54 protein-coding genes (2 of these 54 cut by a window edge) are annotated in these 56426 nt (G+C 71.1%); 21 read left to right on the top strand and 33 right to left on the bottom strand.

What is annotated here, in order from left to right:
- Positions 1-752, bottom strand: partial view of a LysR family transcriptional regulator gene (locus tag HJC40_RS10820; RefSeq protein WP_250000711.1) — the 5' portion only. It extends 145 nt beyond the left edge of the window; the window shows 752 of its 897 coding nt (coding positions 1-752); its start codon is at positions 750-752; its stop codon lies off the left edge, out of view.
- A gap of 70 nt (positions 753-822) precedes the next feature.
- Between HJC40_RS10820 and HJC40_RS10815 the strand changes: the two genes are divergently transcribed.
- Positions 823-1851 carry a TDT family transporter gene (locus tag HJC40_RS10815; protein ID WP_250000710.1) on the top strand — a complete coding sequence of 343 codons (1029 nt, stop codon included), beginning with the start codon at positions 823-825 and terminating at the stop codon, positions 1849-1851.
- A 107-nt stretch (positions 1852-1958) separates the two neighbouring features.
- Complete coding sequence (locus HJC40_RS10810; protein WP_250000709.1) at positions 1959-2267, top strand: hypothetical protein; 309 nt, start codon at positions 1959-1961, stop codon at positions 2265-2267.
- Positions 2268-2308: 41 nt separating this feature from the next.
- On the opposite strand, the gene HJC40_RS10805 is transcribed toward HJC40_RS10810, so the two are convergent.
- Both HJC40_RS10805 and HJC40_RS10800 read right to left on the bottom strand, forming a co-directional pair.
- Positions 2309-2698, bottom strand: coding sequence for a hypothetical protein (locus HJC40_RS10805; RefSeq protein ID WP_250000708.1), 390 nt, complete (start codon positions 2696-2698; stop codon positions 2309-2311).
- A 52-nt stretch (positions 2699-2750) separates the two neighbouring features.
- A complete protein-coding gene (locus HJC40_RS10800; RefSeq protein ID WP_250000707.1) occupies positions 2751-3170 on the bottom strand; it encodes a PaaI family thioesterase in 420 nt (139 codons plus the stop codon).
- A 94-nt stretch (positions 3171-3264) separates the two neighbouring features.
- Here HJC40_RS10800 and HJC40_RS10795 point away from each other — a divergent pair, with 94 nt between their 5' ends.
- Positions 3265-3513: a hypothetical protein gene (locus HJC40_RS10795; protein WP_250000706.1), complete on the top strand. Its 249-nt coding sequence runs from the start codon at positions 3265-3267 to the stop codon at positions 3511-3513.
- A gap of 9 nt (positions 3514-3522) precedes the next feature.
- On the opposite strand, the gene HJC40_RS10790 is transcribed toward HJC40_RS10795, so the two are convergent.
- The 4 genes from HJC40_RS10790 to HJC40_RS10775 all read right to left on the bottom strand — a co-directional run bounded on the left by HJC40_RS10790 (position 3523) and on the right by HJC40_RS10775 (position 6755).
- Complete coding sequence (locus HJC40_RS10790; protein ID WP_250000705.1) at positions 3523-4791, bottom strand: PrsW family intramembrane metalloprotease; 1269 nt, start codon at positions 4789-4791, stop codon at positions 3523-3525.
- Entirely contained in the window at positions 4788-5354 is a 567-nt protein-coding gene (locus HJC40_RS10785) for a hypothetical protein (protein WP_250000704.1), read from the bottom strand. The genes HJC40_RS10790 and HJC40_RS10785 overlap by 4 nt, the downstream gene beginning before the upstream one ends.
- Positions 5355-5415: 61 nt before the next feature.
- A complete protein-coding gene (locus tag HJC40_RS10780) occupies positions 5416-5982 on the bottom strand; it encodes an RNA 2'-phosphotransferase (protein ID WP_250000703.1) in 567 nt (188 codons plus the stop codon).
- A complete protein-coding gene (locus HJC40_RS10775) occupies positions 5979-6755 on the bottom strand; it encodes a methyltransferase domain-containing protein (protein ID WP_250000702.1) in 777 nt (258 codons plus the stop codon). Before HJC40_RS10775 ends, HJC40_RS10780 begins: the two co-directional genes overlap by 4 nt.
- An 18-nt stretch (positions 6756-6773) precedes the next feature.
- Here HJC40_RS10775 and HJC40_RS10770 point away from each other — a divergent pair, with 18 nt between their 5' ends.
- The gene (locus tag HJC40_RS10770; RefSeq protein WP_250000701.1) at positions 6774-7175 is read left to right on the top strand and encodes a PPOX class F420-dependent oxidoreductase; all 402 of its coding nucleotides are present in this window, start codon (positions 6774-6776) and stop codon (positions 7173-7175) included.
- Positions 7176-7261: 86 nt separating this feature from the next.
- On the opposite strand, the gene HJC40_RS10765 is transcribed toward HJC40_RS10770, so the two are convergent.
- Together HJC40_RS10765 and HJC40_RS10760 are read right to left on the bottom strand one after the other, a co-directional pair.
- Positions 7262-7471, bottom strand: a complete 210-nt coding sequence (locus tag HJC40_RS10765) for a BldC family transcriptional regulator (RefSeq protein ID WP_014687221.1) — start codon at positions 7469-7471, stop codon at positions 7262-7264.
- 271 nt (positions 7472-7742) lie between these two features.
- Positions 7743-8582 (bottom strand): hypothetical protein, encoded by an 840-nt coding sequence (locus HJC40_RS10760; RefSeq protein WP_250000700.1) that lies wholly within the window; start codon positions 8580-8582, stop codon positions 7743-7745.
- A gap of 152 nt (positions 8583-8734) precedes the next feature.
- Between HJC40_RS10760 and HJC40_RS10755 the strand changes: the two genes are divergently transcribed.
- Positions 8735-9814, top strand: coding sequence for a Glu/Leu/Phe/Val dehydrogenase (locus HJC40_RS10755; protein ID WP_250000699.1), 1080 nt, complete (start codon positions 8735-8737; stop codon positions 9812-9814).
- Positions 9815-10076: 262 nt separating this feature from the next.
- Positions 10077-10289: a DUF3073 domain-containing protein gene (locus HJC40_RS10750; protein ID WP_250000698.1), complete on the top strand. Its 213-nt coding sequence runs from the start codon at positions 10077-10079 to the stop codon at positions 10287-10289.
- Positions 10290-10449: 160 nt separating this feature from the next.
- On the opposite strand, the gene amcA is transcribed toward HJC40_RS10750, so the two are convergent.
- The 5 genes from amcA to HJC40_RS10725 form a co-directional block, all read right to left on the bottom strand.
- Entirely contained in the window at positions 10450-10674 is a 225-nt protein-coding gene (amcA, locus tag HJC40_RS10745; protein ID WP_250000697.1) for a multiple cyclophane-containing RiPP AmcA, read from the bottom strand.
- Positions 10643-11746: a cyclophane-forming radical SAM peptide maturase AmcB gene (gene amcB, locus HJC40_RS10740; RefSeq protein WP_284043020.1), complete on the bottom strand. Its 1104-nt coding sequence runs from the start codon at positions 11744-11746 to the stop codon at positions 10643-10645. Before amcB ends, amcA begins: the two co-directional genes overlap by 32 nt.
- A 164-nt stretch (positions 11747-11910) precedes the next feature.
- On the bottom strand, positions 11911-13062 hold the full coding sequence (gene purM / locus HJC40_RS10735; RefSeq protein WP_250000695.1) for a phosphoribosylformylglycinamidine cyclo-ligase: 1152 nt from the start codon (positions 13060-13062) through the stop codon (positions 11911-11913).
- Positions 13063-13090: 28 nt separating this feature from the next.
- Complete coding sequence (purF, locus tag HJC40_RS10730; RefSeq protein ID WP_250000694.1) at positions 13091-14668, bottom strand: amidophosphoribosyltransferase; 1578 nt, start codon at positions 14666-14668, stop codon at positions 13091-13093.
- Between the two features lie 155 nt (positions 14669-14823).
- On the bottom strand, positions 14824-15162 hold the full coding sequence (locus tag HJC40_RS10725) for a sterol carrier family protein (RefSeq protein WP_250000769.1): 339 nt from the start codon (positions 15160-15162) through the stop codon (positions 14824-14826).
- Positions 15163-15351: 189 nt separating this feature from the next.
- Here HJC40_RS10725 and HJC40_RS10720 point away from each other — a divergent pair, with 189 nt between their 5' ends.
- The gene (locus HJC40_RS10720; protein ID WP_250000693.1) at positions 15352-17238 is read left to right on the top strand and encodes a carboxypeptidase-like regulatory domain-containing protein; all 1887 of its coding nucleotides are present in this window, start codon (positions 15352-15354) and stop codon (positions 17236-17238) included.
- A gap of 114 nt (positions 17239-17352) precedes the next feature.
- On the opposite strand, the gene purL is transcribed toward HJC40_RS10720, so the two are convergent.
- The 6 genes from purL to HJC40_RS10690 form a co-directional block, all read right to left on the bottom strand.
- Complete coding sequence (purL, locus tag HJC40_RS10715) at positions 17353-19986, bottom strand: phosphoribosylformylglycinamidine synthase subunit PurL (RefSeq protein ID WP_250000692.1); 2634 nt, start codon at positions 19984-19986, stop codon at positions 17353-17355.
- A complete protein-coding gene (gene purQ, locus HJC40_RS10710; RefSeq protein WP_250000768.1) occupies positions 19986-20693 on the bottom strand; it encodes a phosphoribosylformylglycinamidine synthase subunit PurQ in 708 nt (235 codons plus the stop codon). Before purQ ends, purL begins: the two co-directional genes overlap by 1 nt.
- Entirely contained in the window at positions 20690-20947 is a 258-nt protein-coding gene (gene purS / locus HJC40_RS10705) for a phosphoribosylformylglycinamidine synthase subunit PurS (RefSeq protein WP_250000691.1), read from the bottom strand. The genes purQ and purS overlap by 4 nt, the downstream gene beginning before the upstream one ends.
- Before the next feature lie 167 nt (positions 20948-21114).
- Positions 21115-22536, bottom strand: a complete 1422-nt coding sequence (gene purB, locus HJC40_RS10700; RefSeq protein ID WP_250000690.1) for an adenylosuccinate lyase — start codon at positions 22534-22536, stop codon at positions 21115-21117.
- The gene (locus HJC40_RS10695; protein WP_250000689.1) at positions 22533-23888 is read right to left on the bottom strand and encodes an MFS transporter; all 1356 of its coding nucleotides are present in this window, start codon (positions 23886-23888) and stop codon (positions 22533-22535) included. Before HJC40_RS10695 ends, purB begins: the two co-directional genes overlap by 4 nt.
- Positions 23885-24406: a helix-turn-helix domain-containing protein gene (locus tag HJC40_RS10690; protein ID WP_250000688.1), complete on the bottom strand. Its 522-nt coding sequence runs from the start codon at positions 24404-24406 to the stop codon at positions 23885-23887. The genes HJC40_RS10695 and HJC40_RS10690 overlap by 4 nt, the downstream gene beginning before the upstream one ends.
- Before the next feature lie 130 nt (positions 24407-24536).
- Between HJC40_RS10690 and HJC40_RS10685 the strand changes: the two genes are divergently transcribed.
- Entirely contained in the window at positions 24537-24989 is a 453-nt protein-coding gene (locus HJC40_RS10685) for an SCP2 sterol-binding domain-containing protein (RefSeq protein WP_250000687.1), read from the top strand.
- Positions 24990-25044: 55 nt separating this feature from the next.
- Here the strand turns inward: HJC40_RS10685 and purD are convergent, their stop codons facing one another.
- The gene (gene purD / locus HJC40_RS10680; protein WP_250000686.1) at positions 25045-26286 is read right to left on the bottom strand and encodes a phosphoribosylamine--glycine ligase; all 1242 of its coding nucleotides are present in this window, start codon (positions 26284-26286) and stop codon (positions 25045-25047) included.
- A gap of 117 nt (positions 26287-26403) precedes the next feature.
- Here purD and HJC40_RS10675 point away from each other — a divergent pair, with 117 nt between their 5' ends.
- From HJC40_RS10675 to HJC40_RS10665, 3 genes are all read left to right on the top strand, one after another.
- Positions 26404-27696, top strand: coding sequence for an adenylosuccinate synthase (locus tag HJC40_RS10675; RefSeq protein ID WP_250000685.1), 1293 nt, complete (start codon positions 26404-26406; stop codon positions 27694-27696).
- Between the two features lies 1 nt (position 27697).
- Positions 27698-28675: an acylglycerol kinase family protein gene (locus HJC40_RS10670; protein WP_250000684.1), complete on the top strand. Its 978-nt coding sequence runs from the start codon at positions 27698-27700 to the stop codon at positions 28673-28675.
- A gap of 261 nt (positions 28676-28936) precedes the next feature.
- Positions 28937-30676: a MinD/ParA family protein gene (locus tag HJC40_RS10665; protein ID WP_374271528.1), complete on the top strand. Its 1740-nt coding sequence runs from the start codon at positions 28937-28939 to the stop codon at positions 30674-30676.
- Here the strand turns inward: HJC40_RS10665 and HJC40_RS10660 are convergent, their stop codons facing one another.
- Together HJC40_RS10660 and HJC40_RS10655 are read right to left on the bottom strand one after the other, a co-directional pair.
- Complete coding sequence (locus tag HJC40_RS10660; protein WP_250000683.1) at positions 30677-31099, bottom strand: DUF3151 domain-containing protein; 423 nt, start codon at positions 31097-31099, stop codon at positions 30677-30679. It abuts the gene before it with no gap.
- A 51-nt stretch (positions 31100-31150) separates the two neighbouring features.
- Entirely contained in the window at positions 31151-32179 is a 1029-nt protein-coding gene (locus HJC40_RS10655; protein WP_250000682.1) for an ADP-ribosylglycohydrolase family protein, read from the bottom strand.
- On the opposite strand from HJC40_RS10655, the gene HJC40_RS10650 reads away from it, so the two are divergent.
- Positions 32178-33416, top strand: a complete 1239-nt coding sequence (locus HJC40_RS10650) for an LOG family protein (RefSeq protein ID WP_250000681.1) — start codon at positions 32178-32180, stop codon at positions 33414-33416. The two genes, HJC40_RS10655 and HJC40_RS10650, sit on opposite strands and share 2 nt — an antisense overlap.
- On the opposite strand, the gene HJC40_RS10645 is transcribed toward HJC40_RS10650, so the two are convergent.
- Both HJC40_RS10645 and fbaA read right to left on the bottom strand, forming a co-directional pair.
- The gene (locus tag HJC40_RS10645) at positions 33378-33893 is read right to left on the bottom strand and encodes a hypothetical protein (protein ID WP_250000680.1); all 516 of its coding nucleotides are present in this window, start codon (positions 33891-33893) and stop codon (positions 33378-33380) included. The genes HJC40_RS10650 and HJC40_RS10645 overlap by 39 nt on opposite strands.
- 131 nt (positions 33894-34024) lie before the next feature.
- A complete protein-coding gene (fbaA, locus tag HJC40_RS10640; protein ID WP_250000679.1) occupies positions 34025-35050 on the bottom strand; it encodes a class II fructose-bisphosphate aldolase in 1026 nt (341 codons plus the stop codon).
- A 161-nt stretch (positions 35051-35211) separates the two neighbouring features.
- On the opposite strand from fbaA, the gene HJC40_RS10635 reads away from it, so the two are divergent.
- From HJC40_RS10635 to HJC40_RS10620, 4 genes are all read left to right on the top strand, one after another.
- Positions 35212-36756 (top strand): LPXTG cell wall anchor domain-containing protein, encoded by a 1545-nt coding sequence (locus tag HJC40_RS10635; RefSeq protein ID WP_250000678.1) that lies wholly within the window; start codon positions 35212-35214, stop codon positions 36754-36756.
- 38 nt (positions 36757-36794) lie between these two features.
- A complete protein-coding gene (locus HJC40_RS10630; RefSeq protein WP_250000677.1) occupies positions 36795-38168 on the top strand; it encodes a 3' terminal RNA ribose 2'-O-methyltransferase Hen1 in 1374 nt (457 codons plus the stop codon).
- Entirely contained in the window at positions 38165-40654 is a 2490-nt protein-coding gene (locus HJC40_RS10625; RefSeq protein WP_250000676.1) for a polynucleotide kinase-phosphatase, read from the top strand. The genes HJC40_RS10630 and HJC40_RS10625 overlap by 4 nt, the downstream gene beginning before the upstream one ends.
- 248 nt (positions 40655-40902) lie before the next feature.
- Complete coding sequence (locus HJC40_RS10620) at positions 40903-41718, top strand: DedA family protein (RefSeq protein WP_250000675.1); 816 nt, start codon at positions 40903-40905, stop codon at positions 41716-41718.
- A gap of 274 nt (positions 41719-41992) precedes the next feature.
- Here HJC40_RS10620 and HJC40_RS10615 read toward each other — a convergent pair whose 3' ends face one another.
- The 5 genes from HJC40_RS10615 to HJC40_RS10595 all read right to left on the bottom strand — a co-directional run bounded on the left by HJC40_RS10615 (position 41993) and on the right by HJC40_RS10595 (position 47775).
- Complete coding sequence (locus HJC40_RS10615) at positions 41993-42667, bottom strand: class II aldolase/adducin family protein (RefSeq protein WP_250000674.1); 675 nt, start codon at positions 42665-42667, stop codon at positions 41993-41995.
- Between the two features lie 105 nt (positions 42668-42772).
- Entirely contained in the window at positions 42773-43150 is a 378-nt protein-coding gene (locus HJC40_RS10610; protein WP_092549981.1) for a helix-turn-helix transcriptional regulator, read from the bottom strand.
- A 57-nt stretch (positions 43151-43207) separates the two neighbouring features.
- Positions 43208-43603, bottom strand: coding sequence for a hypothetical protein (locus HJC40_RS10605; RefSeq protein WP_250000673.1), 396 nt, complete (start codon positions 43601-43603; stop codon positions 43208-43210).
- 1411 nt (positions 43604-45014) lie between these two features.
- On the bottom strand, positions 45015-46535 hold the full coding sequence (locus HJC40_RS10600) for a hypothetical protein (RefSeq protein ID WP_250000672.1): 1521 nt from the start codon (positions 46533-46535) through the stop codon (positions 45015-45017).
- A 244-nt stretch (positions 46536-46779) separates the two neighbouring features.
- Positions 46780-47775 (bottom strand): hypothetical protein, encoded by a 996-nt coding sequence (locus HJC40_RS10595; protein WP_250000671.1) that lies wholly within the window; start codon positions 47773-47775, stop codon positions 46780-46782.
- A gap of 373 nt (positions 47776-48148) precedes the next feature.
- On the opposite strand from HJC40_RS10595, the gene HJC40_RS10590 reads away from it, so the two are divergent.
- The gene (locus HJC40_RS10590; protein ID WP_250000670.1) at positions 48149-48325 is read left to right on the top strand and encodes a hypothetical protein; all 177 of its coding nucleotides are present in this window, start codon (positions 48149-48151) and stop codon (positions 48323-48325) included.
- Between the two features lie 70 nt (positions 48326-48395).
- On the opposite strand, the gene clpB is transcribed toward HJC40_RS10590, so the two are convergent.
- Positions 48396-50984: an ATP-dependent chaperone ClpB gene (clpB, locus tag HJC40_RS10585; RefSeq protein WP_250000669.1), complete on the bottom strand. Its 2589-nt coding sequence runs from the start codon at positions 50982-50984 to the stop codon at positions 48396-48398.
- Positions 50985-51181: 197 nt separating this feature from the next.
- Between clpB and HJC40_RS10580 the strand changes: the two genes are divergently transcribed.
- The 4 genes from HJC40_RS10580 (at position 51182) to HJC40_RS10565 (ending at position 54747) form a co-directional block, all read left to right on the top strand.
- The gene (locus HJC40_RS10580) at positions 51182-52408 is read left to right on the top strand and encodes a sugar efflux transporter (protein ID WP_250000668.1); all 1227 of its coding nucleotides are present in this window, start codon (positions 51182-51184) and stop codon (positions 52406-52408) included.
- Between the two features lie 22 nt (positions 52409-52430).
- On the top strand, positions 52431-52925 hold the full coding sequence (locus HJC40_RS10575) for a cation:proton antiporter regulatory subunit (protein ID WP_250000667.1): 495 nt from the start codon (positions 52431-52433) through the stop codon (positions 52923-52925).
- 38 nt (positions 52926-52963) lie between these two features.
- Positions 52964-54172, top strand: a complete 1209-nt coding sequence (locus HJC40_RS10570) for a cation:proton antiporter (protein ID WP_250000666.1) — start codon at positions 52964-52966, stop codon at positions 54170-54172.
- A gap of 128 nt (positions 54173-54300) precedes the next feature.
- Positions 54301-54747, top strand: coding sequence for a hypothetical protein (locus HJC40_RS10565; protein WP_250000665.1), 447 nt, complete (start codon positions 54301-54303; stop codon positions 54745-54747).
- 99 nt (positions 54748-54846) lie between these two features.
- Here HJC40_RS10565 and HJC40_RS10560 read toward each other — a convergent pair whose 3' ends face one another.
- Positions 54847-55281, bottom strand: coding sequence for a heat shock protein transcriptional repressor HspR (locus HJC40_RS10560; RefSeq protein ID WP_250000664.1), 435 nt, complete (start codon positions 55279-55281; stop codon positions 54847-54849).
- Positions 55282-55314: 33 nt separating this feature from the next.
- Positions 55315-56426, bottom strand: the 3' portion of a protein-coding gene (gene dnaJ, locus HJC40_RS10555; protein WP_250000663.1) for a molecular chaperone DnaJ. The gene runs 88 nt beyond the window's last position; 1112 of the gene's 1200 nt are visible here — the last part of the coding sequence; its start codon lies beyond the right edge, outside the window; its stop codon occupies positions 55315-55317.

Raw genomic sequence — 56426 nt, 5'->3', positions numbered from 1 at the left:
GCCAGCGAGCTCAGCACGGCCACCCCGGAGCCGGCGGCCACCGCGTGCTTGATCGCGGTGGTCGACGACAGCTCGAGCAGCGGCGCGGCCGCGATCTGGTCGCCGAGCGCCTGGTCGAACGCACGGCGGGTGCCCGAGCCGGCCTCGCGCGACACCAGCGGGGTCGCGGCCAGCTCGGCCGCCGTGACCGCGCGGCGGCGCCGGGCCCACGGGTGCGCCGGCGCGACCACGACGGTCAGGCGGTCGGTCGCCACCACCTCGGCGTGCAACCCGGCCGGCAGGTCGGGTCCCTCGACGAAGCCGAGCTCGACCTGACCGTCGAGCACGGCCGCGGCGACCTCGGCCGAGTTGGCCGCGTGCAGGGTCACAGCGAGTTCGGCGTGGGCCGCGCGGAGCGCCACCAGCCAGGCCGGCAGCAGATATTCCGCGACGGTCTGGCTGGCGGCGACGGTCAGCCGGCTCTCGTGGGTCGCCCGCAGCGCCGCCAGGCCGACCGCCAGCGCCTCGGCCGCGTCGACGGCCGAACGGGCCCAGTCGGCCACCAGCGCGCCGGTCGCGGTGAGGGTGGAACCTCGCGGCGTGCGGTGCAGCAGAGTCAGCCCGGCCCGTCGCTCGAGCTCGCGCAGGCGGGCGCTGGCGGCCGGCTGCGAGATGCGGTGCTCGGCCGCGGCCCGGCCCACACTGCCCAGCCGGGCGACGCTGAGCAGCAGGTCGAAGCCGGTCAGGTCGGCGATGAAGGGCGGCAGAGGCATAACCGGAGCTTATGACCTCAGGGGGGATCGCCGCCTACCGGATCATCGTGGCGGGCCGCAGGGTGGAGACATGATCGGACCCAACTGGTTCGCCTCCGTCATGGGCACCGGGATCGTCGCCACCGCGGCCGCCACGCTGCCCGTCCACCTGCCCGGCCTGCGCGCCTTCGCGACCGTGATGTGGCTGCTGGCCACGCTGGCGCTGGCCGCGGTCGTCACCGCGTTCCTCCGGCGCGGCACGAGCAACGCCGGCGATCCGGTGCTGGTCCAGTTCTGGGGTGCGCCACCGATGGCACTGATGACCGTCGGAGCGGGCACCCTGCTGCTCGGCCCCGGCCGGTTCGCCGTCACGGCCTCCCTGGTCCTCTGGAGCGCCGGCACTGTGCTCGGCCTCATCGTGGCGGTCGCCGTCCCGTACCGGATGATGACCCGGCCCGGCGCCGGGCCGGACGCGGCCTTCGGTGGCTGGCTGATGCCGGTGGTGCCGCCGATGGTCTCCGCGGCGACCGGCGCGCTGCTCGTGCCCCACGTGCCGGACGGCCGCGACCTGCTGCTGGGCTGCTATGCGCTGGCCGGGATCAGCCTGATCGCCTCGCTCGTCGTGATCACGCAGATCTGGACGCGGCTGGTCGGCCACCAGGTCGGCGCGGCCCGGATGGTCCCGACACTGTGGATCGTGCTCGGCCCGCTGGGTCAGTCGATCACCGCGTTCCACCTGCTGGGGCGCTCGGCCGAAGGGGTGTTGCCCGAGCCGTACGCCGCGGGCGCCCAGATGCTGGCGCTGCTCTACGGCGTACCCGTTCTGGGGTTCGCGCTCTTCTGGGCGGCGCTCGCGGCGGCGATCACCGTGCGGACCGCGCGGACCGGACTGCCGTTCTCGCTGACCTGGTGGAGCTTCACCTTCCCGGTCGGCACGGTGGTGACCGCCACCGGCGGACTGGCCGCCCGAACCGGCTCGCCCGTGCTCACCGGGCTCGCTGTCCTGCTCTTCGGTGTCCTGGTCACGGCCTGGGCCGTCGTCGCCACCCGCACAGTCCGCGGCCTGCGTCGCGGCGACCTCCGCCAGCCCGCCCCGGCTCCAGTGGTGGCCACGGTCTGACACCCATCTGCCGAACCGGGCACCGGCCCAGGCCTTGAAGCGCGCTGTGCGGTCGATAAGAGTGAGCTGCAGGGCGTCAAGGGGTCCGGCGGGTGGAGGAGGACGGCGTGCTGACATTCACGAACGCGGCCGAGCAGGCGGCCTGGAGCATGGCGGAAGCGCTCAGTGAAAAGGCCTTCGCCGCGATGAAGAACGCCGAGGAGGCTCAGGAGGTGTTCCGGTCCGGCCGGATGGCGATGCGCCGGCAGTTCAAGGCCCGGGGTCTCTCCGAGGTCGACGCGGCCATCCGCTGGAAGAGCACGTCGCAGGCCCAGTCGGCGCTGGCCGACCACGAGTTCTACATGTCGCTCGCGTCGATGTACAACGAGGCCGCGACCGCCCAGTACGCCAAGGCGCTCTATCTCAAAGGGCGCTGAATCTCGAAGGACGCTGAATCTCGGCTGAGGACGCCGACGGATCAGGCGGCGCGGTGGCGCAGCGTCGCCACCGTCGAGCCGGCCAGGGCGAGCAGGCAGTCGGGCAGCTGCCCGTCGGCGATCGCGGCGCCGAACAGGGCCTCCCCGGTGGGGATGTCCCCGTTCACATACGCGCTGACGAACCGGGCGACCCAGCGCTTGTCGTACCGCGCGTCGTCGATGCCGGGGAAGTCGAGCGTCCACGCGCCGCCCGACGGAATCTGCCCGACCATCGTCGCGGCCAGGCACCAGGCGACGTCATAGGCCCCGACGATGCCCGAGCGGTCGACGACCGAGTCGAACGTGCCGACCACCGCGTCACTGTCGCCGCTCAGCGCACTCCGAAGCACGAGTGCCGCGTCGTCGATAGCGTGCTGTGGTACCTCGGTCACGAGAAAGAAGGTACGTGGAACGGTCAAGGTCTGCCTGTCGGGACCGGAAAATTCAGGCTCCGCGGAGCAGGCAGGTGATGCGGGCCGTACAGACGCGTTCGCCGCTGTCATCGGTGATCACGATCTCGTACGTCGCCATCGTGCGCCCGCGGTGCACCGGGGTGGCCACGCCGGTGACGACGCCGGAACGCGCGGACTTGTGGTGCGTGGCATTGATGTCGACGCCCACCGCGAACGGCCGGTCGACGGTCTGCCCGTGCATGACCGCCCCCACCGAGCCCAGCGTCTCGGCCAGCACGCACGACGCGCCGCCGTGCAGCAACCCGTACGGCTGGGTGTTGCCCTCCACCGGCATGGTGCCGACGACCCGTTCCGCGGAGGCCTCGCTGAGCTGGATGCCCATCCGCTCGCCGAGCGACCCGCCACCCCCGGCGGTGAGGAGCTCCTGCACGCTGTCGGCCGCTATGTCCATTCGATGAACGTTACCGGCGTCACTCGGCTCGCGGCGCTGTGACTTGGGTCTTACTCTTCCCTGCGACCATGTACGCGATATGCCGGGAGGCCTGATGACCGAGCCGCAGGAGACTGTCGAGACACGCGGGAACGACCGTGTCGACCTGATCGCCCAGGACGCCAACGGCGACGGCAAGCCCGACGTGTGGGTGTCCGACACCGACGGGGACGGCAAGCCTGATCTGTTCCAGTTCGACACCGACGGCGACGGCAAGGTCGACATCACGATGGTCGATCTCGACGAGGACGGGAACCCCGACCAGATCGTCGACGGCGACGGCGGGCACCCGCCCGTCGTCTAGAGCGACGCCTCAGGCTCCGCCCAGTGCGCTCAGGGCGACCCAGAGGACGGCGATCGCCACGACCGTGGTGACGACCGTTTCCGCTCTGTGCCGCCAGGAGACCCGACCGGCGACGGCCTCGGCGTGTCCGAGCTGTCGCAGCACCGCCCGCTGCTCGCGGACGGCCGCCTCCCAGGAGGCGGTCGATCCCGCGTCCGCTCGGCTGAGCTCGACCGCCAGCCGGGCCTGGGCGCGCTGCAACCGGCGGACGGCCGCCGCCGCCGTACGCCCGGCCCGATCGGCGGCCAGCCGGCGCGCGGACGCCCGCCGCGACCCCGACCGGAGCGCCTCCAGCTCGCCCGGGGTGACCAGCGCCGGATCGGGCAGGGTGGCCAGCCGGCCGACGTAGTAGTCGGCCTCCCGGTCGTGCGCGTGCCGCACCAGCAACAGGATCAGCAGCAGCGGCGGCAGGCCTTTGATCAGCAGCACACCGAGCAACGCCAAAACCCCGTTGCCCAGCCCGTCGACGAACAGCGGCGCGTTCCAGAGCACATGTGAGGCCCAGGCGCCGAACACGGCCAGCACCGCGACGCCCATCCGGTGCGGCCGCCCCCGTTCCCGGCTCACCACCAGATAGCCGATGCCGGCCCCGGCCAGCGCGCTGAAGAGCGTGTGGCTCCAGATGCCGCCGAGGAAGCCGCGCAGCAGGAAGGTCGCGATCACCGGCTGCAGCTGGTCGCCCTGTCCGGCCAGGGCCACCGCCCCGACGGCGAACACGATGTCCTCGGCGATCTGGAACCCCAGCCCGACCATCGCGCCGTAGACGACGCCGTCGAGCACGCTGTTCACCTGGGCGCGGGCGATCAGCACGATAGCCACCACGCCGAGCGTCTTGGCGATCTCCTCGACCGAGGGCCCGGCGAGGGCGGCGCCCCAACTCGCGGCCAGGCCGGGTGAGCCGAGTTTGGCGACGAGGTCCTCGAGGGCGACGCCGCCGGGGATCGACACCGTGGTCGCCACCAGCCCGCCCCAGGCGAACGCCAGCACCAGCAGCCGGGTCGGCTCCCGCTCGAAGAAGTCGAGCTCGGCCACGAAGAGCCAGAAGGGCACGGCCAGCAACGCGAAGAGCAGCAGCGAGAGGGCCGTCGCCTTCGGGTACGAGGTGAAGAACTCTCCCGCCAGCCGGGCCATCCACAGCCCGCCGGCCACCAGCACGGCGAGCACCACCCAGAACGCGGGCACCCGGACGAGCGCGACCTCGCGCGAACCGTCGGCCGGCCGCACCACCGAGGCGGTCACCGCGGCTCGTCCGTGCGCCGCAGGGTGCGGGTGCTCGCCTCGATCTGCGGCAGGCTGCGGCCGAGGTCGAGGTCGTTGCCGCTGATCGTCACCTCGATGGTGAGGCCGCCGTCGACGAAGACCGCGTAGCGACCGCCCCGGCCCGGCGCGGTGTAGCCACCCTGCAGACCGGCCAGCCCACCGGCCGTGCCCACGGTCAGCTGCGCGCTCGTGACCTGGTAACCGGTCGTGTCGACGATTCGCTTCCGCAGGCGCTCGGCCGCCGCGGCGAGGTCGCCCCGGAACGGCCGGACGGCGATCGCATAGCGCACCGGTCCGAGACGGAAGAGAACCGTTCCCTCGGAGTCGCCGGGTCTCGTGCCGGTCACGTCGACGGTGGCGCCGCGCGGCGGCACGACGGTCACCCCGGCGCCGACCGGATAGGGCCGGCCGTCGGGGACCGCCCGCTCGGCCGGGAGCGACCGGTCGATCGCCGGCAGCCCGAAGGCCAGACCGCCGAGGGTGGCGACGACACCGAGCGCACCGAGGAGATTCGTCAGCTGACGCCGGTTGATCCTCGCCATGCCCCCACGCTAACGGCGGGTGCGCGGCACCGTGACGTACGGCCATTGTGGAGACCGAACGTTACGGATTTGTCCGTTCTGGCAGGAGGTACCTCGACGGCACTTCGGTAGTCAGCCAGACCCTGTTGGCGCTGAGGTGGAACACGTGCCCGGCCGCCGCCATCTCGCCGGCGGCCACCCGCAGGACGGCCACGTCGGCCGAGCGGCGGCGGCCGACGACCAGGGCGGTCGGCACGTCCACGGAGAGGTGCACGTGGTGGCGGCTGCGCGACCGCAGCCCTTCACTCATGATCGACGCGAGGTTGATCCGGGGCGTGCCGTGATAGAGCACGGGCGGCGGATCGGCGGGCGGCAGGTCCAGGTCGACAGCCACCCGGCGGGAGTGCCCCTGACTGGCCCGGATCCAGTCGGCGCCGTCGTCCCGGCGGGCGATGGCGAAGCGCGACTTGTCGTTGTGCTCGACGACCGCGTCGAGCTGGTCGCGCGAGATCTCCAGCGCGGCGAGCAGGTCGCCGACCGGCACCCAGCCGTTCGCGTCGAGGGTCAGACCGGCCGCGTCGGGCCGGTGCCGCAGCACGAGAGCTATCCGCCGGCTGATCCGCACCTGGTCCCGGGTCAGCGCGGTCACTCCGTCAGCTCCATCACCGCAACGTAGTACGGACGGTCGATGTCGTCGATGGCTTTCAGGCGCCACCGGCTGCCGGCCAGCAGCGTCTGCAGCTCGGCGGGCGAGCAGTTCAGATAGTCGAACCACTCGGTGGCCAGCAGGCGGTAGCGCAGCCGCAGTCGCAACTGCCCGCCGAGCCGGCCCCGCTCCCGGTTGCGCCGGTGATAGCTGACGTGCACGGGATCGGTGGTGCCGTACGGGTCGGTGCCCTGCGCGATGAGGCGCGCGCCCGGGTTGGCCAGGCGGGCCAGCGCGTCGAGCAGGACGGGAGCCCGTTGCGCGCTCTCGAGCAGACCGAGGTTGTTGCCGAGCAGCAGGAAGGTGTCGTAGCGCGCGCTCGCCGAGGCGTACGCGTCGACGGTGTTGAGAACGGTGTCCCGCAGCCCGCGCGCCCGGGCGATCGCGATGGCTCCGGCCGACGTGTCCAGGCCGGTCACGGCCATGCCCCGGCGCTGCAGCTCGAGGGCCGTGCGCCCGGCCCCGACACCGATGTCGAGAACGTGCCCACGGCACAGGCGCAGCGCGCGGTGGTCGTGCGGTTGCCACTGGCCGGGCTCGGCCAGGTAGTGATCGGCCGGCGCCCCGTTGATCAGCCCGTCGTCACGCTCGATCACCTCGATGACCGGCCGGGGCACCCGTCCGCCGGCGAGCGGCCGCGGCCCCACGCCGGTGTGCACCGCGTACGCATCTTTGATCATCTCGCCGAACACGTCGCCGATGGGTGGCTCATCCATGGTCACTACCCTTGGCGCATGGCCACACTGGAGCAACTCGGTTCGGAGAAGTACGTCCTTCTGACGACGTTCCGGAAGGACGGCTCACCGGTGGGCACTCCGGTCTGGGTGCTGCCCGACGGGACGGGCGTGGCGATCTGGACCGAGAGCCGCTCCTACAAGGTGAAGCGGGTTCGCAACAACCCGCGGGTCACCGTGGCGGCCTGCGACTTCCGCGGCAACGTGCGCGGCGAGACGGTCGAGGGCACAGCCCGGATCGTCGGCGACGCCGAGCGCGACCGGTTCGCCAAGGTGCTGGGCCGCAAGTACTACGTGACCGGCATCCTCGGCTCGCTCCGCTACCGGCTGCTCGGCCACCGGGACCGGATCACCGTGATCGCGGTCGCGCCGGCCCAGGGCTCCGCCACCGGGGCGCCCTGACGCCCCGCGGCGGAGACGAAGAAGGGGCGATCGCCTTCCCCAGCGTTCGCCCCTAGCTACGATCTTTCGTCTCGACTGAGGTAGGTTCAGTCACCCTGACGCTGCGTGGGAATCTGCCCCTGCAGCAGGGCACGAACCTCCGACTCCCGGTAACGACGGTGGCCGCCCAGAGTGCGGATCGCACTCAGCTTGCCTGCCTTCGCCCACCGGGTGACGGTCTTCGGGTCGACACGGAACATCGACGCCACCTCGGCCGGAGTTAGTAGCGGCTCAGGATCATGCGTACGCGATGCCATCGGTCACTCCTCCACAGGTACCTAAAGACATCGGCCGGGGTCCCGCCGGCCGGTGCGTCTCTCATGGTCCGGCTAGTCCCCGATGTCCGACATGGGCCGAACGGACGAACGTCCCCAGATAGACGGATGAAGCATGCCCGATTTTTACGTGTTTTCTACGCCAGATAGTGTCGCGTTTAGTCCGATTATCACGCTTCGGCGGACGGTGATCACGAAGAGTATTCACCTCGGGAGCGTTCCCACGGGCGTCATATCCCCGTATTTCCGCAGGTCAGTTGCAGCGCTCCAGAAGCTGGACAGCGCGCCACCGTTCGACCAGCTTCTCGTACGCGGCCGAGGCGTCGTCGGCGTCACCGCGGGAGAGCGCCGACAGACCCGCCGCCACCACTCCGGGTGAATCGTCACCAGCGAGAACGTCCTCCGGCAGAAGGTTGACGAGGCCGCCGTAGTCAAGCTCGACGATCGACCGTGGGTGGAACTCCTCGAGCCAGCGCGTGCCCTCCTCGACCGCCTCGGTGATCGGGGCGTCGCCGAGCGACTTGCGCAGGACCGCCACCGCCCGGTGCGCACGCCGCCGGGCCTTGGAGATCTCGGTGCGATAGCGCAGCGTGCGCGGGGTGGAGGCGAGGTCGATGACGCGCTCCTCGAGGTCCACGAAGACGAACCAGCGCAGCGGCACACCCCAGGTGGCGATCTGCTCGTGCACGCGGGGCACGCCGTGCTCGAGCACCTTGGCCCCGCTGCGCCAGTCCTCGACGACGGCCTTGGCCTGGCCGGCCAGCACGGGCGGCACGAACGCGTCGGCCAGCACGCTGGGCACGCCGTCGCGCGCGTTCAGGGCCGCCTCGGCGACCCGCAGGCGGAGGTTCCACGGGCAGACCAGCAGCGAGTCGCCCCACTGCAACACGTACGCCTCGTCGGGCAGGTCGGGCAGCCTGGTCCAGCCGGCGCCGAGCGCCTCGAGCACAGCCGACCGCTGGCGGACCGGGCCGTCGACCGGGCCCAGGGCGCGGCCCTCGCGGGCGTATTTGCGCCAGAAAATCTGACGGTCGCGGTCGAAGGCGGTCAGCGGCTCGTAAACCCTCAGGTACGACGCGAACAGTGACGGCACGGCGCGATCCTTTCACGAATTCGGCCGGGTGGAACTTCCCGCGCTGACCCAATCCCGACGGCGTACCCCCGACTAGGCTCGGCCTGTCCGGCCCACCCCAGCCGGACAGACCTGCCCCACAAGGGCCCGGACACCAGATCAGGAGAACAGCCATGGGCGTGTTCGACACCGACGGCACCGACGCCACCGGTCACGAACAGGTCGTCTTCTGCCAGGACCGGCAGACCGGCCTCAAGGCGATCATCGGGATCTACTCGACGGCCCTCGGGCCGGCGCTCGGCGGCACCCGCTTCTATCCGTACGAGAGTGAGGAAGCCGCCCTCGCCGACGTGTTGAAGCTCTCCCGCGGCATGGCTTACAAGAACGCTCTCGCGGGCCTCGACCTGGGCGGCGGCAAGGCCGTCATCTGGGGCGACCCGGCCCGGGCCAAGTCCGAGGGCCTCCTGCGGGCGTACGGCCGCTTCGTCGAGTCGCTGCACGGCCGGTACTACACGGCCTGCGACGTCGGCACCTACGTCCCCGACATGGATGTCATCGCCCGCGAGACCCGTTACGTCACCGGCCGCAGCCTGGAACACGGCGGCGCCGGCGACTCCTCCATCCTCACGGCCTGGGGCGTCTTCCAGGGCATGCGCGCCGCCGCCGAGCACACGTGGGGCCGCCCCACGCTCGCCGGGCGCACGGTCGGCATCGCCGGGCTCGGCAAGGTCGGGAAGTATCTGGCCGGTCACCTGATCGAGGACGGCGCCACGGTGATCGCCACCGACGTGAACGAGGCCGCGCTGGCCTGGGCCCGCACCACCCACCCCCAGATCGAGCTGGTCGCCGACACCCGGGCCCTGATCACCTCGGATCTCGACGTCTACGCCCCCTGCGCGCTCGGCGGCGCGCTCGACGACGACACCGTCCCGGCGCTGCGGGCCAAGGTCGTCACCGGTGGCGCGAACAACCAGCTGGCGCACCCCGGCATCGAGAAGACCCTGGCCGAGCGGGGCATCCTCTACACGCCCGACTACCTCGTCAACGCCGGTGGCGTGATCCAGGTGGCCGACGAGATCGAGGGCTTCAACTTCGAGCGGGCCAAGCTGCGGGCCACCGGCATCTTCGAGACCACGCGCCGCATCCTGCGGGCGGCCGAGGCCGAGGGCGTCGCTCCGGCGGTGGCGGCCGACCGGCTCGCCGAGCAGCGGATGGCCGAGGTCGGCCGCCTGCGGTCGATCTACCTGAGCTGAGTCACCGGCGCCCCGGCGAGCCGTCGTCGGCTGAACGGGCCGCTCCGGGCACCCGAACGGAGGGCCCGGCGGCGGGAAAAGAGAGCGGTTTAGTGCCTGCCGCGCGTTCCGGGACGGAAAACCGCGACGCGCGGCAGTGTCACACGCAACCCGAGGTGCCGAAGACGGCATCGCCCATGTACCGTAAGACCCACGAGAGATGCCTAACGTCATCGGGGCCCGCCTTCGGGCTGCCCCGAATTCTGTGCGAGGGGGTCGAGCCATGGGGCGCGGCCGTGCTAAGGCCAAGCAGACGAAGGTGGCCCGGGAGTTGAAGTACCACTCCCCGAACACCGACCTCACCGCCTTGCAGCGCGAACTGGCGGGTGCCGGTAAGTCCGACCGTCACTTCGACGACGACAACGATGAGATCGTCGACGATGACGAGGACGACGCTGACGACGATCAGGACACCTGGTCGCCGACAAGGCGCTGACCCCGCATCGCACAGAGCACGCGGCTGACCGCGTGCTTCCGTGTGTCGTGGTCACTTGCCTGCGGTAAGAATTGTCTACGGTTCACATTGCTACGGTTCAACACGAAGCCCACGCGGGTTGGTACTCGCGTGGGCTTCGAACCGGGCAGCCGAGTCTGCGCTATCGCGGTCGGTTGTTCCAGTTGTAGAACGTGGGAATGTTCTCGAAGTGGTTCCAGGCGCAGACCGCCGAGCCGTCCGTCGACGTGCTCTCCGCGCGGGCCTGCCGCGCCTGTTCGGCCTCGTCCAGGAGCGCGGCCAACCCGGCCCGGGTGTCGTGCACCCGTGCCGTCACCGGATCGGTCCCCGGCTCGTCAGACAGCCGAAGGCTCGTGATCTCGGGCATGGTCCAGCACTCCCTCCAGTAGGCGAATCTTGCTGTTCCGGCAGTGGTCGGTCTCGGTGGTGTCGAACCGGCCCTGCTCGAAGTAGCGGTTGGCCGCGTGGGCGCCACCGCAGAAACCGAAGTATGGACAGGTCGCCCGGCAGGCCTCCACGCCCTGCAGGAACTCGCCGATCCAGGGTGTCGACGCGGCGCCGGCCAGGATCGCGGCCAGGGGGGTGGTCAGCACGTTGCCGCTCGTGAAGTCGCCGTACCGGGGGTCGGAGAAGCCGGCCAGCTCGGGCGAGAGCAGCACCACCGAGCCGTCGTGGGCCACCGTGGGGATCGGGTCGAGCCGGCGGGGCAGCAGTTCGTCGGCGGTGCCGTCGAGCACCGCGGACACGTAGCGCAGCGACCACTCGACCTCGCGCAGGTGGATGCGGGGATCGGCCCGCCACGCGGTGACGAGCTCGGCCCAGAACGCGGTGACGTCGGCGGCCACGTGGCCGTTGGCGCGGGTGTTCACGCCCTCCTGCTCCTCGACGTTGATGCCGAGCACGTCGCAGCCCAGCTCGAGGAAGTAGTCGTACAGCTCGGTGGCCGCGCCGGGCCGCGGATCGCCGACCACGCAGAGCGCCGAGAACGGGATGCCCCGGCGGCGCAGCGTTTCGATCCCGCGCAGGATCCGGTCGTACGCCGGTTTGCCGCCCCGGGTGACCCGCTCGCCGTTGCGGGCCTCCGGGCCGTCCACGCTGACGCTGACCCGCATGTCGTGGGCCTCGAAGAAATCGCACCAGGCGTCGTCGATCAGCGTGGCGTTGGTCTGCACGTGGTGCTCGACGCCCGCCCCGAACGGCGCCAGCAGGGCGGCCAGGTGCTCCCGGCCGGCCGCCAGCGGTTCGCCGCCGTGCCAGACCACCGAGAACCGCCCGCCGCGGGCCCAGCCGTCGACCGAGGCGGCGACCGCTTGGGCGACCTCGACCGGCATCCGCTTGTCGGCGGCGCGGAACGGCAGATAGCAGTAGGCGCAGTCGAGGTTGCAGAGGGTCGTGGGTTGCATGACGACGTAGGTGGGGTCGGGCGCGATGCCCCGCATGCCGCTCCACGCTTCCGCCATGCCGCACCCCCGTCCCGCCGTCATACGTGAAGAACTCACGTCAGAGGCTAGGCCCCACGGTCCACCGGAGTAAACGAAAGATCCGTATGCGTCACACATCGACGCATACGGATCAATTCCTGACGGCCACCCGGCCGGCCTCGTCAGCCGCGGGTGTACTGGCCCATCATCTGCACCTCGCCGGTGCCCTCGATGACCTCGCCGACCTGCCACGCCTCCACGCCGCGACCGGTCAGGTAGGCCATCGCACGGTCGGCGTCGTCGGCCGAGACGACCGCGAACATGCCGACGCCCATGTTGAACGTGGCTTCCATCTCGGAGTCCTCGATCCGGCCCTTGGCCTGGATGAGATCGAAGATCGGCTGCGGGCGCCAGGTCGAGCGGTCGACCACCGCGTCGACGTGCTCGGGCAGGACCCGGACCAGGTTGCCGGGGATGCCGCCGCCGGTCACGTGCGAGAACACGCGGACGTCGGTCTCCTCGATCAGGCCCAGGCAGTCCTTGGCATAGATCTTGGTGGGCGTGAGGAGCTCCTCGCCCAGGGTGCGCTGGCTGCCGAAGTCGTCGACCACCGAGTCGAGGCGCATCCGGCCGGCGCCGAGCAGCACGTGCCGCACGAGCGAGTAGCCGTTGGAGTGCAGCCCCGAGGACCGCATCGCGATCACCGCGTCGCCCACCTCGACCCGTTCGCGGCCGAGGATCTCGCTCTCCTCCACCACGCCCACGCCGGTGGCCGAGACGTCGTACTCGTCGGGACGCAGCACGCCCGGGTGCTCGGCGGTCTCGCCGCCCAGCAGGGCACAGCCGGCGTAGCGGCAACCGTCGGCGATGCCGGCCCCGATCTCGGCCACCTTGTCGGGCACGACCTCGCCGCAGGCGATGTAGTCGAGCAGGAAGAGCGGCTCGGCGCCACAGGCCACCAGGTCGTCGACGACCATGGCGACCAGGTCGATGCCGATCGTGTCGTGGATGTCGAGCTGCTGGGCGATCACCAGCTTGGTGCCGACACCATCAGTCGACGAGGCCAGGATCGGGCTCTTGTACTTCGCCGTGTTCAGCCGGAACAGGCCGGAGAACCCGCCCAGGTCACCGATGACCTCGGGCCGGGTCGTCTTCTTGACCTTCGACTTGAGCAGCTCGACGGCCCGGTCGCCGGCTTCGATCGAGACGCCCGCATCGGCGTACGTGGCCGTACGCTTGCGCACCCCGCGGCCGCCACCGGCCGTCCACGGCCGGCGGTCACCGCCTTCAGCGCCGTTGGAGCCGGCACTGTTGCGCTCGGACACGTGCGTCACGGTTCTCCCCTTAGAGCGTTCGTCGAAGTCACGGGTGGTGCTGTGCGCTCGGACCACCAGCCTGGCCGGCCAGCTCGCGAACGTCGTACTCCGTCTCGAGCTCGGCCACCGCCGCGGTCGCCGCCTCGTCGGTCGCCGACGGCATCGAGGCCCGCTTGCCGACGCCCTCGAGCAGGTGCTTGCCGATCAGGTTGCCGGCCGGCAGCTCGATCGGGTACTGACCATCGAAACATGCCATGCACAGGCGGGTCTTCGGCTGCTCGGTCGCCTGCACGAGACCGTCCAGGGAAACATAACCCAGGCTGTCGGCGCCGATCGAGCGGCGGATGCCCTCGTTGTCGAGACCGTTGGCCAGAAGCTCGGCCCGGGTGGCGAAGTCGATGCCGTAGAAGCAGGGCCACTTGACCGGCGGCGAGGAGATGCGCACGTGCACTTCGAGCGCGCCGGCCTCGCGCAGCATGCGCACCAGGGCCCGCTGGGTGTTGCCGCGGACGATCGAGTCGTCGACCACGACCAGGCGCTTGCCCCGCACGACCTCGCGCAGGGGGTTGAGCTTGAGCCGGATGCCGAGCTGACGGATCGTCTGCGACGGCTGGATGAACGTGCGGCCGACATAGGCGTTCTTGGTCAGGCCCGCGCTGAAGGTGATGCCGGACGCCTCGGCGTAGCCGATCGCGGCCGGGGTGCCCGACTCGGGCACCGGGATGACCAGGTCGGCCTCGACCGGGTGCTCCTTGGCCAGGACGCGGCCGATCTCGACGCGGGCCGAGTACATGTTGCGACCGGCGATCGTGGTGTCGGGACGAGCGAGATAGACGTACTCGAAGAGGCAGCCCTTGGGCTCGGGCGCGGCGAACCGGGTGGACCGCAGGCCGTGCTCGTCGACCGCGATCATCTCGCCCGGTTCGACCTCACGGACGAAGCTCGCGCCGACGATGTCGAGGGCGGCCGTCTCACTGGCGACCACCCAGCCCCGCTCCATGCGGCCGAGCACCAGGGGGCGGACGCCCTGTGCGTCGCGCGCGGCGTACAGGGTGGTCTCGTCCATGAAGACGAAGCTGAAGGCGCCCCGCAGGCCCGGCAGCACCTCGAGCGCCGCGCCCTCGACCGACAGGTCGGGGCGACTGGCCAGCAGCGTGGTGACCAGGGAGGTGTCGGAGGTGGCGCTGTCGACCTCGAGACCACGCTCGGCGACCTCACGGGCCAGCTCGGCCGTGTTGACCAGGTTGCCGTTGTGGGCCAGCGCGATCGTCGTGCCGGCCGTGGTGGCGCGGATGGTCGGCTGGGCGTTCTCCCAGTTCGAGCCGCCGGTGGTGGAGTAACGGGTGTGGCCGATGGCCAGATGGCCGCGCAGGCTGGCCAGGGTCGGCTCGTCGAAGACCTGCGACACCAGGCCGAGGTCCTTGTAGACCACCACGCCGGAGCCGTCGCTCACCGCTATGCCGGCGGCCTCCTGGCCGCGGTGCTGGAGAGCGAAGAGCCCGAAGTAGGTGAGTTTGGCGACCTCTTCCTCGGGGGCCCAGACGCCGAAGACGCCGCAGGCATCCTGGGGTCCGCGCTCCTGGGGGTCGAGATCGTCGGTCAACCGGCCGTCGCCTCGGGGCACCTGTCGCTCCCTCAATCTGATCTGCTCATCTGACCGGCCTGTTCAACTGACCGATCTGTTCACCTGAGCGGGCAAAAACGTGCTGGACCGTCCGACCGACCAGTGTACGCGAGCCGGCCGGCCCGGGCTGCTGCTCAGAACGTGGGACGCGGCGATCATCCGGCCGCCTCGCCGGTCAACGGCAGGTATTCGGTCAGGTCGGTGCGAATGCCGCTGGCGCGCAGCCGTCCGTCACGCACCGCATCGGCCCAGCTCATACGCTGCGTGGCGACGAGCAGCCAGGTGACCGGATCGGTCTCGACCACATTGGGCGGTGTGCCGCGGGTGTGCCTGGGACCAGGAACACACTGAATCGCGCCGAAAGGCGGAACCCGGACCTCCACCGACCGGCCAGGCGCCTTGCGGGACAGCTCGGCCAGCAGCGCTCGCACAGCGTCACGCTGCACTGATCTCTCGGGTTGGACGCCGCGATCCAGCGCGTCCAACGCTTCCATGACCGACTCGGATTTATTGTGCGCAGGGGACACGTCGGGACGATACGACTCGCTTCAGCGAGATTGGTACGCGGCCCTGGGTCGCGCGATGGACGTATGACAAGGCATAGTGGCCGACGGTGTTTTAGTCGCGGGATGTAACCGGCACCCTTTGATCGGCCGGGAGACCGTGCGACCGGAAGGCGGTGGATGGTGAGAACGCACCTACGAGCCCGGGCGGCCCAGGCCGGTGCGTTACTGGCGGTGGTCTTCGGCGGAATCTTCGTCGCACCCGCGGTGGCGTTCGCCGATCCGCCGAACGTGGAGATCACCGACCTGCAGACCGAGGTGCCCTCGGGCGGCCGGCTCACCATGCAGTTCCAGGTCGCCTCGGCCGGCGACAACCAGGGCCAGGTCCCGGCGACCATCACCGTTAACGGTGGCGGCATGGACTGCAACGGTGGCGACTGCCGCCGCATCGCCCAGATCGGCGGCGACGGGCGCGAGTTCTCCGTGCAACTGACCGCACCTGAGGTCAACGACGGCGAGACACGTCAGGTGACGGTCGAGATCGTCGCCGCTGTGCCGAACGAGCAGCCGGGCCGGGCCAGCCAGCAGATCACGATCAAGGGGCCGGACCGTCCGCAGACCGTCCGGCAGGTCTCGGGTCGCGTGAAGGACCAGGACGGCAAGTCGATCGCCGGCGCCACGATCGGCATGAAGGACAGTGCCGGGCGCGTCTTCCGGGGCACCTCCGACGGCTCGGGCCGGTTCTCCTTCACCTCGTCGGACAACAAGCCGATCGCCCCCGGCCGCATCTCGATCGGCGCCGCCAAGGACGGTTTCGATCAGGTCGATCTGCGGCGTGACGCCGAGGCCGGTCAGAACCTGACCGTGTCGCTGACGCTGAAGGCCGAGGCCGTCGCGACCCCGTCCAGCTCGCCGACACCGAGCCCGTCGGCGACCAGCTCCCCACCCGCCGAAGAGCCGACCGAGGAGCCGACGGCCGACGAGCCCACGGAGACCACTCAGACCGAGACCGATCAGGCCGCCTCGACCGAGGACGGCGGTGTCTCGATGCTCTACATCGTCATCGGCGTCCTGCTCGTCGCGGCCGGCATCGGCGCCATCGTGCTGGTCATGCTGCGCCGGCGGAACAGCGGCGACAACGGTGACGACGACGACCCGACCGGGCTGTCCGGCTCGGGTGGGGTCGTGCCGCCGAGCCAGGGCCGGTTCGCCGACGCGACCCGGGTCGGCGCGCCGGTCGGCGGCGGCGGCAACGACGCCACCATGATCGCCCACATGCCGCCGTCCGGGGGGCCGTCCATGGCGGACGCTCCGACGATGCTCCACCGCCCGGTGCCTCCGGCCGAGGACGAGTTCCCCGACCCGTACGGCGTGCCGCTGCCCCAGCACGGCGGGTTCGCCGGCGCCCCGGCCGGCGACTGGGACGACGCGCCGCAGTACGGCGGCACCCAGCAGTACGGCGGCGGGACGCAGCAGTACGGCGGCGGCGGCACCCAGCCGTACAGCGAGCCGACCTCGTACGGCCGGCCGCCGGAGGACGACGGCTACGGCGCCGCGGCTCAGCCGGCCGGCAACTACGGAGCGTACGGCGAAGCCACCGGCATGTATCGGCCCGAGGCCGAGAACGACGGCGGCTACGGTGCTCCGCAGTACGGCGGCAACCAGTACGGCGGCACCCAGCAGTACGGCGCCGAGCCGGCCGGCGGTTACCCGCCCGGCGGTTACGGACAGGAGCAGCCCGATCAGGGCGGCTACGCGCCGTGGGGGGCCGCGGCCGACGCTCCCGACAACAACGGCTACGGCCCGCAGGGCAGCGGCCAGTACCCGGCCGGTCAGCAGTACGGCGGCCAGGGCACCCAGCAGTACGGCGGCGGCTACGACGACGGTTACCAGGCCGAGCAGCGCGGCGGATACGAGTCGTACCAGGGCGGCGGCTACGACGAGCGTGGCGCCCACGACGAGCAGTACGGCCAGGGTGGCCCCCGCGACCAGCACGGCACCGGCCAGCACGGCGGCGAGCCGCCCCGGGACACACCCGCCCCGCGGCGCGGCGGTCACGACTACTGAGTTCTGAGAAAGCGGGAGCCCCTGAGGGCTCCCGCTTTTTTGTCGGCTCCTCTGCCCACGGCGACGAAAGAGCCGGTCAGCGCGAAGCTGACCGGCTCTTGTCGTCTGTCGCTGTCAGTCGGCCGAGCCACCCGGGCGGTCGTCCTCGGCCGGCGACGGCTCCTTGACCTCGGCCACGGCGGCGGCCGGAATGCCGTCCGCCTCGATCGGGGCCGCCGACTCCATCGCCGCCCCGGCCGCCGCGGTGATCAGCACCTCGGCGCCCCGGTCGGGAGACGCCGGCGCCGTCGGGTCGGCCGCGTGCTCCGGATCGCCGTGCCGGTTGGCCAGCTCGGCCGCGCCGCCGAACAGGCGGGGCAGCGTGCCCTCGTACGCCTCGCGCGCCTCGTCGAGCGGCAGGGTGAACTGGTCACGCACCTCGAGCACCGGCTCGGCGGAGGTGCTGCCGATCGGGGTGCACGGGACCCCGAACTCGGCGGCGAGACCGGCGAACGCCTTGTCGTGCCCGCGCGGGACGGCGACCAGGGCGCGCCCGGCGGACTCGCTGAAGAGCTGGACGAAAGCGGAGTTGCCGTCGGCCGGGAGCGTGATCCGGGCCCCGACGTTGCGCCGCAGGCAGCTCTCGACCAGCACCTGGGACAGGCCACCGTCGGAGAGGTCGTGCGCCGCGCTGACGTGACCGGCCTGCGAGGCGCGAGCCATCAGCTGGGCCAGCCGGCGCTCGTTCTCGAGGTCGACCTTGGGCGGGCGTCCGCCCAGGTGGCCGTGGGTGACCCAAGCCCACTCGGAGCCGGAGAGCTCGCACGCGGTGTCGCCCAGCAGGAAGAGCAGGTCGCCCTCGGCGGACGGGGCCGGGAAGCCCATCGGGATGCGCCGGGCGACGTCGTCGAAGACGCCCAGCACCCCGACCACCGGGGTCGGGTGGATCGCCGCGGCGCCGGTCTGGTTGTAGAAGCTGACGTTGCCGCCGGTCACCGGGGTGCCCAGCTGCTGGCAGCCGTCGGCCAGACCGCGGACGGCCTCGGCGAACTGCCACATCACGGCCGGGTCTTCCGGCGAGCCGAAGTTGAGGCAGTCGGTCACGGCGACCGGCTCGGCCCCCGTGACGGCGACGTTCCGGTAGGCCTCGGCCAGCGCCAGCCGCGCGCCCTCATAGGGGTCGAGGCGGGCGTAGCGGCCGTTGCCGTCGACCGACAGCGCGACACCGAGGCCGGTGCGCTCATCGATGCGCAGCACGCCGGAGTCCTCCGGCTGGGCCAGGATCGTGTTGCCGAGCACATAGCGGTCGTACTGCTCGGTCACCCACGTCTTGTCGCACAGGTTCGGCGAGGCGGACATGCGCAGCACCGTCTCGCGCAGCTCGTCGCCGGTCGTGGGGCGGGGCAGCGTCTCGGCCTTGTCGGCCTGAAGCAGTATCAGGTCGGCGGGCTCGCGGATCGGGCGGGCGTAGACCGGCCCGTCGTCGGCCAGCGAGCCCGGCGGCACGTCGACCACGATGTGGTCGTTCCAGCTGATCACCAGGCGGCCCGGTGAGCCGTCCTGCTCGGCCGGGGTGACCTCACCGATCGCGGTGGCCCACACGCCCCACTTCTCGGCGACGCCGAGCACGGCCGCGAGGTTCTCCGGCGTGACGATCAGGAGCATGCGCTCCTGCGACTCGCTGGCCAGGATCTCGGTGGGCGACATGGACGCCTCGCGCAGCGGAACCCGCTCGAGCCACACCCGCATGCCGGTGCCGGCCGCGGCCGCGGTCTCGGTGAGCGCGCAGGTGAGGCCCGCGCCGCCGAGGTCCTGGATGCCGGCCACGAGACCGGCGTCGTAGAGCTCGAGGCAGCTCTCGATGAGCAGTTTCTCCATGAACGGGTCGCCGACCTGCACCGACGGACGGCGCTGCTCGGCGCCCTCGTCGAAGGTGGCCGAGGCCAGCACCGAGACGCCGCCGATGCCGTCGCGGCCGGTGCGCGCGCCGAGCAGCACGACGACGTTGCCGACGCCGGCCGCTTCCTTGTGCTGCAGGCGCTCGACCGGCAGCACGCCGATGCTCAGCGCGTTGACCAGCGGGTTGCCCTGGTACGTGGGGTCGAAGACGATCTCGCCGCCGATGTTGGGCAGCCCGAGACAGTTGCCGTAGCCGCCGATGCCGGCGACGACACCGGGCAGCACGCGGGCGGTGTCCGGGTGGTCGGCCGCGCCGAAGCGCAGCGGGTCCATCACCGCGATCGGGCGGGCGCCCATCGCGAGGATGTCGCGCACGATGCCGCCGACACCGGTGGCCGCGCCCTGGTAGGGCTCGACGAAGCTCGGGTGGTTGTGCGACTCGACCTTGAACGTGACCGCGAGCTCGTCGGAGATCTGCACGACGCCGGCGTTCTCGCCGATGCCGGCCAGCATGCGGGTGCCGGTCGGGGCCTTGTCACCGAACTGGCGCAGGTGCACCTTGCTCGACTTGTAGGAGCAGTGCTCACTCCACATGATCGAGTACATCGCGAGCTCGGAGGCGGTGGGACGACGGCCGAGGATCTGCCGGATCCGGTCGTACTCGTCGTCCTTGAGGCCCAGGTCGGTGTGCGGCTGCAGCTCGTCGCCCGTGCTGAGGGCCCGCTGCACGGTGTCGGGGCCACCGTCGAACTCGTTGACCAGCACGTCGGTGGCGGCGAAGCCGGTCGGCTTACCCGCTGCCGGCGACTGGTTCGGCGTGGCCGACGGCGTCACCGCGCCGCTGGTGGCCGTGTCCGGCTGCGTCGTCATTACTGGTGTCCCCCTGCGTTCGCTCCCGCGGGCGCCCCGGCCAGGGCGCGCAGGACGGAGGTGAAGAAGCCGAGGCCGTCCAGGGACGGACCGGTCAGCGTCTCCACCGCGTGTTCCGGATGCGGCATGATGCCGACGACGTTGCCGGCCTCGTTGGTGATCGCGGCGATGTCACGCTGCGAACCGTTCGGGTTGCCGCGGACGTAGCGCGCGATCACACGGCCCTCGGCCTCGAGCTGGTCGAGCGTGCGCTCGTCGGCGACGTAGCAACCCTCGCCGTTCTTCACCGGGATCAGGATCTCCTGGCCGGCGGTGAACGAGTTCGTCCACGCGGTGTCCGTCGACTCGACGCGCAGGAACTGGTCGCGGTTGCGGAAGTGGAGATGCTGGTTGCGGGTGAGCGCGCCGGGCAGCAGGTGAGCCTCGCAGAGGATCTGGAAGCCGTTGCAGATGCCGAGCACCGGCAGGCCGCCGCGGGCCGCGTCGATGATCGAATCCATCGCCGGGGCGAAGCGGGCGATCGCGCCGCAGCGCAGGGCGTCGCCGTAGGAGAAGCCGCCGGGCAGCACCACGGCGTCGACGCCGTGCAGGTCGGAATCGCCGTGCCAGAGACGGACGACGTCGGCGCCGGCGATGCGCGCGGCCCGGGCCGCGTCCCCGTCGTCCAGCGAACCCGGGAAGGTGACCACACCGATGCGCATGGTCAGGCAACCTCCGCCACAGCGTCATCCACGACGTGGATGTGGAAGTCTTCGATCACCGGGTTGGCGAGCAGCTTGTCGGCGATCTCCCGGGCCCGGTCGAGATCGGGCTCTCCGGTGAATTCGATCTCGATCCGCCGACCGATGCGGACGGACGAGACATCGGTGACCCCGAGCCTGGGCAGCGCGTTGGCGACCGCCTGGCCCTGCGGGTCGAGGATCTCCGGCTTCAGCATGACGTCGACCACGACGCGAGCCACGGGCACTCCTGACTGATAGGTGTAAGCATCTGCGAGCCTACCTGGTGAACCCGGCCACGGAATTGTCGGCCGGTGTCGCGCAGACGACGTTGTCGGCGCTGAGCAGGCAACTCGTCGGTGATCTCGACCACGGCCCGATCAAATCTTCAACCACTGGGGCCTGCGCCTCAGAGGATCGGGGCGGGGCTGTATTTCGCGGCCGCGGGGTGCGCGGCGACGATCGTCGCCACTCGGTCGGCCACCGCGTGCACGTGGGAGGACGCGGCGCCCACGAAGGCGGCGCGATCGGCGACCAGGCCGTCGATCTCGTCGCGGGACAGGCCGAGCCGTTCGTCGGCGGCCAGCCGGTCGAAGAGATCGTTGACCGCGGCGCCCTTCTCCCGCATGGCCAGCGCGACGGCCACCGCGTGCTCCTTGATCACCTCGTGCGCGACCTCCCGTCCGACTCCCTTGCGGACGGCCGCGACCAGGATCTTGGTCGTCGCGAGGAACGGCAGGAACCGGTCGAGCTCGCGAGCGATCACGGCCGGGTAGGCGCCGAACTCGTCGAGCACCGTGAGGAACGTCTGGAACAGGCCGTCGGTGGCGAAGAACGCGTCGGGCAGGGCGACCCGGCGGACGACCGAGCACGAGACGTCGCCCTCGTTCCACTGGTCGCCGGCCAGCTCGCCGACCATCGACAGGTAACCGCGGACGATCACGGCCAGACCGTTGACCCGCTCGGAGGATCGGGTGTTCATCTTGTGCGGCATCGCCGACGAACCGACCTGGCCCGGCTTGAAGCCCTCGGTGACCAGCTCCTGACCGACCATCAGGCGGATCGTGGTGGCCAGCGACGACGGCCCGGCGACGATCTGGGCCAGCGCCGAGACCACGTCGAAGTCGAGCGAGCGCGGGTACACCTGGCCGACGCTGCTGAGCACCCGCTCGAAGCCCAGGTGGCCGGCGACGCGCTGCTCGAGCTTGCCCAGCGAGTCGAAGTCGCCGTCGAGCAGGTCGAGCTGGTCGGCGGCAGTGCCGACCGGGCCCTTGATGCCCCGCAGCGGATAGCGGGCGATCAGGTCGTCGAGACGCTCGTAGGCGATCAGCAGCTCCTCGGCCGCCGACGCGAACCGCTTGCCCAGCGTGGTCGCCTGGGCCGCGACGTTGTGCGAGCGGCCGGTCAGCACGAGCTCGGAGTACTCGACCGCGCGCTCGGTGAGCCGGGCCAGCGTGGCGATCACCCGGCCGCGGATCAGCTCGAGCGACGCCTTGATCTGCAGCTGCTCGACGTTCTCGGTCAGATCGCGCGAGGTCATTCCCTTGTGGATCTGCTCGAAGCCGGCGAGCGCGCTGAACTCCTCGATGCGGGCCTTCACATCGTGGCGGGTGACGCGCTCACGGGCCGCGATCGAGCTCAGGTCGACCTGATCGAGCACCGACTCGTACGCCTCGACGGCGCCCTCGGGAACGGCCACCCCCAGGTCGCGTTGTGCCCGCAGGACGGCCAGCCAGAGCCGGCGCTCCATGCGGATCTTCTCCTCCGGGGACCAGAGGGCGACGAGGTCGGTCGAGGCGTATCGAGCGGCAAGGACGTTCGGGATGGTCACGCGACCGATTCTTTCACGGGACCGGTCTGCGCCTTGGGCACCTCGTGCGGCAGGGTGCGCACGTCCCGGCTGCACAGCATGCCGACCACGGCGAGGGTCATCAGCACGGTCGCCCCGACGAGCGTCGGCTCGACCCCGACGGCGTGCGCGATCGGGCCGACCGCCATCTCACCGATGGGGATGGCCACGAACGAGCCGACCATGTCGTACGAGTAGACCCGGGCCAGCTTGTCGGCCGGGATGTGCTCCTGCATCGTGGTCTCCCACGCGATGCCGAACTGCTCGAGCATCAGGCCGGCCAGCAGCGCGCCGGCGAAGAGCAGCCAGAGCTGCGGAGAGGTGCCCAGGATCAGCACCGGCACGGCCATGAAGAAGGTGCTGAACACGCCGAAGAGCAGCATCCGGCGCATCCGCAGCCGCATCGCGATCAGCGCGCCGGCGATCATGCCGAGGGTCTGCGCGGCCAGCACCAGACCCCAGGCCCGGCGGCCGATGGTGTCGTCGGCGACGACCGGCCCGAGGACATAGAGCGACCCGCTCCACGAGGCGTTGATCACGCAGAAGCCGGCCACGACGGCCCACAGCCAGGTGCGCGACCAGAACTCCGACCAGCCCGTGCGCAGGTCGGCGAAGATGTTGGGGCGGGACGGCTCGACCGCCGCCGCGCCGGGTGTCTGCTCGTCACCGATCACACCGGGAGCCGTCGCATCCGGAGCCTTCGCATCCGGAGCCTTCGCATCCGGAGCCTTGGTGACCGGGGCGGCCGCCTGCGCGCGGGGCACCCGCAGGAAGGCGAACAGCAGGCCGCTGACCAGGAAGGTCAGGGCGTCGACGGCGATCCCCCAGCCCGGGTTGGTCGCGGCGACCACCACGCCGGCCAGCGGGGCGCCGAGGACGGCGGCCGAGTTCAGCGACAGGCGGTTGAGCGCGTTGGCCTGCTGACGGATCTCGGCCGGCACGATCTGCGGCAGGATCGACGAGGTGGCCGGCAGGGCCAGCGCGCCGACCAGGCCGTTGAGGGCCGAGATTACGATGAGTAACGGGATGGTCGCGGTGCCGGTGAGCACGAGCGCGGCGATGAGGCCCTGGGTCACGGCCGCGGCCAGGCTGGCCCCGACCATCAGCAGGTGCTTGGGCATGCGGTCGGCCAGAACGCCGCCGAACAGCAGGAACACCACGTTGACGAGCGTGCGGGCGCCGACCACGAGGCCGAGGTCGGTGGCCGAGCCGGTCAGGTCGAGGACGGCGAAGGCGAGCGCGATCGGCGCGAACGAGTTGCCCAGCGCGTTGACCGTGCGGCCGGTGATGAGCAGGCGGAACGCGGGGATGCGAAGCGGCGCGAGAGCGCTCATGCGGGCGACTCCATCTCGAACATCGCGACGGTGGTGCTGGTGCGGATGGTGCCCGGGGTGCGCGGCGGCTGGGCCGCTTCGTGCAACTCGGCGACGAGATCCTTGAACCGGTGCCGCAGGTCGAGCCACTTCTCCGGGTCGATCCAGAACTCGCCGTCGCCGAGCAGGATCTTGGCCTCGAAGCGCCCACCGGCCGTCCGGCGGACCAGCTCGTTGCCGAGGGCCGCGAACAGCGCCCGTTTCTGCTCGGGGGTCTCGGACGCACGGTCGCGAGCGGCATCGTATCGATATCTCTTGGCGACGCCACCCCGGATCTTCTCCTCGCCGGCGACGACGATCATCCCGGCCGAGTGGAGGTTGCGCAGGTGGTAACTGGCGTTGGCGTGGGTCAGACCGAGCTCGCGGGCGACCTCGGCCGCGGTCATCGGCGCACCGGTCAGCAACGACATGATCTGCAGCCGTACGGGATGGGCCGTGGCGCGCATCGAGGCCGTGCCCCTCGCATCTCCCAAAGACATGTTGGGGAGTCTAGGCACCCGATCGGCGACTGTCCAACAGTTGTTGGGGAGTGGCACACTGCACGAGGAAGCGGCTCTGCCGCTAGGGTTACTGACGAGTAGGCACAAGGCTCATCCCGAAAGGTCACCGATGACTGACTTCAACCCGGACGCGCTCGCCTCGATCGGCCCCAAGGAGTTCGCCTCGCTGGTCAAGGCGACCCCGGACGCCCGGCTGGCCGAAGTGATGGCCGGCGACTCGCGCAGCAAGATCCTCGACGAGGTCTTCAACCGGATGCCGACGCTGTTCCGCCCGGAGAAGGCCGGCAACACCACCGCGGTCATCCACTGGATCATCACCGGCGGCGCCGGCGGCGCGAGCGACACCTACGAGACGGTGATCGAGAACGGCGCCTGCACGGTCACCAACCAGCCGGTCCGCGACCCGAAGCTGGCCATGACCATGGACCCGGTGACGTTCCTCAAGGTCGTCTCGGGCGACGGCAACCCGATGATGATGTTCATGACCGGCAAGATCAAGGCCAAGGGCGACCTCGGCCTGGCCGCCAACGTGGCCAAGCTCTTCGACATCCCGAAGGCGTGATCTCCGTCGGGGGCGCCGCTCGGCGCCCCCGGCTCACCTTCGCCGGCAGCAGGCACTACAGCGTGATGCGACCCTCGACCGCGCCCAGCGCGATGTCGGTACGGAACTGGGCGCCGTCCAGGCGGATGCCGTCGACCAGCGCGTACGCCGCGTCCCGGGCCGAGGCCAGGTCGGGCCCGGTGGCTGTCACGCTCAGCACGCGGCCACCGGCGGAGATCAGGGCGCCGTCGTCGCGCCGGGCCGTGCCCGCGTGGATGACCCCGGGCACCTCCGCGCCCTCGATGACGTCCCCCGTCCGCGGGGTGCCGGGGTAGTTGCGGCTCGCCACCACCACCGTGATCGCCGCGCCGTCCCGCCAGCGCAGGGGCGGCAACGCGGCCAGCGTGCCGGTGGCCGCGGCGTTCAGCAGGCCGCCCAGCGGCGTCTCGAGCAGGGCCAGCACCACCTGGGTCTCCGGGTCGCCGAACCGCGCGTTGAACTCGATGACCTTGGGACCGTCCGGGGTGAGCGCCAGCCCGACATAGAGCAGCCCGGCGAACGGCGTGCCGCGACGGCGCATCTCGGCCAGGGTCGGTTCCACCGTCTCGGCCAGCACCCGTGGCACCAGGTCGTCCGGCGCCCAGTCGAGCGGGGCGTACGCCCCCATGCCGCCCGTGTTGGGCCCCTCGTCGCCGTCGGCCAGCCGCTTGAAGTCCTGCGCCGGCATCAGCGGCACGGCCGCCGTGCCGTCGGTGACCACGAAGAGCGAGACCTCGGGACCGGGCAGGTACTCCTCGATCACGACCCGGCCGCAGTCGGCCGCGTGCCGTTCGGCCGTCGCGCGGTCATCGGTCACGACGACCCCCTTGCCGGCCGCGAGCCCGTCGTTCTTGACCACGTGGGGAGCGCCGAGGTCGTCGAGCGCACGGCTCACTTCCTCCGCCGTGGTGCAGGCGTACGACCGGGCGGTCGGCACGCCGGCGGCGGCCATCACATCCTTGGCGAACGCCTTCGAGCCCTCCAGCCGGGCCGCGGCCGCGCTGGGGCCGAAGCAGGCGATGCCCTTGGCGCGTACGGCGTCCGCGACCCCCGCCACCAGCGGCGCCTCGGGGCCGACCACGACCAGGTCGGCGGCGAGCTCGACGGCCAGCGCCGCGACCGCGCCCGGATCGGTGGCCGTCACCTCGTGCAGCTCGGCGACCTGGGCGATGCCCGGGTTGCCGGGGGCAGCGGCCAGAAAGTCGACGGAGGGGTCGGCGGCGAGGCCGACGGCGAGGGCGTGTTCCCGCCCGCCGGAACCGATCACAAGTACGCGCACGAGCGGCGATCCTACCGGCGGCCCACTTCCCCACGTCGCACAGCACGGCGGTCGCGTAAACTTCGGCAGTACCCGGACCTCTGCCGAGTACGACTGTTCGACGGAAGGCTCACGCACGTGCCGGTGATCGTGTTGGTCGGCGCCCAATGGGGCGACGAGGGCAAGGGCAAGGCCACTGACCTGCTGGGCGACCGGCTCGACTACGTGGTGAAGTTCAACGGCGGAAACAACGCCGGTCACACTGTTGTGATCAAGGGCGAGAAGTACGCGCTGCACCTGCTGCCGAGCGGCATCCTGACCCCGGGCGTGGTCCCGGTCATCGGCAACGGCGTGGTGATCGACCTCGCCGTCCTCTTCCAGGAGATCGACGGCCTGGAGTCACGCGGCATCGACACGTCGCGGCTGCGCATCAGCGCAAACGCGCACGTCATCCCGTCGTACAACCGCTCGCTCGACAAGGTCAGCGAGCGGTATCTGGGAGCGCGGCGGATCGGCACGACCGGTCGCGGCATCGGCCCGACCTACGCCGACAAGATGAACCGCGTCGGCGTCCGGGTGCAGGACCTCTTCGACGAGTCGATCCTGCGGCAGAAGGTGGAGGCGGCGCTCTCCTTCAAGAACCAGGTGCTGTCGAAGATCTACAACCGCCAGGCGGTCAAGGTCGACGACGTGGTCACCGAACTGCTGTCCTACGTCGAGCGGCTGCGGCCCTACGTGGGTGACACGGCGCTCGAGCTCTCCGACGCGATCGACGACGGCAAGGTCGTGCTGTGCGAGGCCGGCCAGGCCACCCTGCTCGACGTCGACCACGGCACCTACCCGTTCGTGACCAGCTCGAACGCGACGGCCGGGGGCGCCTGCACCGGTTCGGGCATCCCGCCGACCCGGATCGACCGCGTGGTCGCCGTGCTCAAGGCGTTCACCTCGCGCGTCGGTGAGGGCCCGTTCCCCACCGAGCTGCACGACAAGTTCGGTGACCACCTGCGCGAGGTCGGTCAGGAATACGGCACGACCACCGGCCGCCCGCGCCGCATCGGCTGGCTCGATCTGGTGATGGCCCGCTACGCCCAGCGGATCAACGGTGTCACCGACTTCGTCCTGACCAAACTGGACAACTACGACGACCTCGACGAGATCCCGGTCTGCGTGGCCTACGAGGTGAACGGCGTCCGCCACGACGAGATGCCGTTCAGCCAGACCGACTTCCACCACGCGATCCCGATCTTCGAGACGATGCCGGGCTGGAAGCAGAACATCTCCGGCGCCCGCTCGTTCGACGACCTGCCCAAGGAGGCGCAGGACTTCGTCATCTTCGTCGAGGAGCGCATCCGGGCCCGCATCTCGGTGGTCGGCGTCGGTCCCGCGCGCGACCAGGTCATCGAGCGCCACTCGGTCCTGAGCGAGGCCTGAGATGTACGACGTCGTGGTGCTCAGCCTGGCCGAGGGCCAGGGCTCCGGCGGCCAGGGCTCCGGCGGCGACGCGTGCGGCTCCGGGTGCGGTGGGTGTGGCACGCCCGCCACCGCCTGCGCGCCGCGCGTTCCGGTGCTGCGCTGCGCCGAGGCGCTCACCGCGGCCGGCGCCCGGGTCGAGACGATCACCGCCGCCTCCGATCAGGAGATCGACGAGGTGCTCGCCCGGTTCGACGGCCCGGCCCGGCCCGACGGCCTGACCTGGCCCGACGCCGACAGCAAGATCAGGCTGGTGGTGGCCTCGGCCACCGACGGACAGTTGCGCGCCGTCGTGCGACGGATGGTCCGCCGGTACGCTCCGCCGCCCAGCAAGCGACCGGCCGACCTGCCGACCGGCCGCACGGTGCCCGACCTGCCTCCGCTGGCGATCCTGCCGCTCGACGCCGGCGACACCACCGACCTGGCCGCGCAGCTGGGTCTGCCCCGCACGCCGGCGCAGGTGGCCGCGGCCGTCCTGAGTGGCTCGGCGCGACGGCTCGACCTGCTGCGCAACGACGGCGGATCGGTCACGGTGGACGGCGCCCTGGTCGGCGGCATGGACGACGACGGGCGCGCGGTGCCGTGGCGCGGCCGGGTCGAGGTGGACGACGCGGTGCTGTCCGACGGCACCGATCCGATCCTGGCCTGCGCGATCGGCAACAGCGCCGGGTACGCCGAGTTCGCCGGGATGCGCCTGCTGGCCGACGGCGACGCGGTCGACGGTCAGGTCGAGGTGGCGGTGGCCGTGCCGACGATCGTCAAGCAGCGGTTCCGCGGCACCAAGATGCGTGTCGAGGTGCGCCGGGCGCGCGGTCGTGCGGTCTCCGTGCTGCCCCGGGACGGCGAGATCCAGTTCCTCGACGACGGGGTCGGCGGCGCGATGAGCCGCAAGCGTTCCTGGTGGACCGAGGCCGGTGCCTGGGCGGTGTACGCCGGCTGACCCGCTGTGCGACGCTGAAGTAGTACGCAGGTTCGACACGGCTTCCAGGACGACACTGTTCCAAGGTCGACACTGCATCCGGGGAGGTTTGCATCCGTGGCATCGGTGGAGGACGAGAACGCTGACCGCGTCTACGTCCCGGGCACGTCCAACAACCCCGCACCGCCCGATCGGGACGTCGAACCGTTCTGGGCGCCGGAGGAGCTGGAGACACCGGTGCACGGGCGGCCCGTGCCGCACGAGGCGCCACCGCCCGTGCCGCTGCCGCACCATCCGAACGGGGCGCCGGGCGTCTACCGGCCGGGTGAGCGCATCCTGGTGCCGCCGCCCGCTTCCGTGCCGGTGCCGCCACCCGCCCATCTCTCGGTGCCGGCCCCTCGACCGGCCCCGGACATGCAGCCACCGCCGACGCAGGCCTGGCCCAACCTCGAGCCGCAGGCGCCCGGTCCGGCCGGGCCCACCTCAGCCGCGCCCGTGTCCGGCGACGACCCGTCCGAAGTGCACACCACGCCCGGCTCGCCGTGGGCGCAGCCGCCGCAGCGTCCGGCTGCTCCGGCGGCCGGGCAGCGGGAGCCGGCGCCCCCGCGCGCTGTCCCCTCCGCCGCACCGCCCGCTCCCGACCAGCCGCCGGTGAGCCGCCCCGACATCGCTGGGCCGGCCAATGGAGCGATCTATCGCCCGGCCGCTCCGCCGCCCCAGGCCGGCGCTCCTGTCGTACCTCAGCAGCCGGGCCCGCAACCTCAGCTCAGCCCGCACGCGCAACCCCAGCCCGGCCCGCACGGGCAAGCGCAGCCCGGTCCGCAGTCTCAGCCCGGTCCGCCGCGCCAGCCTGGTCCACAGCCTCAGGCCGGCCCGCCACCTCACGCCGGTTCTTCGCCTCAGGCCGGCCCGCCGCCGTACCAGCCGACGGCCGACGGCCGGCAGCCACAGCCCTCGCCGCGGCCGATGCCCGGGCCCTATCCGCCCACCATGGACCCTCGCGCGATGCCGCCGCAGGCACCCGTGCCCCACCCGCAGCCGCCGGCGCCCGCGACCGACCCCTTCCAGGACCTTCCGTGGGTCTCCGACGGCACGCCGACCGCCGAGGAGTTCGCCCGCCGCCGGATGGCCCGGCCGGCCGATCCGGTGGCCACCCAGGGAGCCCGGGCGATCCTCCGCAAGGGCACGATGGGCCTGGTCAAGCTCGCGCCGGGCAAGCGGGAGCAGGAATACAAGCAGGACGTCGAGATGGTCCGCCGCAACTTCGGCGGGCTGCGCCAGGTCACCGTGGTCAACCCCAAGGGCGGCGCCGGCAAGACCGTGGCCGTGCTGCTGCTCGCCATGACGTTCGGGCAGAAGCGCGGCGGTTACGTGCTGGCCTGGGACAACAACGAGACCCAGGGCACCCTGGGCATGCGCGCCCAGCAGGACTTCCACGCGCGCACGGTGCGCGACATGATGCGCGACCTGCATCTGTTCCGGGGCTCGCACGGGCGCGTGGGCGATCTCTCGCAGTACGTGCGGGCACAGGGCGAGGGCATGTTCGACGTGCTCGCCTCGGACGAGTCGGCCACCGCGGGCGAGATGCTGACGGCCGACGCGTTCGGTGAGATCCGCGAGATCGTCAGCCGGTTCTACAAGCTGATCTTCGTGGACACCGGCAACAACGTGCGGGCCCAGAACTGGCAGGCGGCGATGGACGCGACCGACCAGCTGGTGATTACGATGTCGGCCCGCAACGACTCGGCCGAGACGGCGGCGCGGATGCTCGACCATCTGGAGCAGAGCGGCCGGCAGCGCCTGGTGCGCCAGGCCGTGAGCGTGGTGACGATGCCGCCGACCCGGAAGGACATCGACCTGCCGGCCATCCAGCGGCACTTCGCGGCCCGCACGCGGGCGGTGCTGCTGGCCCCGTACGAGAAGCTGATCGACTCGGGGGAGCCGATCCGCTACGGCCACCTCTCCACCAACACGAAGGACGCCTGGTTGAAGATCGCCGCAGCCGTAGCGGAAGGCCTCTGATCAGCTGAGCGCGTCGGCGGCCGCCGGGTCGCTGTCGCGCAGGAACTGGGCGCAGCGGGCGGCCTCGTCGGCCTCGCCGATCTCGGCGGCGGCCTGGGACAGGGTGTGCAGGCAGCGCAGGAAGCCCTGGTTGGGCACGTGCGCCCAGGGGATCGGGCCGTGGCCCTTCCAGCCGTTGCGACGCAGGGCGTCGAGCCCGCGGTGATATCCGGTGCGGGCGTAGGCGTACGCGGTCACCGGCTCGCCGGCCGCCAGGGCGTCAGCCGCGAGGGCACCCCAGGCGGCGCTGTAGGCCGGGTAGGCCGCGGCGACGGTCTTGTAGGCGGCGGCGGTGCCGGTCGCGGCGGCCTCCGCGAAAGCCTTGTCGGCCTCGGCGTCGGCGGGCAGCTGGGTGGCCGGGGGCTCGGGAAGCAGGTTCTGCATGAACCTATTCAACCGGCCCGGCCCCGGGGCATTCCGCCGGGGCGCGCAAGATCACCCTACGGGCCGGGCCCCGTCCCAGGCGTCGGCCAGCCGGGTGAGCCGGTCGGCGTACTCGATCTGCTCGCGCCACGCCGCCGGCCAGGCCTCCAGGCCGAGGGCCGCGCCCGCGAAGGCCCCGGCCAGACAGGCGATCGAGTCGGAGTCACCGGACGAGGCCGCGCCCCGGCCCAGCACCGCCAGCGGCTCGTCCGGCGAGATCAGATAGCAGTACAGCGCGGTCGCGAGCGCCTCCTCGGCGATCCAGCCCGCGCCGGTCGCCAGGCACGGGTCCCCCTCGAAGGCGCCGGCCGCGAGCGCGGCACCGACCCGGTCGAGGGCGGCCGCGGTCTCGTCCCAGCCGCGGGCGATGAACGCTTCGGGCGAGGCGGCGTCCGACCGCTCCCACAGATCGCCCAGCCACTCCGACCGGTAGACCTCACGCTGACTGTCGGCGCGCTCGCGCAACGCTCCCAGCAGGTCACCGGGCTCCAGGCCGCCCGCCAGCCACCGGCAGGCGTACGCGGTCAGCTCGCTCGCGGCCAGCCCGGTCGGATGGCCGTGGGTCAGCCCGGCCTGCAGCTGAGCCAGACCGGCGCACCGGTCGTCGTCCAGGCCGGGGTGCAGCCCGACCGGGGTGACCCGCATGTTGGCGCCGCAACCCTTCGAGCCGGCCACCGTTGCCTGCTGCCACGGCCCGCCGTGGCTCAGCGCCGCGCACGCCCGCAGGCACGTGGTGCCCGGCGCCCGGTTGTTGTCGGGGCTGACGGCCCAGTCGAGGAACGCCTGGCGCAGCCGCGGCTCCAGCGCCGCGGGCGTGAGCTCGGGAGCGGCCAGCATCGCCTCGCCGACGGCCAGCGCCATCTGGGTGTCATCGGTGACCAGGGCCGGCGTCCCGGTCATCCGGCGCGGCCCGCCGGCGCCGTAGGTGGCGACGATGGTGGCGTAGTCCTGGAACTCGGTCGGTTTGCCGAGCGCGTCCCCGTAGGCCAGCCCGAAGAGTGATCCCGCGACGTTTCGCACAGTGGTTACCCTACGTGTCATGCCAGGCGACCCCTTACAGCCCGTGCTCGGCGGGCCTCTCCCGTTCGACGCCACCGCGAACGAGATCGAGACCCGGGCGGAATTCGACCTCCATCTCGCCGGCAAGTCGCTGACCGGCCTGGTGATCCTGGGTCTGCGGCTCGACCTCGACCCGCCGGCGCTCGCGGACGTGGACGTGCACGGCGCGCTCTTCGTCGGCTGCCGGCTGGAGAACGACGACGTCGAGATCGACCTGATCCGGCGTGGGGCGCATCTGATCCCGCCGTTCGACGCGCGGCCCTACCCGACCCATCCGGCGACGCTCTACACCCCCGAGGACCTGTCGTACGGGTTCGCCGCCGACGGCTTCGCCGGCATGTACGACACGCAGGTCTACGACCACTTCGTGGCGCACGGCGGAGCCGCGCCCGACATCCGCGAGGCGATCGCCCAGCGCCTGCACGACGCGGGCATCGACAACGCCCTGGGCAAGGCGCTGGCCGCGTGGGTGCAGGCCCGGGGCCGGGAGGGCGCGGTCGGCATCATGGGCGGGCACGCGGCGCCCCGCGGCTCGGCGGCGTACCGGATGGCGGCGACCCTGTCGTGGCGGCTGGCCGCGGCCGGGCGGCTGGTGGTGACCGGGGGTGGGCCGGGGGTGATGGAGGCGGCGAACCTCGGCGCCTATTTCTCGACGCGGCCGGCCACCGAGCTCGACGCGGCGATCGGGATGCTCGCCGCGGCGCCGCACTTCGCCGATCACGATCCCTACACGGCGGCCGCCGTGGCTGTCCGTGCCGCCTATCCCGCCCCGCCGGCGCCGGTGACGGACGTGGCCGGGCGACTGCTGCATGGCGGCTTGGCCCTGCCCACCTGGCTCTACGGTCACGAGCCGGCCAACCTGTTCGCCGGGCAGATCGGCAAGTACTTCTCCAACGCCGTACGGGAGGACTCGATCCTGCGGCTGTGCCGGGGCGGCATCGTCTTCGCGCCCGGCTGGGCCGGAACGGTGCAGGAGATCTTCCAGGCCGCGACCAAGACCTTCTACCAGACCGACGGGCCGTCCGGCGCCTTCGTCTTCCTGGGCGTCGACCACTGGCGCCAGCTGCCGGTCGAGGAGCTGCTCCGGCCGCTGCTGGCCAAGAGCCCGCACGGCGACCAGTCGAACCTGGTGGTGGTCACCGACTCGCTCGACGAGGCGATGGCCGCCCTGTCCACCGGGTCAGGCGACGTGCACACGCCGCCAGTTGGTCACGGGTAACTCGTTCTCGGGCACGTCGGTGATGCCGTTCTCGTCCATCGCGTTGAAGACGGCCAGCCGCGCCCCGTCAAAGAGGAACTCGACCGCGTGCAGCACCCGGGGCCGCCACTCGGCCACCGTGACCAGTTCGATGATGTTGACCGCGCGCAGCACCGTCCCGCGGGCATGCCGGAGGGCGGCGTGCGGGTCGGGGCGCCAGTCGAAGTGCTCGTACCAGTCGATCGGCACGTTCAGGTCGATCTGGTCCCAGGTGATCGCGCACTCGTCGAACTTACGGTGCGTGATCTCGACGTGCGTGTTCCCGAAATCCAGGATGACCGGGCCGTCCGCGAACCAGCCGCGCTCGGCGATGTCCCACATCAGCCAGCTCGACCGCAACTTCCGCCCGATGAGCCGCACAAATCTCGTACGGTGGACCGCCGCGAGGGCCTCGGCATCATGGTGCCACTCGGGTTCGTAACCCTCGATGCCGAGCACGATCTTGGCCCCCCTCTCAAGGAGGATCGATCGTATACATACCTCTGAGTAACCCGGCAACACGAGAGCGGCCGGCCCCCCTCGTAAGGGGACCGGCCGTCACCGTTCGACTACTTATCGACCACTTCTCATTACTTCGAGAGGGTGGTGCCCGACGAGCGCAGGTGCTCGCACGCCTCGACGACCCGCTGGGCGAGGCCGTTCTCGGCGAGCTTGCCCCAGGCGCGCGGGTCGTAGGCCTTCTTGTTGCCGACCTCGCCGTCGATCTTGAGGACGCCGTCGTAGTTCTTCATCATGTGGTCGACGACCGGACGGGTGAACGCGTACTGCGTGTCGGTGTCGATGTTCATCTTGACCACGCCGAAGTCCAGCGCGCCGTGGATCTCCGACAGCAGCGAACCCGAACCGCCGTGGAAGACCAGGTCGAACGGCTTCTCCTTGCCGTACTTGGCGCCGACCGCGTCCTGGATCTCCTTGAGGATCTCGGGGCGCAGCTTGACGTTGCCCGGCTTGTAGACGCCGTGCACGTTGCCGAAGGTCAGGGCGGTCATGTAGCGGCCCTTCTCACCCAGGCCCAGGGCGGCCGCGGTGGCCAGGCCGTCCTCGACGGTCGAGTAGAGCTTGTCGTCGATCGCGGCGGAGACACCGTCCTCCTCGCCACCGACCACGCCGACCTCGATCTCGAGGATGATGTGCGCGGCCGCGGCGTCCTTGAGGAGCTCTTCGGCGATCTGCAGGTTCTCGTCGACCGGCACGGCCGAGCCGTCCCACATGTGCGACTGGAACAGCGGCGCCTTGCCGTTGGCCACGCGCTCCTTGCTCAGCGCGAGCAGCGGGCGGACGTACCCGTCGAGCTTGTTCTTGGGGCAGTGGTCGGTGTGCAGCGCGATGTTGATCGGGTAGTTCTTCGCCACCTCGGTGGCGAACTCGGCCAGGGCGACCGCACCGGTAATCATGTTCTTCACGGTCGGGCCGGACGCGTACTCGGCGCCGCCGGTGGAGATCTGCACGATGCCGTCGCTGCCGGCCTCGGCGAAGCCCTGCAGGGCCGCGTTCAGCGTCTGCGAGGACGTCACGTTGATCGCCGGGTAGGCGAACGCGCCGGCCTTGGCGCGGTCCAGCATCTCGGCGTAGACCTCGGGAGAAGCGATGGGCATCGGTGCGCTCCTTGCTCTTTGCGTTCATCAGACAGAGGGCAGGACCGCGCTGTCCTCCAGCGGCCAAGTATTCCGTAGCCGCTCCGGCGTTGGGAAATGACCCCGTAACTGTCCAGCCGAAACCGGCTCATGGGACATAGAGGGCGATTTACGCTGCGACCATGCCGTCGATCCGCACCGTACTGGCGCTTTTGATGCTCCTGGTCCTCGCCCCGGCGGCACCGGCCGCGGCGGCGCCGACGACGGCCACTCTCGAACCGCACTTCACGCCGGTCACGCTGGCCCCGGAGAGCTCCGAGACCTACGGCGTCCTGTGGGTACGCACCAGAGACGCCGAGCCGGGCACTGCGGTACGCATGGAGGTGACCGTCGATCTCGGCGGAGCCACCACGTTCGCCGACATCGGAATCGACACCGGCTTCGGCTCGAACCGGCCCCCGGCACCGTGCCGCCTCGCCGACGACAAGATCACGTGTTCGTGGACCGCGACCCCCACGACGGACGAGGACCTCAGCACCGCCGCGTTGGTCACCGTCACGCCCACCAAGGCGACGAAGGCGGGCGATCGCGCCGCGATCACGATGACCGCGCGGATCGGCGACGGCGCCGTGACCCAAGGGTCGTCGGTGATCCAGGTGGGTGCGGGTGTCGATCTGGTGTCGGACGGCGATCGGACCGTCGAAGCCGGGCCGGGAAAGCCCGTGCAGCTCACTCCGGCGGTCCGCAACGGCGGCAAGGTCCCGGTCGAGGGCGTGGTCCTGGTGTTCGAGGCCCATCCGCGGCTGCTCGGGAAGTCGTCCTACCGCAACTGCCGCTACGACATCGGGCTGGTCTGCGCCTTCGACACCACGCTGGAGCCGGGACGGCGCTACGCCCTGTCCGCACCGATGATCCTGACTTCTCCGGGCGACACCGTGCCCGGCAGCGTCGCGCCGGTGGCCGTCCGGTGGTTGACGCCGAGCGAGTGGACGAACTCGGAGCCGGGTGACTACGGCCCGCCGGGCACCGGTGCGCCGCTCACGCTTCAGCCGTTGGCCGGCGCGCAGGGGGCACCGCAGGCCGACGTCCGTCCGGAGGACAACTCGGCGGCCATCAGGTTCGCTGTCACGGGCACAAGACATCCGAGCCTGGTCGCCGTCGGATCGGGTATCGAAGCCGCCGTCGGCGATGACCGGGCCGTCACGACGGGCTTGATGAACTTCGGGCCGGGCACTCTGCGCCCGGACCTCTTCGAGAACAACGCGCTGGCCCTGACCGTGCGCATGCCGGGCAACGTCGCCGCCTACGAGGCCGCTTCCGGTTGCTACTCGACCGACGTGGACGGGTGGTTCTGTCGCCTCGGGCAGGAACTCGGGCCCGAGCAGCGCGCCACCTTCGCGTTCCAGGTCCGGGTGGAGGACGAGTGCGGCCGGCCGGGTGAGGTCGAGATCCTTCCCGACGCTGACGGTGACGGGGACGCGGACGGGGTCGTGCGGCGGGGCAGGAAGATCGGGCCGCTGTCGGTCGAGGTGGCCGGCGCCACCTGCGCGACGGTCGCCCTGCCGATCACCGGATCGGAAGCGGGGTGGACCGCGGCGGCCGGTCTCGCCCTGATCGTGGCCGGGCTGCTGCTGACCGCCCGCCGCCCTGGCCGGTCGATCGCCGGCCCGGGTCTGTCCACAGGCCGGCGGCGTTCGGTCCGGCGCCGTCCACAGGCGCACAAATAGGTCGCCCAAGATCGCGTCGAGCGCCCATCATCGGGGGCGTGCTTCTCACCGTGACGACCACGCACCGGCCCGCGACCGACCTCGGTTACCTGCTGGTCAAGCATCCTGACCGGGTGCACCGGTTCGACGTGCCCACGGGCACGGCCTACGTGCTCTATCCCGAGGCCACCGACGAGAGGTGCACGGCCGCGCTGCTGCTCGACGTCGATCCGCAGCGGCTCCGGGCCCAGCAGGACGCGTTCGCGCTCGGCCAGTTCGTCAACGACCGGCCCTACGCGGCTTCCAGCCTGCTGGCCGGCGCGCTGGCCAAGGTCTTCCGCAGCGCGCTGCGCGGCGCGTCCAAGGATCGACCCGACCTCGTCGGCACCCCGCTGCCGCTGCTGATCCGGGTGCCCGTCCTGCGGGGCACGACCGACCTGGCCACCCGCCTGTTCGAGCCGCTCGGCTGGTCGGTCACGGCCGTCCCGATCCCGCTCGAGCCGTCGCTCGGTGGCGACAGCCCCTATGTCGATCTGGAGCTGAGCGGTGAGCTGCCGCTGTCCGCGGCCCTCAATCACCTGTACGTTCTGCTGCCCGTGCTCGACGACGCCAAGCACTACTGGGTGGCCCCCGACGAGATCGAGAAGCTTCTGCGCTCGGGGGCCGGCTGGCTCGCCGCCCATCCGGAAAAGGTGCTGATCGCCCGGCGCTACCTCGTGCACAAGCGGTCGCTGACGACCACCGCCCTGCAGATGCTCGAGGGCGAGGAGGCCGAGGAGCCGCCCGCCGACGAGGAGGCCGAGCTTCCCGTCGTCCGCCGGCAGCCGCTGGCCGAGCAGCGCCGTGACGCGGTGCTCGCCCTCCTGGCCGAGGCCGGCGCGAGCCGCGTGCTTGACCTCGGGTGCGGAGGCGGCGCTCTGCTCGCCGCCCTGCTCAAGGACAGGCGCTACACCGAGATCGTCGGCACCGACGTGTCCGCGCGGGCGCTCGAGACGGCGGCCCGCAGGCTGCGCCTCGACCGGATGCCCGAGCGGCAGCGCGCCCGCCTCTCCCTGTGGCAGTCCGCCCTGACCTACCGCGACGACCGGCTGCGCGGCTACGACGCCGCCGTGCTCATGGAGGTCGTCGAGCACGTCGACCCGCCGCGGCTGCCCGCGCTCGAGGCGAGCGTGTTCGGCCATGCCCGTCCCGGCACCGTCGTCGTGACGACGCCGAACGCGGAATACAACGTCAACTACCCGGGACTGACCGGCCTGCGACACTCCGACCATCGCTTCGAGTGGACACGGGCCGAGTTCGCGGACTGGGCGACGTCGGTGGCCGGCACGTACGGCTACGCCGTGTCCCTGCGTCCGGTCGGCGAGATCGACGAGGCCACCGGCTCCCCCACTCAGCTCGCCCTCTTCACCCTCGACCCGGAGGTGACCGCATGATCGACCTTCCGGAGCTCGCGCTCGTTGCGCTGGTCGGCATCTCCGGCTCGGGCAAGTCGACCTTCGCGCGCGCCCACTTCAGGCCCACCCAGGTGCTCTCCTCCGACTACTTCCGCGGGCTGGTGGCCGACGACGAGAACGACCAGTCAGCCTCGGCCGACGCGTTCGACGCGCTGCACTACGTCGCGGCCAAGCGCCTGGCCGCCGGCCGGCTCACCGTGGTCGACGCCACGAACCTGCAGCCGCACAGCCGCGCCGGGCTGGTGCGTGTCGCCCGGGAGCACGACGTGCTGCCGGTGGCGATCGTTCTCGACGTGCCCGAGGCGCTGGCCTGGCAGCGCACCGAGGCCCGGGCCGACCGCGACCTCGGCCGTCAGGTCCTCTCCCGCATGCACCGCGACCTGCGACGGACGCTGAGCTCGCTGTCTCGCGAGGGGTTCCGCAAGGTGCACGTGCTGCGCGGGCCCGACGAGATCGCGGCGGCCGAGATCCGCTACGACAAGCTGTTCAACGACAAGCGCGAGCTGACCGGGCCGTTCGACATCATCGGCGACGTGCACGGGTGCCGGGCCGAGCTCGAGACCCTGCTCGAACGGCTCGGCTACGCCCTGGTCCGCGACGACTCCGCCCGGCCGGTCGACGCCGTCCACCCGGACGGGCGCCAGGCGGTCTTCGTGGGCGATCTGGTCGACCGTGGTCCCGACTCGCCGGGCGTGCTGCGCCTGGTGATGGGCATGGTCGCCGCGGGCCACGCGCTGTGCGTCCCCGGCAACCACGAGCAGAAACTGGCACGCAAGCTCAACGGGCGCAACGTGCAGCTCACCCACGGCCTGCCCGAGACGCTCGAGCAGCTCGGCCGCGAGCCCGCCTCGTTCGGTGCGGCCGTCAAGACGTTCATCGAGGGCCTGGTCAGTCACTACGTGCTCGACGAGGGCAAGCTGGTGGTCGCGCACGCCGGTCTCAAAGAGGCCTACCAGGGGCGCGCCTCGGGCCGGGTGCGCAGTTTCGCGCTCTACGGCGAGACGACCGGCGAGACCGACGAGTACGGCCTGCCCCTCCGCTATCCGTGGGCGCGGGACTACCGCGGCTCGGCCGCGGTCGTCTACGGCCACACGCCGACCACCAGACCGGAGTGGCTCAACAACACGATCTGCCTGGACACGGGTTGCGTCTTCGGCGGCGCGCTCACCGCCCTGCGCTGGCCGTCGCGCGAGCTGGTGTCGGTGCCGGCCGCCCAGGAGTACTACGCGCCCGTCCGCCCGCTGGCCCCGGCCGGAAGACCGGACGACGGCCTCGACATCGCGGACGTGACCGGTCGCCGGCACCTCGACTACGGGTACGGGCGGGTGACCGTGGCCGCCGAGAACGCGGCCGCGGCGCTCGAGGTGATGAGCCGCTTCGCCCTCGACCCGGCCACCCTGGTGTGGCTGCCACCGACCATGGCGCCGTGCTCGACCTCCACGCTCGAGGGCTACCTGGAACACCCCGCGACGGCGCTCGACGACCTGCGTCAGGCCGGCGTCGACCGGGTCGTGTGCGAGGAGAAACACATGGGGTCGCGGGCCGTGGTGCGAGTGTCCCGCTCCGGCGACGGCGACGCGATCTGGACGCGTACCGGCCGGCCGTTCTTCGGCGCGGCGCTCGACGAGCAGCTGCTCGCCCGGGTGCGCGCCGCCGCCGGCGGGCTCTTCGACGAGCTGGAGAGCGACTGGCTGCTCCTCGACGCGGAACTGCTGCCGTGGTCGGCCAAGGCGGCGGGCCTGATCCGTGACCGCTACGCGGGTGTCGGCGCGGCCGGCCGGGCTGCGCTGCCCGCCGCGCTGGAGGTCGTCGACCGGGTCGCTGCGCGGGGGCTCGACGTGGCCGCGTTGCGCGATCGGCTGGCGCTGCGGTCGGCTGAGATCGACGGCTACTCCGCGGCCTACCGGGCGTACGTGAAGCCGACCGACGGGCTCGACGGGGTCACGCTGGCGCCGTTCGCCGTGCTCGCCGGGGCCGGGGTCTCGTACGCCGACCGCGACCACGGGTGGCACCTCGCCCTGGCCGACAAGCTGGTGGCGGCCGACCCGGCCCTGTTCACACCGACCCGCCGCCGGATCGTCGAGCTCGGCGATCCGGCCGCCGAGGCGGCGGCCACCGAGTGGTGGCTCGAACTGACCGCGTCCGGTGGGGAGGGCATGGTGGTCAAGCCCTGGGCCGGGCTGCGGGCCGCCGACGCCAAGGGACGGCTGATCCAGCCCGGGGTGAAATGCCGCGGCCGGGAGTACCTGCGCATCATCTACGGCCCGGAGTACACGCGGCCGGAACAGCTGTCCCGGCTGCGCCGGCGCAACCTCGGCCGCAAGCGGAACATGGCACTGCGCGAGCACGGGCTCGGTCTGGCCGCGCTCGACCGGCTGGCCGAGGGAGCGCCGCTGTGGCGTCGCCACGAGCTGGTCTTCGCGATCCTGGCCATCGAGTCGGAGCCGGTCGACCCCCGGCTGTGACACCGTGTGCGGGCGCCGCTCCGGGCGGTGCCCGCACACGCCAGGCGATGCCCGGATGGCTTCGCCCGCGCCGCGAACGGCCGACGCCCCGCGGCCTCCGGGGCCACCGCCGTTCGGGTCCGTGAGCTGCACGAACGGACGGCCGGCGGGACATCTCGGCCGGGCGTCCGGCTCTTCTCGGACGGGATACCTTTCGCACAGCAACTGGACCCGAAAAGCGCAGGGGTCTGGCGGTACCCTGGCTCACCGTGGACATCCGCGCGCTCGGCGAGAACCTCGCCCTCAACCCCATGGATCCGAAGGATCTGCTGCACACCTTCGGCCTGGTCGGTGTCTGGGCGATCATGTTCGCCGAGACAGGCCTGCTCGTCGGGTTCTTCTTCCCCGGCGACTCGCTGCTCTTCCTCGCCGGTGTCGCCGCCTCCCCCGTCGCCGACTCGATCTTCGGCGAGGGCACCCAGCTGTCGTACGTCGGTCTGCTGATCGGCGCCCCGATCTGCGCGATCATCGGCGCCCAGCTCGGTCACTGGCTCGGCGCCCGCTACGGCAGGCGCATGTTCGACCGGCCCGACTCCAAGCTCTTCAAGCGGGAGTACGTCGAGAAGGCCGAGTACTACTTCGAGAAGTTCGGCCCGGCCAAGGCCGTGGTGCTGGCCCGCTTCATCCCGATCGTGCGCACCTTCCTCAACCCGGTCGCGGGCACGCTGGGCATGCCGGCCCGCAAGTTCCTGCTGTGGAACATCGTCGGCGCGATCCTCTGGACCGACGGCATCATCATCATCGGTCACACGCTGGCGCAGGAGATCTACGACCTGATCGGCGACCACATCGACCGCTACATCCTGCCGGTGGTCGCGCTGATCGTCCTGATCTCGGTGCTCCCCATCCTGATCGAGATCCTGCGCGAGCGCCGCCACAAGAAGAAGGCCGGCCCCGGTGCCCCGCCCGAGCCGTCCGCGGCCATCGGCGTCGTGGCCGCCGCGAGCATCGCCGGTCTGGTCGAAGCGGCCCGCACCGACGACGACGAGGACCCCCGCAACCCCGTCACCCACCGCCGCCACTGAACCGCCCGGCCGCCCGCAGCCCGGACTACCCGTAGCCCGGACTGCTCGTAGCCCGGACTGCTCGTAGCCCGACTGTGGAAGCACGGACTGCGCGAAGCACGGTCGACCCCGGTGGCACGACGGATCCTTCTCCGGCCTGACACAGCAGCGCCCGCCGCGACCTTCTGAGGGGTCGTGACGGGCGCTGTTGTTTGTGACTTGCCGGTGGGGACGGTGCTCGGGCCGGTCGCTCTGCGCCGTGGGGGCGGTGCGTCGAGCGGCGGTTGGACGGTTGTCAGACCGTGACGGCGGTGGAGCCGTACAGGCGGTCCAGGAAGGTCTCGGGGCAGTCGCGGAGGTTCTCCAGGCGGCCGGCGGCGAGTGCCCGGTACGTGAGTTCCGCTGCTTCCTCGAGGTTGCGGGCGCGCTTGTGCGCGAGCTCGACGGTGTCGCCGAGCACCACGCAACCGTGCTGGCTCAGCACCAGACAGTCGGTGCCGTCGGCGGCCATCGCGGCGGTCAGGGCGGCCAGCTCGCTCGTGCCGGGCAGCCGGAACGGCACCGTCGAGACACGGCGCAGGTAGTACGCGTGGTCGGTGGTGATGATCCGGATGTGCTCACCCAGCGCGTCCAGCAGGAGTGCGGTCTGCGGATGCAGGTGGATGACGGCGTTGACGTCGGGACGAGCCCGATACAGCGCCAGATGCAGTGCGAGCTCACTGGTCGGCTCGATCAACGGCGGCGGCACACTGCCGACCGACGCGGGCGAGCCGTCAGAGACGCATACGGCGGCGAAGGAGGTCCGGCTCAGCCGGCCCAGCCACGAACCGCTGCCGGTGACCCAGATGGCGTCCTCGTCGGGGATCCGAGCGGAAAGGTTTCCGCCCGACCCGGCGACGAGGCCGGCCTGGACCACGTCGAAACCCACGAACGCGAGCTGGTCGCGCAGATCGCCGTGGACGTAGTTCACCCGTTACTCCTCGGGTCCTGGGGGGTGGACTGGAGGCGGACTCTGCTGCCTGGCGTCACGCCCCATGTGATGCCGGTGACGCCAGGCGATTCCTTGCGAGTGCGGTCAGCGCGCCTTCTTCGTGGCCCGCTTGCGAGGCGGGGTCAAAAGGTCCGCGATCGTCGCGATGGCGGACGGCACCAGACGGTAGTAGGCCCACACGCCTCGCTTCTCCCGCTCGAGCAGACCAGCCTCGGTCAGAATCCGAAGGTGGTGGCTCACTGTCGGCTGAGACAGACCGAGCGGAGCGGTCAGGTCGCAGACGCAGGCCTCACCGTCCGTTGCGGACTGAATCAGGCTGAGAAGCCGAAGCCGAGCCGGGTCGGCAAGTGCCTTGAGCACACCTGCGAGCCGCTCGGCGTCGGCACGTTCAATTGGCTCGCCGGCAAGCGGCGAGATCTGAGGCATTGTCATTTCCGCCAACGCAGTTCCCACGATCTCCATCCTTCCACCAACTGCATCGATTCTCCTGCATGTGCGCAGGAACGAACCGGCTAACTTTCAGGCCGTAAGGCCGACGTCGATCACCGGGTTGGTCGATCGGGAGTGGCCGGCAACCCGAGCCTCCGATGCAACCGATACCGCCGTACCTACTTCGGTCTCTGCCTCCTGCAACGCCTCAGCCGCCATCAGGACGCTGCCCATCCGTGTCGAGGTCTCGATCCCCGCCCCGGGAGTGAGACACCCCACATTGTCAATTCGTCGATCCATTCCGGGTTTCTGATCCGTTTCGCCGGAGGCCCGCACCCGCCTCGGCGTCGTCATCTCGCCACCCTGCGCGATCTTCTGAACCGGGCGGCCCGGCACCAGAAGTTCACGACCCGATGAAAGCACGGCGCCACGCTGCGCGACGGGTAATTCAGTGATGAATTTACGCAGGTCGTGGCGTGCTTGCATGCATCGAGCGTACTTGCTGGAACGAAACCGGAACCTTTCGCCCTGGCAGTGCGCAACGTAACTATTGACGCACACGATTGAGTCGATCTAAAAAGAAACCTTACAGAACCAGCAGTCCCTTTCGCCCCATGCCGGGAACATCGATGCAGCTCAAAGCTCCTATGCCGCGGGTCACATGCCGGGGACCCGACAGATCACCCGGTCGGGGGGCTGAGAAGGTCCTGTGAATCGCGGCATCGAACGTTTGCCCATCCAGCGAAAAACACCCTCCAACCGGCGGTGGCGCGTTATACGGACAGCCGTGGGAGTGACGAAGCTGGATGACAAACTTACCCGTTCGGGTGACCCATACCCATCAATATGAGGGGTCATGCCATCAATATGAGGGGGGTAACTGGCCGGTAACAACACGGACATCCCCTGTCCGAAACCCATCATGCGACTTGCACCACGCCCGCCCGTAACCGGGGTGCCCTCATCGCGCGGCTTCACACGCCGCTCCAACGAGGCGCAGGGTCGACGGCCACCCCGGCGCCAGCTCGTGACGTAGGCAACGCACGAGATCGTTCAAGCCGGTGCTGTCCGTGCGACCAAGTGCGGCGCCACCCTCCCGCAGAGCCATCGAAGGCGCGGCAGCAGTCAGACCGTCCAGGCGCTCGCAGCGGTCGAAGCTCCTGAACCGGCCACACCGGCGAGCGTCCGAACAAGCCGAAGCCGGACCAGTCTCCGAGCCGGCCGAGCCAGCTGGGCATCCGAGCCAGTCGAAGCATGCTTAGCGCCCGGACCAGCCCGAAGCCGAGCGGACCTCTCAGCCGACCGAAGCACGCTCAGCGTCCGAGCCGCTCCCCAAGCCGGGCAGACGTCCGAACCGACCGAAGCACGCTCAGCGTCCGAGCCGCTCCCGAAGCCCGGTAGGCGGTGCGAGCCGATCCGACACAGGGCAAGCGCCTGAGGCGGTCCCCGCGGGGGCGAAGCGTTCGAGGCGGCGAACGATAGACGCATCGTTGGCTGTGAGCCGCGGCAGGCATTCGAAGGCCACGCCCGGGCTCGCACCGCGTGCCCGGGCATGGTGTCCGGCTGGCGCGTCGGGCCACGCGTCGCCATCGGGGTAGATGGCTCGATACCGGAGGTCTCGTTCGGCGTGCAGCCCTCCGACGGCGATAACGACCAACTCACGCCGTGGCGCTTCAAGCGGCCGGCAACGGAGGTTGGAACACCGGGACACCGGGACACCGGGACACCGGGACACCGGGACACCGGGACACCGGGACACCGGGACACCGGGACACCGGGACACCGGGACACCGGGACACCGGGACACCGGGACACCGGGACACCGGGACACCGGGACGAGTTCTACAGCACATCAGGCCTGATGAACTGTCCCGGTCTGATGCTCGACGGACGGGAGCTACGAACCTGACCCGGGTTCCTGTCCCGAGGTTGGCGTTCGGCCCGGCGTAGGCGCCTCATCGGAGCCGAAGGACTCCCCAGGAGCGACTGCCGAACCGGAGACGGAGGCCCCACCAGAGCCGGGGGCCGGCTCCGCCCCGGATATCCCGGCGCCGGCGGCGAACGCTGATTCATCTGAGGCGGGCGCCTGGTTGGCGCTTGGCTGTGCGTCCGGGACGGGTTGAGCGGGTCGCGCGTACGGGGAATGGGGGTCGGCCGGCGGGTAAGGGGGCGAGACCGGCTGTGTGGGGGAGGGTGGGAGGAAGGCAGCATCCGGGACGTGGCCGGGAGGCCGGGCGTACGGCGAAGGAGCGGGAGAAGCCGGCGCGGGCTGCGCCGGGCCCGGTGGCGGGTAGGCCGCGCCCGAGCCCGGTACGGACGTGTAGCCAGCCGAGTCATGGCCCTGAGCCGACCCGGGATGGCCCGCGGCGGAAGGGCCGGCCGGGCCCGGATGGCCGGCGTTCGGGCCGCTCGCGTCGGGATGGCCGGCCGGTGCCGGATATCCGGCACCGGGGTGGCCCGTCGGGGCCGGATAGTTGCCGGGGAGGGCACCCGCTTGATGTCCGGGCTGCAGGCCGTAGCCAGAAACAGAACCGGCCTGCTGTCCAGCCGGATCGCCGTAACCGGGAGCCCCGGCCTGCTGGCCGGCCGGAACGCCGTAGCCCGGAGCCCCAGCCTGCTGGCCGGCCGGCACGCCATAGCCAGGAGCACCGGCCTGACCAGCGGGAACGCCATAGCTGGAAGAAGCACCAGCCGGACCGGCGTAGCCGGGAGCCCCGGCCTGCTGTCCAACCGGAACGCCATAGCCCGGGAAGGCGCCGGCCTGCTGGCCGGCCGGAACGCCGTAGCCCGGATAGGGCGCGCCGTAGGTCGGCTGCGGGGCGGAGGGCGCCGCCGGCCGGCGGAAGAAGGCGCGCGGCGCGGTGAGGATCAGGATGCCGACCAGGGCGTAGCCGAGGATCTGGGCGATCGACAGGCCGGCGTTCGTGCTGATCCACCCGTCCGGGTAGGCGTTGCTCAGCTGGGCGCCCAGCGACCACGGCGCCGTGTCTCCGCTGCGCTGGGCCGCGACCGTCAGGACCCCGGCGACGCCGCCCGCGATGCCGATCAGGCACACGACCAGCGTGGCGATGCGGGCGACGTTGCTGCCCCGGCGCAGCGACAGGCCCACCACGACGAACAGGGCGGAAGCGATCACGGCCAGGGCCAGGGCGATCGCCGCGCCCAGCCAGACCACCGCCACGTAGTACTCGGGGTCGTTGTCGCCGGTGAAGCGCTGCACCGCCTGCGTCCCCCCGGTGAGGTCGCGGAAGCGGCTGATCGTGCCGGGCACGACGGCCAGCGTCGCGATCGCATAGATCAGGCCGACGCCGGCCATCAGCCACAGCAGGGCGGCGGCGACCGTCACCGCGGGCGGGCGGCCCGACGGCGAGGCCGGCGGCGCGGCTGTGATCGGCGGCGGCTGGGCTGGGTACGACATCGACGACTCCCCGCGGTGATCCGTTGCGCCGAACCTACCCGGGTGCGACAGCAAGCGTGGGGGGAACCCGGTCAGGCCGGGCCGGCCGACAGCCTCGGCGGCTGTCACCACCAGTCGGAGAAGCCCGGTCAAGCCGGATCGACCGACAGCCTCGGCGGCTGGTCACCACCAGTCAGAGAAGCGCGGTCGAACCGGATCGACCGACAGCCTCGGCGGCTGGTCACCATCGGTCCGGGGAGCCCGGTCAGGCCGGGTCGGTGGGCGGCCTCGGCGGCTGGTCGCCACCGGTCGAAGGAGGCCGGTCCCCGTCGGTCGGTGACGGCCGGTCGGGGTCGGACCGGGGCGGCGCGTACGGGTCCGAAGCCGGCGGGTACTGCGGCGACGTCTCCTGACCGGGGTACGGCGGCAACCCAGGAGCCGGCTGGCCGGGCTGCCCCTGCTGCCCGGGGTAGGACGGCCCGGACGAAGACGGCCCGGACGAGGGCTGCCCGGGGAACGGCTGCTGCGGATAGGTGGGCTGACCCGGATACCCCGGCTGCCCGTACCCCGGCTGCCCATACCCTGCCTGCCCGTACCCCTGCTGGCCGTACCCCTGCTGCCCGTACCCGCCGCCGTAGCCCGGACCACCCGGGTACGGCATAGACGGATCCCAGGCCGCGGCCGACGGCTTGCGGAAGAACTCGTTCGACGCCGGCAGCGCCAGCAGGATGACCGTTCCCAGGATCGCGAGCAGCGCCAGCACCGACAGCGTGGTCGTGGTCGGCGTGTACCAGGACGGCAGCGCCGCGTCGATCTGCCGCTGCACCTCGGCCTGTGACGGACCGCCGGCCGTGGTGTCCCCGGCGCCGACCGATCCGACCAGCGCCGTGCTGCCCAGGCTGACCCCGAAGCAGCACAGCGAGATTCCGCCGATCACCCAGGTGACGATGCGGGCGGGGTTCTTGCCGCGGCTGTCGAAGAAGCCCAGGACGGCGAAGCCCACCCCGATCAGGAGGTTGACCACGGCGCCACCGATGAAGACGACGCTCACGAACGACTCAGCGCCCTCCGTGGCCGTGCCGGCGTACGCGTCACGGGCCGCCTCGGTCAGCCGCCCGGAGATCGAGAAGGTCAGCAGCCCGTTGATCACCTGAATGGCGGCCACCGCGTACAGCAGGTAGACAGCGATGGTGACGATGGTCGGACGCGGGCGCGCACCGGCCGCCGGGTGGCCGGGCGACGGATTGCTCGGAACGGTCACAATGTCCCCCAGTAACGGCTACAAAGCCCCCAAATTTTGATCTATTCACGGTATCGGGCGACCGCCAACTCCGCGACCGAGCGGTGCGGTGGGGAAATCTATGGCAGCATCGACCGACGATGACCGAAATATCCGTAAATAGGTCGCTCGTTCAGGGGGCGACACGGGTAGCCCGCGATCCCTACACTTTCGTCCGTGGCATCGACGTGGCAGCACCGGGCTCCCGCGATGCCGCCTGTCCGCACGAGTCGCCCGCCCCGCGTCGAAACCGCCTGGGCCGAGGCAGACCGTCATAGCCGGGCAACTGTCCCCTTACGCCGGCCGCGTGACCACACCGCGGCGGCCCCAGACCTGTTAAGGACCGGTGAGTCCCATGCCCCACGCCGACACCCTGACCGTCGTTCACCATGACGACACGAGGACCCGATTCAAAGACGTCCGATATCAGCTCCACCGCGACGGCATCCGCATCTGGTCCGACGAGGGCGAGCAGCTCGTCACCGACGTCCTGATGACACAGGCCTACCGGCAGCGGCCGGCCACAACGTAAAAGGCCACAACGTAAAAGCACACGCGAAGGGTCCCGGGCCGAAAACCCGGGACCCTTTGCCGTACGCGCCTCAGCCGCGCGACACGACCAGCCCGTCCTTACCCTCGGCGAGGTCGACGACGACCGTGTCGCCGTCCCGGATCTCCCCGGCCAGCAGGGCCTTGGCCAGCGCGTCCCCGATCGTCGACTGCACCAGCCGCCGCAGCGGGCGGGCGCCGTAGATGGGGTCGTACCCGTGCTCGCCCAGCCAGTCGACCGCCGGCGTCGTCACCTCGAGGGTGAGCCGCCGGTCGGCCAGGCGGGTGCGCAGCCGGCCGAGCTGGATGTCGACGATCGCGGCCAGATCACCCCTGGTCAGCGCGTGGAACACGACGATGTCGTCGAGCCGGTTGAGGAACTCGGGCTTGAAGTGCCCGCGCACCACGGCCAGCACCTCGTCGCGCCGCTCCTCGTCGCCCATCGTGATGTCGGCCGCCTGCGAGCCCAGGTTCGACGTGAGCACCAGGATCGCGTTGCGGAAGTCGACCGTCCGCCCCTGGCCGTCGGTCAGCCGCCCGTCGTCGAGCACCTGGAGCAGCACGTCGAAGACATCCGGGTGGGCCTTCTCGACCTCGTCGAGCAGCACCACGCTGTACGGCCGGCGCCGCACCGCCTCGGTGAGCTGACCGCCCTCCTCGTAGCCGACGTACCCGGGCGGGGCCCCGACGAGCCGCGCGACGGAGTGCTTCTCGCCGTACTCGCTCATGTCGATGCGGACCATCGCCCGCTCGTCGTCGAAGAGGAACCCGGCCAGCGCCTTGGCCAGCTCGGTCTTGCCGACGCCGGTGGGGCCGAGGAACAGGAAGCTGCCGGTGGGACGGTCGGGGTCGGCGATGCCGGCCCGGGCCCGCCGCACGGCGCTGGCCACGGCGGCGACCGCCTCGATCTGGCCGACGACCTTGCCGCGCAGGGACTCCTCCATGCGCAGCAGCTTGGCCGTCTCGCCCTCCATCATCCGGCCGGCCGGAATGCCGGTCCACGACGAGATGACCTCGGCGATGTCGTCCGCGCCGACCTCCTCCTTGACCATCGGAGGCTCCGCGGCGGACTCCTCGTCGGCCGCGGCCGCGCTGGCCAGCTCGGACTCGAGCGCCGGGATCTCCTGGTACTGCAGCCGGGACGCCGTCTCCCAGTCCGCGTCGCGCTGGGCGCGCTCCAGCGAGGCCTTGATCTCGTCGAGCTGCTTCTTGAGCTCGCCGACCCGGTTGAGGCCGCCGCGCTCGCGTTCCCAGCGGGCGTTGAGCGCGGTGAGCTCCTCCTCGCGGTCGGCCAGGTCGCGGTCGAGACGGGCCAGCCGGTCGCGGGAGGCCGGGTCGGTCTCCTTCTCCAGCGCCAGCTTCTCGATCCGCATGCGGTCGACCTGACGCTGGAGCTGGTCGAGCTCGACCGGCCGCGAGTCGATCTCCATCCGGAGGCGGGAAGCGGCCTCGTCGATCAGGTCGATCGCCTTGTCGGGCAGGAACCGGTCGCTGATGTAGCGGTCGGACAGGCTGGCCGCGGCGACCAGGGCGGCATCGGTGATCTGCACCCGGTGGTGGGCCTCGTAACGACCCTTGAGCCCGCGCAGGATGCCGATCGTGTCCTCGACCGTGGGCTCGCCGACGACGACCGGCTGGAAGCGCCGCTCGAGGGCCGGGTCCTTCTCGATGTGCTCCCGGTACTCGTCGAGCGTGGTCGCGCCGACCATGCGCAGCTCGCCCCGGGCCAGCATCGGCTTGAGCATGTTGCCGGCGTCCATCGAGCCCTCGCCCTTGCCGGCGCCGACGACCGTGTGCAGCTCGTCGAGGAACGTGACGACCTGGCCGTTGGAGTTGCGGATCTCCTCGAGGACGCTCTTGAGCCGCTCCTCGAACTGGCCGCGATACTGCGCGCCGGCGACCATGGCGCCGAGGTCGAGCGAGACGAGCTTCTTGTCGCGCAGCGTCTCGGGCACGTCGCCGGCGATGATGCGCTGGGCCAGGCCCTCGACGATCGCGGTCTTGCCGACCCCGGGCTCACCGATGAGGACCGGGTTGTTCTTCGTACGCCGGGAGAGCACCTGCACCACCCGGCGGATCTCGGCGTCGCGGCCGATCACCGGGTCGATCTTGCCGTCGCGGGCCAGCTCGGTCAGATCGACGCTGTATTTCTCGAGCGCCTTGTAGGTCTGTTCGGGGTCGGCGTTGGTGACCCGGCGCTCGCCCCCGCGCACCTGCGGGAACGCGGCGACCAGGGACTCCTCGGTGGCGCCGACGTCCTTGAGCGCGCCGCCGACGGCGCCGCCGACCCGGGCCAGACCGGCCAGCAGGTGCTCGGTCGAGATGTACTCGTCGCGCAGCGGCTGGGCGATCAGCTCGGCCTCGCCGATCGCGTTGACGAACTCGCGCGAGAGGCTGGGCTCGGCGGTGCTCGCGCCCCGCCTCGACGGCAGCTGTTCGATGGCGCGCAGCGCGACCCGGCGTACGTCCGCGGAGTTGGCCCCCACGGCCCGCAACAGGGCCGGTGCGGTCGAGCCGCCGGTGTCCAGAAGTGAAAGCAGCATGTGCCACGGCTCGACGGTGGCGTGCCCGCGCCGGCCGGCGTCGGCGACCGCCCCCGTGATCACATCGCGGCTCTTGGTGGTCAAACGTTCGGCGTTCATGTGCTCCCTCGAATGGAATCCCACCGTGGAACTGGAGGAACCTGTGGATCTGGAGAACCTGTGGATCTGGAGAATAGGTAGAACTTGAGTCTACTAAGCTCAACTCTAAGCCCGCCACGCCAGCTCGACAACGAAAGCTCGTGAGAGTCGCCACGGACATCGGCGTGGCCGCGGACGGGCCCGTAACGTAGGGAATCATGGCCGTTCCACCGACGGCGTCCGGCAGCATGTCGCGGCGTCTGCTCCCGCTTGCCCTGATCTTCATCGCCGTCGGGATCGGCACCTCGTTCGTCGGGCCGTTCCTCGCCCTGTTCCTCAGCGACGGCGTGCACGCCGGACCGGTCAAGACCACGATCTTCCTGCTCGTCGCCCCGCTCTCCGGCGTCGTGGTGTCCTGGCTGGTCGGCCGGCTCTCGGACCGTCGTCCCATCCGCCGACAGCTGCTGCTCGCGGCTGCCCTGGCCGGCATGGCCGGTGCGGTGCTGACGGCCTTCATCCGCGACTACTGGGTGCTTCTCGCCGTGACGGTCACGCTGACCTCGCTGGCCGGCGCCCTCTTCCCGCAGAGCTTCGCGTACGCCCGGCAGGTGCTCCAGCAGGGCGACCCCAAGCGCGCCGCGATGGGGATCAGCACCCTGCGCATGCTCTTCTCGGTCGCCTGGGTCGCCGGGCCGCCGCTGGCCGCGCTCCTGCTGGCCCAGCGCGGGTTCGCCTACACGTACGGCCTGGTCGCGATCATGTACGGCCTCGCCGCGCTGATCGTCTATCGCTGGCTGCCCGAGGTCGGCCCACCGGCCGGTCACACCGAGCACGTCGAGGCGCACCGGCCCGAGGCGCCCCGCCCGACGATCCTGCTGCTGGTCGCCGGCTTCACCGTGGTGCAGACCTCGATGACCCTCGGCGTCCAGGCGATGCCGCTGTTCGTCAGCACCGAGCTGGGCGGCTCGGTGAGCGGGGCCGGTCTGATCCTGGGGCTCTGCGCGGCTCTGGAGATCCCGCTGCTGCTCGCCTTCGGCGCGCTCGGCACCCGGCTGCCGCTGCGCTCGCTCATCCTCGTCGGCGTGGTCTTCGGCATCGCGTACCAGGCTGTCGCGGTCACGGCCGGCTCGGTGTGGGTGCTGGCCGCGGCCCAGATCCTGAACGCCGCCTTCATCGCGGCCGTCGGCGGTCTGAGCATCACGTACATGCAGGACCTCATGCCGGGACACCCGGGCCGCGCCACCACCCTGATCACCAACACGTTCCCGATCGGCCAGGTCCTGGCCGCTCCGGCGTTCGGGCTGGCCCAGCACTTCGACTACCGGCTCGCGTACGGGATCAATCTGGGTCTGGCCGCCCTCGGCCTGCTGCTGATCCTGGCCGCCCGGCGCACGCAGCCGATCGTCCCGGGGCAGCCGGAGGCGGTGCTGACCGGAATCGGGTGACTACTGGGCTACCGTTGTGATCGTGCGTGTACGGGTGGAACAGACTCCGCTGCCGGGTATCGGCGTTCGGCACGACCTGGTGACGTCCTCGGGGCGGACAGTCGGCGTGGTCTCGCATCGCAACGGCCGGCGTGACCTGGTGCTCTACGACGTGGACGACCCCGACTCGTGCCTCGCCTCGATCCCCCTGACCGACGACGAGGCCGAGGCGCTGGCCGACGTGCTCGGCGCCTCCCTCATGCTGGGTCAGCTCGCCGGCCTCCGGCAGCAGGCGTCCGGCCTGCTCACCGAGCAGATCGCCCTGCCCGCCGGGTCGCCCTTCGTGCGGCGCAAGCTGGGTGACACCCGCGCGCGGACCCGCACCGGCGTCTCGATCGTGGCGGTGATGCGCGACCGCGAGGTCGTCCCCTCGCCGGGCCCCGAGTTCGTCTTCGAGGCGAACGACGTGGTGGTGGCGGTCGGCACCCGCCAGGGCGTGGACGGCCTCACCGCCATCCTGGCCGGCGACAGCGACTGATCCCGACCGCGGCGGACCGAAGGTAAAAGCGGACAACGATGCACGACACGACGATCCTCCTCATCGAGGTCGGCGCGCTGCTCTTCGCGCTCGGGATGCTCGGCCGGCTCGGGCGCCGCTTCGGCCTCTCGCCCATCCCGCTCTATCTGCTGGCCGGTCTCGCCTTCGGGCACGGCGGCCTCATCCCGCTCTCGGCCAGCGAGCAGTTCATCGAGATCGGCGCCTCCATCGGCGTCATCCTGTTGCTGGTCATGCTCGGTCTGGAGTATTCGGCCGGCGAGCTCGTGGGCAACCTGCGCGCGGCCGCCCCGGCCGGCCTGCTCGACGCGCTGTTCAACGCCGTGCCCGGCGCCGCCTTCGCGTTCCTGATGGGCTGGGGCTGGCAGGCCGCGCTGGTGCTGGCCGGCATCACCTGGGTCTCCTCGTCCGGGGTCATCGCCAAGGTGCTCGGCGACCTGGGCCGGCTCGGCAACCGCGAGACGCCGGTGATCCTCTCGGTGCTGGTCATCGAGGACCTCGCCATGGCCTTCTACCTTCCGCTGGTCACCGCCGTGCTGGCCGGCGTGGGGCTGCTCGGCGGTCTCAAGGCGCTGGGCGTCGCGGTGGTCACCGTGGTCGCGGTGCTGGTGGTCGCCATCCGGTACGGCCGCCAGATCAGCGCCCTGATCTCGGCCCGCGACGCCGAGGCGCTGCTGCTCGGCGTCTTCGGCCTGACCCTGTTCGTCGCCGGGGTGGCCGAGGAGCTCAACGTCTCGGCGGCGGTGGGCGCGTTCCTGGTCGGCATCGCGATCTCCGGTCCCGTCGCCCACCACGCGACGGAGATGCTGTCCCCGCTGCGCGACCTGTTCGCCGCCGTGTTCTTCGTGTTCTTCGGCCTGTCGACCGACCCGGCCGACATGCCACCGGTGCTGTTGCCGGCGCTGGCCCTGGCCGTGGTCACCATGCTCACCAAGGTGGCGACCGGCTACTTCGCCGCTCGCCGGGTGGGCATCGCCGTGCCCGGCCGGCTCCGGGCCGGGCTGGCGCTGATGCCCCGCGGCGAGTTCTCGATCGTCATCGCCGGGCTGGCCGTCGCCTCGGGGGTCGAGCCCCGGCTGGCCCCGCTCGCCACCGCCTACGTCCTGATCACCGTGGTGTCCGGTCCGCTGCTCGCCCGGCTGCCCGATTACGACTGGTTCAAGAGCTTCATCCGCAGGTGGCGCTCGGCTCCACCGCCCGCGGTGCAGCCGCTGACCGCCGAGGAATGACGTCTCGGCTGCTCAAAGCTACTGACCGGTATCCGATTGTGAGCCTCTGACACTTTCGCAGGACAAGGTCGGCGCGCTACCGTTCCACTCCGACAACTACGTGTTATCGGACTTTCTCGGGCGGCGACGTGACAGTGCGTGAGTCGACTTTTTTCGGGTTCGCCAACCCGGTCGATCCTCGACCGGAAGAACTACAGGCGTGGGCCTATCACCCCGAGGCGGTGCCGCTCAGCGGCATGCCTCCCGATTGGGATCTGCTGATCTCCGGCGATGTCCTGGCGCCCACTCTTTTCGAGCTGGCGATGGACCGCCAATGCCCGGCGCGCCGTTTCGCGCAGCACTGCATGTACATCTATGCGGCTGACGGCGTCCGGCAGAACGCGTCCGGGCAGCGGAAGCGACGGCTCAAGAAGTTCGTCGAGCGCGCCGAGGAGATCGGCGACGAGCCGATGTCCATCTGGGCGCACAACTGCCGCGTGCTGATGAGCCGGCCCGAGATCTTCGAGTACGCCGACTGGATCGAGGGCGGCCTGGTCCGCCACCAGCGGCGGCTCGGCCTCTTCAACCGGCGCTGAACAGCCTGGTCCAGCAACGATGGACGAGAGACGGCCCTGCGGTTTCCGCAGGGCCGTCTCTCGTCGGAAAAGTTGTGGTCCGGTGTCCGGCTGGGCCGGTCACCGGTCGGAGGCCCGCCTCGGGCGCCAGACGACCAGGGCGGTCGAAGGACGCTCCTGACGGACCAGGTCACCCCGGCCGTAGGGACTTTCGAGCTGGGCGATGCGGGTGTAAGCGTCGTTGAGCTCCTGCTCGAGCTCGTGCACCCGCTGCTGCAGGTCGCCGACCAGCTGCTCGAGGCCGATGATGCGCTTGATCCCGGCCAGGTTGACGCCTTCCTCCTGGCTGAGTTTCTGCACCTCGCGCAGCAACGCGACGTCGCGCTCGCTGTAGCGGCGGCCGCCCCCGCCGGCCCGGCCGGGCTGCACCAGCCCGAGCCGGTCGTACTGACGGAGGGTCTGCGGGTGCATCCCGGCGAGGCGGGCTGCCACCGAAATGATCAGGACCTTGGCGTCGGAGGTCTGCTCGACCGAGATGCTGATCTCCTCACGCATGTCCACCTCCTGCTGTGCTCACCGCGCTCCTGGCTAGACATTGCGGCGCGCCCGCGCCTCGAGCCGCTCCCGCCCGGCGGGCGGGGTCAGCTTGGCGAACCGCTCCAGCGCGTCCCGGGCTTCCCCCGTGACGCCGCCCGGCACCTGCACGTCGACCGTGACGATGAGGTCTCCGGGTGGCCCGTCCTTGCGTGTCACTCCCTTGCCGCGCGCCCGCAGCTTGCGGCCGCTCGGTGTGCCCGGCGGCACCCGCAGGGTGACCGGGCCGTCCAGTGTCGGCACCCGCAGATCGGCCCCGAGCACTGCCTCGGCGATGGTGACCGGCACGACCAGGGTCAGGTCATCACCGGTACGCCCGAACAACTCGTCCGGCCGGACCATGACCTGCACGTAGAGGTCGCCCGCGGGCCCGCCCCGGTCGCCCGGCTCGCCCCGGCCGCTGAGCCGGATGCGCTGGCCGTCGGCCACCCCGGAGGGGAACCGGACATTGATCGTGCGGTTCTTGGTGACCCCGCCCGTGCCGCGGCACTCCGGGCACTTCTCGTCGACGATCGTGCCCGCGCCCTGGCAGTCCCGGCACGGCTCGGAGAAGCTGAACGACCCCTGGTTGCGCGAGATCAGACCGCTGCCCTGGCACTGCGGGCAGGTGCGCGGCGACGTGCCGGGCTTGGCCCCGTTGCCGTGGCAGGTCTCGCACTCGCCGGCCGAGCGCAGGGTCAGGGGCAGCGTCGTGCCCTTGACCGCCTGCGCGAAGTCGAGCGTCACCTCGGTCTCGACATCCCGGCCGCGACGGGGACCGCCACGGCGTGCGGCGCCACCACCAGGCCCGCCGCCCGAGAATATCGAGCTGAATATGTCCGAGAATCCGGCGCCGCCGAAGCGCCGGTCGCCGGGCGCGCCACCCGCCGCGCCGGCCCCGCTGAACCCGCCGAACAGATCGGACGGGTCGAACTGCGTGCCGCCGCCGGAGCGGGCCCCCCGGCGGAACGCGCCCGAGCCGAACAGCGAGCGCATCTCGTCGTACTCTTTGCGCTTCTTGTCGTCCGAGAGCACGTCGTAGGCCTCGGAGGCGGCCTTGAACTTCTCCTCCGCCTCCTTGTTGCCGGGGTTACGGTCCGGGTGCAGATCCCGGGCGAGCTTCCGGT

Source organism: Actinoplanes sp. M2I2, from assembly GCF_023544445.1.
Taxonomy (GTDB): domain Bacteria; phylum Actinomycetota; class Actinomycetes; order Mycobacteriales; family Micromonosporaceae; genus Actinoplanes.
Note: the sequence above shows the minus strand (reverse complement) of the source record. Positions and strands in the feature narration are given on the sequence as shown.

Coding starts and splice junctions, on each gene's coding strand:
- HJC40_RS10770 (WP_250000701.1), top strand. CDS start 6,774: ATGGCCACACTGGAGCAACTCGGTTCGGAGAAGTACGTCCTTCTGACG.
- HJC40_RS10795 (WP_250000706.1), top strand. CDS start 3,265: ATGACCGAGCCGCAGGAGACTGTCGAGACACGCGGGAACGACCGTGTC.
- HJC40_RS10635 (WP_250000678.1), top strand. CDS start 35,212: ATGCCGTCGATCCGCACCGTACTGGCGCTTTTGATGCTCCTGGTCCTC.
- HJC40_RS10725 (WP_250000769.1), bottom strand. CDS start 15,162: ATGGAAGCGTTGGACGCGCTGGATCGCGGCGTCCAACCCGAGAGATCA.
- amcB (WP_284043020.1), bottom strand. CDS start 11,746: ATGCGGGGCATCGCGCCCGACCCCACCTACGTCGTCATGCAACCCACG.
- HJC40_RS10800 (WP_250000707.1), bottom strand. CDS start 3,170: ATGGACATAGCGGCCGACAGCGTGCAGGAGCTCCTCACCGCCGGGGGT.
- purL (WP_250000692.1), bottom strand. CDS start 19,986: ATGACGACGCAGCCGGACACGGCCACCAGCGGCGCGGTGACGCCGTCG.
- HJC40_RS10605 (WP_250000673.1), bottom strand. CDS start 43,603: ATGCAAGCACGCCACGACCTGCGTAAATTCATCACTGAATTACCCGTC.
- HJC40_RS10650 (WP_250000681.1), top strand. CDS start 32,178: ATGCCAGGCGACCCCTTACAGCCCGTGCTCGGCGGGCCTCTCCCGTTC.
- clpB (WP_250000669.1), bottom strand. CDS start 50,984: ATGAACGCCGAACGTTTGACCACCAAGAGCCGCGATGTGATCACGGGG.
- HJC40_RS10580 (WP_250000668.1), top strand. CDS start 51,182: ATGGCCGTTCCACCGACGGCGTCCGGCAGCATGTCGCGGCGTCTGCTC.
- HJC40_RS10815 (WP_250000710.1), top strand. CDS start 823: ATGATCGGACCCAACTGGTTCGCCTCCGTCATGGGCACCGGGATCGTC.
- HJC40_RS10690 (WP_250000688.1), bottom strand. CDS start 24,406: ATGTCTTTGGGAGATGCGAGGGGCACGGCCTCGATGCGCGCCACGGCC.
- amcA (WP_250000697.1), bottom strand. CDS start 10,674: ATGCCCGAGATCACGAGCCTTCGGCTGTCTGACGAGCCGGGGACCGAT.
- HJC40_RS10610 (WP_092549981.1), bottom strand. CDS start 43,150: ATGGAGATCGTGGGAACTGCGTTGGCGGAAATGACAATGCCTCAGATC.
- HJC40_RS10670 (WP_250000684.1), top strand. CDS start 27,698: ATGTACGACGTCGTGGTGCTCAGCCTGGCCGAGGGCCAGGGCTCCGGC.
- HJC40_RS10720 (WP_250000693.1), top strand. CDS start 15,352: ATGGTGAGAACGCACCTACGAGCCCGGGCGGCCCAGGCCGGTGCGTTA.
- HJC40_RS10785 (WP_250000704.1), bottom strand. CDS start 5,354: ATGGCGAGGATCAACCGGCGTCAGCTGACGAATCTCCTCGGTGCGCTC.
- HJC40_RS10685 (WP_250000687.1), top strand. CDS start 24,537: ATGACTGACTTCAACCCGGACGCGCTCGCCTCGATCGGCCCCAAGGAG.
- HJC40_RS10750 (WP_250000698.1), top strand. CDS start 10,077: ATGGGGCGCGGCCGTGCTAAGGCCAAGCAGACGAAGGTGGCCCGGGAG.
- HJC40_RS10655 (WP_250000682.1), bottom strand. CDS start 32,179: ATGACACGTAGGGTAACCACTGTGCGAAACGTCGCGGGATCACTCTTC.
- HJC40_RS10755 (WP_250000699.1), top strand. CDS start 8,735: ATGGGCGTGTTCGACACCGACGGCACCGACGCCACCGGTCACGAACAG.
- HJC40_RS10570 (WP_250000666.1), top strand. CDS start 52,964: ATGCACGACACGACGATCCTCCTCATCGAGGTCGGCGCGCTGCTCTTC.
- HJC40_RS10600 (WP_250000672.1), bottom strand. CDS start 46,535: ATGTCGTACCCAGCCCAGCCGCCGCCGATCACAGCCGCGCCGCCGGCC.
- HJC40_RS10660 (WP_250000683.1), bottom strand. CDS start 31,099: ATGCAGAACCTGCTTCCCGAGCCCCCGGCCACCCAGCTGCCCGCCGAC.
- HJC40_RS10775 (WP_250000702.1), bottom strand. CDS start 6,755: ATGGATGAGCCACCCATCGGCGACGTGTTCGGCGAGATGATCAAAGAT.
- HJC40_RS10625 (WP_250000676.1), top strand. CDS start 38,165: ATGATCGACCTTCCGGAGCTCGCGCTCGTTGCGCTGGTCGGCATCTCC.
- HJC40_RS10695 (WP_250000689.1), bottom strand. CDS start 23,888: ATGAGCGCTCTCGCGCCGCTTCGCATCCCCGCGTTCCGCCTGCTCATC.
- HJC40_RS10560 (WP_250000664.1), bottom strand. CDS start 55,281: ATGCGTGAGGAGATCAGCATCTCGGTCGAGCAGACCTCCGACGCCAAG.
- fbaA (WP_250000679.1), bottom strand. CDS start 35,050: ATGCCCATCGCTTCTCCCGAGGTCTACGCCGAGATGCTGGACCGCGCC.
- HJC40_RS10590 (WP_250000670.1), top strand. CDS start 48,149: ATGCCCCACGCCGACACCCTGACCGTCGTTCACCATGACGACACGAGG.
- HJC40_RS10765 (WP_014687221.1), bottom strand. CDS start 7,471: ATGGCATCGCGTACGCATGATCCTGAGCCGCTACTAACTCCGGCCGAG.